Source organism: Streptomyces sp. NPDC001068, from assembly GCF_042897315.1.
Lineage (GTDB): Bacteria > Actinomycetota > Actinomycetes > Streptomycetales > Streptomycetaceae > Streptomyces.
The window spans coordinates 917,722-975,392 of record NZ_JBIAYD010000002.1 but is presented as its reverse complement, the minus strand read 5'-3'; the positions used below and the strand labels follow the sequence as shown (position 1 = coordinate 975,392).

At 72.5% G+C, this 57,671-nt stretch carries 43 protein-coding genes and 1 pseudogene (2 of these 44 only partly in view); 27 read left to right on the top strand and 17 right to left on the bottom strand.

The window, feature by feature from the left end:
* The 4 genes in view from dhaK to ACFY3I_RS09380 are tightly spaced (at most 42 nt apart) and all read right to left on the bottom strand, a layout consistent with a single transcriptional unit that may run on beyond the window.
* Positions 1 to 764 carry the 5' portion of a dihydroxyacetone kinase subunit DhaK gene (dhaK, locus tag ACFY3I_RS09395; RefSeq protein WP_390860079.1) on the bottom strand. The gene continues 232 nt to the left of window position 1, outside the view, so the window shows 764 of its 996 coding nt (coding positions 1-764); its start codon is at positions 762 to 764; its stop codon lies beyond the left edge, outside the window.
* Between the two features lie 42 nt (positions 765 to 806).
* Positions 807 to 1,487, bottom strand: coding sequence for a dihydroxyacetone kinase subunit DhaL (dhaL, locus tag ACFY3I_RS09390; RefSeq protein ID WP_390860078.1), 681 nt, complete (start codon positions 1,485 to 1,487; stop codon positions 807 to 809).
* A gap of 22 nt (positions 1,488 to 1,509) precedes the next feature.
* Entirely contained in the window at positions 1,510 to 2,337 is an 828-nt protein-coding gene (locus ACFY3I_RS09385; protein ID WP_390860077.1) for an HAD-IA family hydrolase, read from the bottom strand.
* Positions 2,338 to 2,339: 2 nt separating this feature from the next.
* A complete protein-coding gene (locus ACFY3I_RS09380; RefSeq protein ID WP_390860076.1) occupies positions 2,340 to 3,200 on the bottom strand; it encodes a class II fructose-bisphosphate aldolase in 861 nt (286 codons plus the stop codon).
* 200 nt (positions 3,201 to 3,400) lie between these two features.
* On the opposite strand from ACFY3I_RS09380, the gene ACFY3I_RS09375 reads away from it, so the two are divergent.
* Together ACFY3I_RS09375 and ACFY3I_RS09370 are read left to right on the top strand one after the other, a co-directional pair.
* On the top strand, positions 3,401 to 4,543 hold the full coding sequence (locus tag ACFY3I_RS09375; protein WP_390860075.1) for a PP2C family protein-serine/threonine phosphatase: 1,143 nt from the start codon (positions 3,401 to 3,403) through the stop codon (positions 4,541 to 4,543).
* Between the two features lie 435 nt (positions 4,544 to 4,978).
* Positions 4,979 to 7,249: a M4 family metallopeptidase gene (locus ACFY3I_RS09370; protein ID WP_390860074.1), complete on the top strand. Its 2,271-nt coding sequence runs from the start codon at positions 4,979 to 4,981 to the stop codon at positions 7,247 to 7,249.
* 96 nt (positions 7,250 to 7,345) lie between these two features.
* Here the strand turns inward: ACFY3I_RS09370 and ACFY3I_RS09365 are convergent, their stop codons facing one another.
* Positions 7,346 to 8,446, bottom strand: coding sequence for an acyltransferase family protein (locus ACFY3I_RS09365; protein ID WP_390860073.1), 1,101 nt, complete (start codon positions 8,444 to 8,446; stop codon positions 7,346 to 7,348).
* A 260-nt stretch (positions 8,447 to 8,706) separates the two neighbouring features.
* The gene (locus ACFY3I_RS09360; protein ID WP_390860072.1) at positions 8,707 to 9,279 is read right to left on the bottom strand and encodes a hypothetical protein; all 573 of its coding nucleotides are present in this window, start codon (positions 9,277 to 9,279) and stop codon (positions 8,707 to 8,709) included.
* Positions 9,280 to 9,567: 288 nt separating this feature from the next.
* Between ACFY3I_RS09360 and ACFY3I_RS09355 the strand changes: the two genes are divergently transcribed.
* From ACFY3I_RS09355 to ACFY3I_RS09345, 3 genes are all read left to right on the top strand, one after another.
* On the top strand, positions 9,568 to 10,986 hold the full coding sequence (locus tag ACFY3I_RS09355) for a lamin tail domain-containing protein (protein WP_390860071.1): 1,419 nt from the start codon (positions 9,568 to 9,570) through the stop codon (positions 10,984 to 10,986).
* A gap of 165 nt (positions 10,987 to 11,151) precedes the next feature.
* Positions 11,152 to 12,237, top strand: coding sequence for a hypothetical protein (locus ACFY3I_RS09350; RefSeq protein WP_390860070.1), 1,086 nt, complete (start codon positions 11,152 to 11,154; stop codon positions 12,235 to 12,237).
* 137 nt (positions 12,238 to 12,374) lie between these two features.
* Positions 12,375 to 13,400, top strand: coding sequence for an alcohol dehydrogenase (locus ACFY3I_RS09345; protein ID WP_365286095.1), 1,026 nt, complete (start codon positions 12,375 to 12,377; stop codon positions 13,398 to 13,400).
* Between the two features lie 147 nt (positions 13,401 to 13,547).
* Here the strand turns inward: ACFY3I_RS09345 and ACFY3I_RS09340 are convergent, their stop codons facing one another.
* Positions 13,548 to 15,251: a SpoIIE family protein phosphatase gene (locus ACFY3I_RS09340; protein WP_390860069.1), complete on the bottom strand. Its 1,704-nt coding sequence runs from the start codon at positions 15,249 to 15,251 to the stop codon at positions 13,548 to 13,550.
* Between the two features lie 225 nt (positions 15,252 to 15,476).
* Between ACFY3I_RS09340 and ACFY3I_RS09335 the strand changes: the two genes are divergently transcribed.
* The 6 genes from ACFY3I_RS09335 to ACFY3I_RS09310 all read left to right on the top strand — a co-directional run bounded on the left by ACFY3I_RS09335 (position 15,477) and on the right by ACFY3I_RS09310 (position 27,894).
* Complete coding sequence (locus ACFY3I_RS09335) at positions 15,477 to 19,757, top strand: molybdopterin-dependent oxidoreductase (RefSeq protein ID WP_390860123.1); 4,281 nt, start codon at positions 15,477 to 15,479, stop codon at positions 19,755 to 19,757.
* Between the two features lie 204 nt (positions 19,758 to 19,961).
* On the top strand, positions 19,962 to 22,016 hold the full coding sequence (locus ACFY3I_RS09330) for a molybdopterin cofactor-binding domain-containing protein (protein WP_390860122.1): 2,055 nt from the start codon (positions 19,962 to 19,964) through the stop codon (positions 22,014 to 22,016).
* A 31-nt stretch (positions 22,017 to 22,047) separates the two neighbouring features.
* On the top strand, positions 22,048 to 22,506 hold the full coding sequence (locus ACFY3I_RS09325; protein WP_390860068.1) for a (2Fe-2S)-binding protein: 459 nt from the start codon (positions 22,048 to 22,050) through the stop codon (positions 22,504 to 22,506).
* A 188-nt stretch (positions 22,507 to 22,694) separates the two neighbouring features.
* On the top strand, positions 22,695 to 24,803 hold the full coding sequence (locus tag ACFY3I_RS09320) for a right-handed parallel beta-helix repeat-containing protein (RefSeq protein ID WP_390860067.1): 2,109 nt from the start codon (positions 22,695 to 22,697) through the stop codon (positions 24,801 to 24,803).
* The gene (locus tag ACFY3I_RS09315; RefSeq protein WP_390860121.1) at positions 24,763 to 26,793 is read left to right on the top strand and encodes a TerD family protein; all 2,031 of its coding nucleotides are present in this window, start codon (positions 24,763 to 24,765) and stop codon (positions 26,791 to 26,793) included. The genes ACFY3I_RS09320 and ACFY3I_RS09315 overlap by 41 nt, the downstream gene beginning before the upstream one ends.
* Before the next feature lie 219 nt (positions 26,794 to 27,012).
* A complete protein-coding gene (locus ACFY3I_RS09310; protein WP_390860066.1) occupies positions 27,013 to 27,894 on the top strand; it encodes an LLM class F420-dependent oxidoreductase in 882 nt (293 codons plus the stop codon).
* A 159-nt stretch (positions 27,895 to 28,053) separates the two neighbouring features.
* On the opposite strand, the gene ACFY3I_RS09305 is transcribed toward ACFY3I_RS09310, so the two are convergent.
* On the bottom strand, positions 28,054 to 28,611 hold the full coding sequence (locus ACFY3I_RS09305; RefSeq protein WP_365286087.1) for an NAD(P)H-dependent oxidoreductase: 558 nt from the start codon (positions 28,609 to 28,611) through the stop codon (positions 28,054 to 28,056).
* A 105-nt stretch (positions 28,612 to 28,716) separates the two neighbouring features.
* Between ACFY3I_RS09305 and ACFY3I_RS09300 the strand changes: the two genes are divergently transcribed.
* A complete protein-coding gene (locus ACFY3I_RS09300) occupies positions 28,717 to 29,397 on the top strand; it encodes a TetR/AcrR family transcriptional regulator (protein WP_390860065.1) in 681 nt (226 codons plus the stop codon).
* Here ACFY3I_RS09300 and ACFY3I_RS09295 read toward each other — a convergent pair.
* Positions 29,372 to 30,580, bottom strand: a complete 1,209-nt coding sequence (locus ACFY3I_RS09295; RefSeq protein ID WP_390860064.1) for an FAD-dependent oxidoreductase — start codon at positions 30,578 to 30,580, stop codon at positions 29,372 to 29,374. The two genes, ACFY3I_RS09300 and ACFY3I_RS09295, sit on opposite strands and share 26 nt — an antisense overlap.
* 28 nt (positions 30,581 to 30,608) lie before the next feature.
* Complete coding sequence (locus ACFY3I_RS09290; RefSeq protein ID WP_390860063.1) at positions 30,609 to 31,271, bottom strand: TetR/AcrR family transcriptional regulator; 663 nt, start codon at positions 31,269 to 31,271, stop codon at positions 30,609 to 30,611.
* Between the two features lie 273 nt (positions 31,272 to 31,544).
* Here ACFY3I_RS09290 and ACFY3I_RS09285 point away from each other — a divergent pair, with 273 nt between their 5' ends.
* The gene (locus ACFY3I_RS09285; RefSeq protein WP_390860062.1) at positions 31,545 to 32,591 is read left to right on the top strand and encodes a LacI family DNA-binding transcriptional regulator; all 1,047 of its coding nucleotides are present in this window, start codon (positions 31,545 to 31,547) and stop codon (positions 32,589 to 32,591) included.
* Between the two features lie 120 nt (positions 32,592 to 32,711).
* A pseudogene (locus ACFY3I_RS09280) lies at positions 32,712 to 34,149 on the top strand (aldehyde dehydrogenase family protein).
* A 108-nt stretch (positions 34,150 to 34,257) separates the two neighbouring features.
* Here ACFY3I_RS09280 and trxA read toward each other — a convergent pair.
* Positions 34,258 to 34,638, bottom strand: coding sequence for a thioredoxin (trxA, locus tag ACFY3I_RS09275; protein WP_365286075.1), 381 nt, complete (start codon positions 34,636 to 34,638; stop codon positions 34,258 to 34,260).
* A 133-nt stretch (positions 34,639 to 34,771) separates the two neighbouring features.
* Between trxA and ACFY3I_RS09270 the strand changes: the two genes are divergently transcribed.
* A complete protein-coding gene (locus ACFY3I_RS09270) occupies positions 34,772 to 36,199 on the top strand; it encodes a dihydrolipoyl dehydrogenase family protein (RefSeq protein WP_390860061.1) in 1,428 nt (475 codons plus the stop codon).
* A 117-nt stretch (positions 36,200 to 36,316) separates the two neighbouring features.
* On the opposite strand, the gene ACFY3I_RS09265 is transcribed toward ACFY3I_RS09270, so the two are convergent.
* Positions 36,317 to 36,961, bottom strand: a complete 645-nt coding sequence (locus ACFY3I_RS09265; RefSeq protein WP_365286071.1) for a peptide deformylase — start codon at positions 36,959 to 36,961, stop codon at positions 36,317 to 36,319.
* 31 nt (positions 36,962 to 36,992) lie between these two features.
* On the opposite strand from ACFY3I_RS09265, the gene ACFY3I_RS09260 reads away from it, so the two are divergent.
* Both ACFY3I_RS09260 and ACFY3I_RS09255 read left to right on the top strand, forming a co-directional pair.
* Positions 36,993 to 37,154 (top strand): hypothetical protein, encoded by a 162-nt coding sequence (locus ACFY3I_RS09260; protein WP_390860060.1) that lies wholly within the window; start codon positions 36,993 to 36,995, stop codon positions 37,152 to 37,154.
* Between the two features lie 81 nt (positions 37,155 to 37,235).
* Positions 37,236 to 37,652, top strand: coding sequence for a BlaI/MecI/CopY family transcriptional regulator (locus ACFY3I_RS09255; RefSeq protein ID WP_390860059.1), 417 nt, complete (start codon positions 37,236 to 37,238; stop codon positions 37,650 to 37,652).
* 122 nt (positions 37,653 to 37,774) lie between these two features.
* On the opposite strand, the gene ACFY3I_RS09250 is transcribed toward ACFY3I_RS09255, so the two are convergent.
* Entirely contained in the window at positions 37,775 to 38,122 is a 348-nt protein-coding gene (locus ACFY3I_RS09250) for a tetratricopeptide repeat protein (RefSeq protein WP_390860058.1), read from the bottom strand.
* 213 nt (positions 38,123 to 38,335) lie between these two features.
* Here ACFY3I_RS09250 and ACFY3I_RS09245 point away from each other — a divergent pair, with 213 nt between their 5' ends.
* Positions 38,336 to 39,190 carry a chitosanase gene (locus ACFY3I_RS09245; protein ID WP_365286065.1) on the top strand — a complete coding sequence of 285 codons (855 nt, stop codon included), beginning with the start codon at positions 38,336 to 38,338 and terminating at the stop codon, positions 39,188 to 39,190.
* Positions 39,191 to 39,307: 117 nt separating this feature from the next.
* Here ACFY3I_RS09245 and ACFY3I_RS09240 read toward each other — a convergent pair whose 3' ends face one another.
* Entirely contained in the window at positions 39,308 to 39,568 is a 261-nt protein-coding gene (locus tag ACFY3I_RS09240) for a DUF397 domain-containing protein (protein ID WP_365286063.1), read from the bottom strand.
* Entirely contained in the window at positions 39,565 to 40,440 is an 876-nt protein-coding gene (locus tag ACFY3I_RS09235) for a helix-turn-helix domain-containing protein (protein WP_390860057.1), read from the bottom strand. The genes ACFY3I_RS09240 and ACFY3I_RS09235 overlap by 4 nt, the downstream gene beginning before the upstream one ends.
* A 235-nt stretch (positions 40,441 to 40,675) precedes the next feature.
* On the opposite strand from ACFY3I_RS09235, the gene ACFY3I_RS09230 reads away from it, so the two are divergent.
* The 7 genes from ACFY3I_RS09230 to sbnA all read left to right on the top strand — a co-directional run bounded on the left by ACFY3I_RS09230 (position 40,676) and on the right by sbnA (position 51,442).
* Positions 40,676 to 41,116, top strand: a complete 441-nt coding sequence (locus tag ACFY3I_RS09230; protein ID WP_365286059.1) for an ATP-binding protein — start codon at positions 40,676 to 40,678, stop codon at positions 41,114 to 41,116.
* Positions 41,117 to 41,653: 537 nt separating this feature from the next.
* A complete protein-coding gene (locus ACFY3I_RS09225; protein ID WP_390860056.1) occupies positions 41,654 to 41,815 on the top strand; it encodes a hypothetical protein in 162 nt (53 codons plus the stop codon).
* A 577-nt stretch (positions 41,816 to 42,392) separates the two neighbouring features.
* The gene (locus ACFY3I_RS09220; protein WP_390860055.1) at positions 42,393 to 44,975 is read left to right on the top strand and encodes a Pls/PosA family non-ribosomal peptide synthetase; all 2,583 of its coding nucleotides are present in this window, start codon (positions 42,393 to 42,395) and stop codon (positions 44,973 to 44,975) included.
* A 13-nt stretch (positions 44,976 to 44,988) separates the two neighbouring features.
* On the top strand, positions 44,989 to 48,237 hold the full coding sequence (locus tag ACFY3I_RS09215; RefSeq protein ID WP_390860054.1) for an amino acid adenylation domain-containing protein: 3,249 nt from the start codon (positions 44,989 to 44,991) through the stop codon (positions 48,235 to 48,237).
* 41 nt (positions 48,238 to 48,278) lie between these two features.
* On the top strand, positions 48,279 to 49,283 hold the full coding sequence (locus tag ACFY3I_RS09210; RefSeq protein ID WP_390860053.1) for a TauD/TfdA family dioxygenase: 1,005 nt from the start codon (positions 48,279 to 48,281) through the stop codon (positions 49,281 to 49,283).
* Complete coding sequence (sbnB, locus tag ACFY3I_RS09205; RefSeq protein WP_390860052.1) at positions 49,280 to 50,350, top strand: 2,3-diaminopropionate biosynthesis protein SbnB; 1,071 nt, start codon at positions 49,280 to 49,282, stop codon at positions 50,348 to 50,350. The genes ACFY3I_RS09210 and sbnB overlap by 4 nt, the downstream gene beginning before the upstream one ends.
* Positions 50,351 to 50,386: 36 nt before the next feature.
* Entirely contained in the window at positions 50,387 to 51,442 is a 1,056-nt protein-coding gene (gene sbnA, locus ACFY3I_RS09200; protein WP_390860051.1) for a 2,3-diaminopropionate biosynthesis protein SbnA, read from the top strand.
* Positions 51,443 to 51,543: 101 nt separating this feature from the next.
* Here sbnA and ligA read toward each other — a convergent pair whose 3' ends face one another.
* Positions 51,544 to 53,679 carry an NAD-dependent DNA ligase LigA gene (ligA, locus tag ACFY3I_RS09195; RefSeq protein ID WP_390860050.1) on the bottom strand — a complete coding sequence of 712 codons (2,136 nt, stop codon included), beginning with the start codon at positions 53,677 to 53,679 and terminating at the stop codon, positions 51,544 to 51,546.
* 70 nt (positions 53,680 to 53,749) lie between these two features.
* Entirely contained in the window at positions 53,750 to 54,724 is a 975-nt protein-coding gene (locus ACFY3I_RS09190) for a pyridoxal-phosphate dependent enzyme (RefSeq protein ID WP_390860049.1), read from the bottom strand.
* Positions 54,725 to 55,371: 647 nt separating this feature from the next.
* On the opposite strand from ACFY3I_RS09190, the gene ACFY3I_RS09185 reads away from it, so the two are divergent.
* Positions 55,372 to 56,991 carry an Hsp70 family protein gene (locus ACFY3I_RS09185; RefSeq protein WP_390860048.1) on the top strand — a complete coding sequence of 540 codons (1,620 nt, stop codon included), beginning with the start codon at positions 55,372 to 55,374 and terminating at the stop codon, positions 56,989 to 56,991.
* Positions 56,992 to 57,020: 29 nt separating this feature from the next.
* A protein-coding gene (locus ACFY3I_RS09180; RefSeq protein ID WP_390860047.1) for a tetratricopeptide repeat protein crosses the window boundary here: on the top strand, positions 57,021 to 57,671 show its 5' portion. Its footprint extends 483 nt past the window's final position; only the first 651 of its 1,134 coding nucleotides appear in the window; the start codon lies at positions 57,021 to 57,023; the stop codon falls past the right edge of the window.

Below are 57,671 nucleotides of genomic sequence, written 5' to 3'. Positions count from 1 at the left end.
ACGCGGTCGCCCGAGGAGAACGGCAGGTCGTCCACGACCGCGCCGACCAGTTCGCCCACCATCTCACCGGCCGAGCGCAGCTTCTCGCGCCTGCGGCCCGGTTCGCCGTGGATGCCCACACCCATCTCGACCGAGTCGTCCGGCAGTTCGAACAGCGGCGAACCCTTCGCCGGAGGCGTGCAGGCGGTGAGCGCCATGCCCATGGTGCGGGTGACCGAGTTGACCTTCTCCCCGATCCGGTACACCTCGTCGAGGTCCGCGCCCCGTTCGGCGGCCGCGCCGACGGCCTTCATCACGAAGAAGTTGCCGGCCACCCCGCGCCTGCCGACGGTGTACGTCGAGTCCTGCACGGCCACGTCGTCGTCGATGAAGAGGGTACGGACGGTCACCCCGTCGGCCTGGGACAGCTCCTCGGCCATCTCGAACGCCATGCGGTCGCCGGTGTAGTTGTTGACCAGCAGCAGGACACCCCTCGGGGAGGCGACCAGCTTGACCGTCTCGTAGACGTAGTCGGCGGGCGGGGCGGCGAACACGTCGCCCGGGCAGGCCGCGTCGAGCATCCCCGGGCCGACGCTCATCACGTGGGCGGGCTCGTGGCCGGATCCGGAGCCCTGCACGATGGAGACCTTGTTCGGCCGCGGGGCGTCGGCGCGCATGATCAGGTTGTACTCGGGCACGTACCTGAGCGTGCCGGGGTTGGCCAGGGCCAGTCCCTCCAGCATCTCGGCCACGTAGTCCTTGGGGTCGTTGACGAACTTCTTCATGCCGCAACTCCTCCTGAACCCCCGTTGGTCCTGCCGGTCGCGTCAGTCACGTGCGTCCCACCCGGCGGCGACGCGCTCCGCCATGACCGCGACCGCCACCGCGCCCGGGTCCGGCGAACCGATGCTGCGCTCACCGGTGTAGCTCTGGCGGCCGCGACGCGCCTGCATGGGTGCCGTCGCGTCGGCCGCGGCCCGCGCGGTGGCGGCGGCGAGGGCGGCCAGTCCGGCCGCGTCCTCGGCCGGTCCGTCCTCGGCCAGCCGCCGCTCCAGGGCATCGGTCATCGGGATCAGGGCGTCCAGCAGGGTCTTGTCGCCCACGTCGGACCTGCCGCGCGCCTTGATCCCCTCCGCGGCGGCCCGCAGCATGGCGACCGCGTCCCGCGCGTCCGGTTCCGGCCGGTCCTTCACGGTACCGGCGGCCCGCAGGAAGGCGGTTCCCCACAGCGGTCCCGACGTGCCTCCGACCCGCTTGGAGATCACCATGGCGACCTTCTTCAGCAACTCGGCGGGCGTGTCCGCCGCGAGGCCGTCCCAGTCGGCGAGGACGATCTCGAATCCCCGGGCGAGCGAGTACCCGAAGTCCCCGTCCCCGGCGACGGCGTCGAGGTCGCTGAAGGCCCGTTCGTTGTCCACCGCGGTCCGGGCGATCGTCCGTACGACGAAGGCGAGGTCGCCGCCGGAGTCCGATGCCGAGGGCGGTGATGGGGACGATGGCGCAGACATGTCTCTCCTGACTGCCGCGACGTCAGTGCGGTCGGGGTTCGGCGGACGGGGCGGGGGCCGTGCGGCCGCCTTCCGCGGTGGTCAGCAGCGCGGCGAGGTCCCCGAGCACGACGTACGGTCCCGGGCCGACACCGAGCGGATCGCTCAGCACCCGGGTGACGGTCTCCCGCGGCGGCGGATCGCCCAGCGAGGTGACCACCAGGGAGGCGCCGGTGAAGTCCTCCTGGCCCGTGTAGGCGCTGGTCGTGACCGCGCAGGCGAGTCCGGCGCCGAGCGCGGCCAGCAGGCCGTTGCGGCTGTCCTCGATCACGACGGCTTCCGCGGGATCCAGCCCGAGCCGGTCCAGGGCGAAGGCGTAGATGTCCGGGGCCGGTTTCTTGCGCCGGACCACGTCCCCGGCGAACACGCTGAAGCGGGCCGCCAGTTCCGGACCCATGGCGTGTTCGAGCACGCTGCGGACGGACGGCTCCGCGGAGGTGGAGGCGACCGCGAGCGGCCACCCGGCCTCGTGCGCCGCCGTGGCGATCCGCCGCACACCCGGCCGGGGCGGGATGTTTCCGCTGCCGATGACGGCCGTGTAGATCTCGGTCTTGCGCCGGTGCCAGGCCGCGACCCGCTCGTCGAGTGCGGCCGGGTCGGTGGGCAGGCCCGCGGCGGCGACGAACTCCGGGGTCAGCAGCGTGCGCATCCGCTCCTTGCCGCCGCCGATCCGCACCTTCCGCGCGTACTCCTCGTCGCTCCACCGCACCGGCAGACCGAACTCCTCGAACGTCCTGTTGAACGCGGGCAGGTGACCGTCGCGTTCGGTGTCGGCGAGAACGCCGTCGCAGTCGAAGACGAGTGCCGGCACGGCTACCTCGCCCGCCCGGCGCTGCCGAAGAGCCTCATCAGCGAGCCGGCCAGCTCGATGACGTCCTGGCGGACGTCCCGGAAGAGGGACGGCGGATCCCACTTCCCCCGTTCCTCCGTCGTCCGCAGGAAGGCCAGGTTCGACTTCATGTACGTCTCCTTGAGGGCCGTGGAGATGTTGACCTTCGCGCACCCCCGGGAGATCAGGTCACGGAACTGCTCGTCGGACAGACCACTGCCGCCGTGCAGCGCGATGGGCACGGGATGGGCCGCCACTATGTCGGAGACGCGCTGTGCGTCGAGCACCGGTGCCTGCCGGTACGACCCGTGGGCGTTCCCGATGGCCGGCGCGAAGACGTCGACCTGTGTGGTCCGCAGGAACTCCAGTGCCACCGCCAGGTCCTGCCGTTCGGCGGCGGTGTCGCTGCCGATCCCGTCCTCCACCCCGGTGATCGACTCGATCTCGCCCTCGACCGCGGCGCCGAACGTACGTGCCTCCGCGACGACCTCGACGGTCTGCCGCATGTTCTCCTCGACCGGCAGCCTGGACGCGTCGAACAGCACCGAGTTCCATCCCCGCCACAGGCACTCGGTGATGACCTCGCGCTCCGGGCAGTGGTCCAGGTGCAGGGTGACGGGGACCTCGATGCCGGCGGTCATCGAGGTCCACATCGCGTAGAGCACCTCGCTGCCCACGGACCTGACCGTCTTCACGGAGGTCTGCACGATGAGCGGCGAGGCGTTCTCCACCGCCGCGGCGAGCACCGCCTCCATGGTGAGGTCGTTGAACACGTTGATGGCCGGTACGGCGTAACGCTCCTCGAAAGGCCTGGCGAGGATCTCGGTCAGCGGTGTAACGCCCACGGCACCTCCACCTCCGCACCCACCCCCGCCTCTCCATTCCACGCCCGGCCCCCACCCGGCGCCACTCGTGTGCGGCCGGTGCCCGTGCGTACCGAGTGCGGTCGTACGGTCACCGCGGGGTGTGTCCGGGAATGGGAGACATGTCGTCGCGTGTTGGCGGTTCAGGACGACGAGTACCGGAGCACGACGTGAGCGCTGCGATGATCACGACTTCCTTGGCCGAGGCACTGCGGGGCCGGCGCAGGTCGGCGTCGGGACGTCTCTGGCTGGTCGTTCCGCTGCTGCTGGTCGTGGCGATCCCGGTCGCCGACCGGTTCCTGCCGCCGGACATCCACCTCGCCCATCTGCTCGTGGTCGCCGTGGCGATCACCGCGGTCGGCCGCGGGCCCCGCGCCACCGCGCTGATCGGGGCGGTGGCGGTCCTGGCGCTGGTCTGCGCCGGTCTGGAGCGACGGACCCTGGTCACGGAGAGCGTCCTGGTGGAACTCGCCGCGCTCCTCGCCGTCTCCGTCTTCTTCGTCCTCTTCACCCGGCTGCGGGACCGTCGCGAGCGCGAGCTCGTGCGGGCGCGCTCCGTGTCCGACGCGGCACAGGGCGTCGTCCTGCGGCCGCTGCCGGAGCGGGCCGGGCCCGTCACGCTGGCCGCGCGGTACCGCAGCGCCGAAGCGGACGCGACCATCGGCGGCGACCTGTACGCCGCGGCCCGCGTCCCCGGCTGCACCCGGCTGCTCATCGGGGACGTGCGCGGCAAGGGGCTGCCGTCCATCAGCGACACGGCGATCGTGCTGGGCGCCTTCCGGGCCGCCGCGCACCGCCGGATCCCGCTGCCCGAACTGGTCGCCTACATCGAGGACGCGGTCCGGTGGGGACTCGCGGAGTTCTCGGAGCCGAACGAGGACGCCGCAGAGCGCTTCGTCACCGCCGCCGTCATGGACATCCCGGACGACGAGCCGGTGGTGCACCTGATCAGCTGCGGGCATCCGCCGCCACTCCTGCTGGGCGGGTGCGGCGAGAAGGCGCTGACGCTGATGGTCCCCGAGCCGTCGCCGCCGCTCGGCCTCGGCGTCCGGCCGGTCGACGCGAAGGGCGTGGACGGGGGAGCCGCCTGCTACGTGCCGGCGACCTTCCCGTTCGAGCACGGTGCCCGGCTGGTGCTGTACACCGACGGCATCAGTGAGGCGCGCAACGCCGACGGCGAGTTCTATCCGCTCGCCGAGCGGGTCTCGGCCTGGGCGGACAGCACCCCCGGTGTGCTCGTCGAGCGGATCGCGGCGGAGGTGCGCGCGCACACGGGCGGCCGCCGCGACGACGACATGGCCATGATCGTCGTACAGCGCGACTGACCGTTCCGCGCGGTCGGGCGGAGGCGCGGCGGTCCGTCCTCCGGTTCGGTCCGTGCTCCGGGGCGGACCGTGCCGCCGGTGCCGGGCCCGTGCCGCGGAGAACGCGCCGGGTCCGTCGCGACCGGAACGCGTTGTCGGGGTGGTCGAAACTCTGTCTCGCAACCGCCAGTTCAAGCCGATGTTCTGATGCGGTCATGACATTGCGGTGCGCCGGATGCGAATCTGCTCTGCGGAAGTTCACCGTCCACTCACAGGCACCCCACGCGATGCCCACATCTCCTGTCCGCATGTCATGGGCATGACCTAATCGACGGCACCCCGTCACCCCGTGCCCCTTCGGCTCCTCTCCCGCACCCGCGCCGCCGGACGGCTCGACCCAGCCGACCCGCTCTCCCGGACTCCACGAGTCCGACCACCCCACAGAAGGAGAACGCAATGTTCCGGCAGGACCGTCACCACCGCCGCGTCAGAGGCGGCGCCACCCTGGCGCTGGCCGCCGCCACCACCCTGCTCGCGGCCGGCCTCCAGCAGGGCACCGCCCTCGCCTCGGCCGGCGAGCACGCCCCCGCCAGGATCCTGGCCACCCCCCGAGCCGGCGCCGCCCCCGCACCGCTGTCGCCCGCCAGGCGCACCGCGCTGATCAGGAGCGCCACCACCGCGGCCCCCGACACCGCGAAGACCCTCGGCCTCGGGGCCGGCGAGAAGCTCGTCGTCAAGGACGTCACCCAGGACGCCGACGGCACGACACACACCCGCTACGAACGCACCTACGAGGGCCTGCCCGTCCTCGGCGGTGACCTGGTCGTCCACCGGAGCGGCAGCCGCCTCACCGTGTCACGGGCCACGAAGGCGTCCCTCGCGCTCCCCTCCACGAGGGCGAGGATCTCCTCGGCCACCGCGAAGGCGCAGGCGCTCACCACCGCGGCGAAGGCCGGCGCCGAGCACCCCTCGGCCGGCAGCGGCCCCCGTCTCGTCGTCTGGGCCGCCTCGGGCCGCCCCGCCCTGGCCTGGGAGTCCGTCATCGGCGGGTTCCAGGACGACGGCACGCCCAACGAACTCCACGTGATCACCGACGCCGCCTCCGGAAAGCAGCTCTTCCACTACCAGGGGGTCGAGACCGGCGTCGGCACCGGCCAGTTCGACGGGACCGTGCAGCTCGGCACCACGCTCTCCGGCTCGACCTACCAGCTCGTCGACGGCGACCGAGCCGGCCACCGCACCTACGACCTGAACCAGGGCACCTCGGGCACCGGCACCCTGTTCACCGACGACAACGATGTCTGGGGCGACGGCACCGTCGCCAACCGGCAGACCGCGGGCGTCGACGTCGCCTACGGCGCGGCGGCCACCTGGGACTTCTACAAGGACGTGTTCGGCCGCAACGGCATCCGCAACGACGGCGTCGCCGCCTACAGCCGGGCCCACTACGGCAACAACTACGTCAACGCCTTCTGGCAGGACGCCTGCTTCTGCATGACGTACGGCGACGGCTCCGGGAACACCCACCCGCTCACCGCGCTCGACGTGGCCGCCCACGAGATGAGCCACGGCGTCACCGCCGCCACCGCGGGCCTCACCTACTCCGGTGAGTCCGGCGGCCTGAACGAGGCCACCTCCGACATCTTCGCCGCCGCCGTCGAGTTCTACGAGAACCTGCCCGCCGACGTCCCGGACTACCTGGTCGGTGAGAAGATCGACATCAACGGCGACGGCACCCCGCTTCGCTACATGGACAAGCCCTCCAAGGACGGCGCGTCCGCCGACAACTGGAGCCCGTCGCTCGGCGGACTCGACGTCCACTACTCCTCGGGTCCCGCCAACCACTTCTTCTACCTGCTCTCCGAGGGCAGCGGAGCCAAGACCGTCAACGGCGTCGCCTACGACAGCCCCACCTACGACGGCCAGCCGGTCGCCGGCATCGGCATCGACAACGCCCGGCAGGTCTGGTACCGGGCCCTCTCCACCTACATGACGTCGAGCACGAACTACGCGGGCGCCCGGACCGCCACCCTCCAGGCCGCGGCCGACCTCTTCGGCGCCTACAGCCCCTCCTACCTCGCCGTCGCCAACGCGTGGGCGGCGATCAACGTCGGCAACCGGGTGGCGGTCGGCGTCAACGTGGCCCCGGTCGCGGACCAGCTCAGCGGTGTCGGGCAGGCGGTGTCCCTCCAGACGGACGCCTACACCACCAACTCCGGCGCGGCCCTGACCTACACGGCGACCGGCCTGCCGGACGGGCTGACGATGAGCGACACGGGCCTCATATCCGGTACCCCGACCACGCTCGGGACCAGCGACGTCACCCTCACGGTCACCGACGACACGGGAGCCTCCGCGACCCGGCACTTCTCCTGGCGGGTGGCCTACGTCTACGCCAACGCCACCCGCGTCGACATCCCCGACAACGGCCCCGCGGTGGAGTCCCCGGTCACCGTCACCGGCCGCACCGGGAACGCCTCCGCCACCACCCAGGTCTACGTCAAGATCGTCCACACCTACCGGGGTGACCTGACCGTCGACCTCGTCGGACCCGACGGGACCGCCTACTCCCTGCTGAACCGCAGCGGCGGCTCGGCCGACAACGTCGACCAGACGTTCACCGTCGACGCCTCCGCGCAACCCCTGAGCGGTACCTGGAAGCTCCGGGTGCAGGACCGCGCCGCGATCGACGTCGGCTACGTCGAGCAGTGGCGCCTGATCCCCTGAGCGCCGCGGTTCCGTAGCCCCACCCCGCGCGACCGCCGTCCCGGGACGCCCACCGCGTTCCGGGACGGCGGTCACGTTCCGGGACGGCGGTCGCGGTCACCCGTTCGCGTCGGCGGTGCCGCGGCCACGGTGCCCGCCGACGGCTTTCCAGGACCTGTTCCGTTTGAAGGGCAGCTCGAAGACCAGGGAGAACAGCCAGGCCCCGAGCACCGAGACCGGCAGTGCCACGGCGAGCGTGAAGCAGAACGTGGGCAGGCCGGGGGACGTGAAGTGCGGGGCGACGCGGCGGATCACGGTCAGGACCACCGGCAGATGGATCAGGTACAGGCTGTAGGAGAAGTCGCCGAGCCTGCGGACCGGCCGGGTGGTCAGGACCCGCACGAGCAGAGCGGGCCTGCCGGTGGCCACCGAGGCCAGCAGCAGAGCCATGGCGGGCGCCACCGCGAGGTCGATCCAGAAGTAGTGGTCCACCGTCCACACCGAGCCCTTGACCACGCCGACGGCGAGGACGGGCAGCGCGGCCAGGACGGCGAACCACCCCCAGGGCAGCCGCCGGACCCGCTCCCGCGCGGCGACGACCCCCGCGCCGATCACACCCGCGACGAACACGGGCGCCAGGTGGGGCGCGAGCCAGTTGTCGCCCTCGACGGGATTCGCGCCGGGTGCCGTCAGACCGAGAACGACGACCGGCAGCAGCGCGCAGGCGGCCAGGACCACCGCGTTGCACCGCCGCCGGACGAGGAGGAGCAGGGGGAAGAGCAGATACAGCTCGGCCTCCACCCCGATCGACCAGAACGCGCCGTTCGGCGTGGGCGCCGTGATCATGTCCTGGGCGACGAGTCCGAACACCAGGACGCTCCTGCCGGTGGGCGGTCCGAAGTGCGAGGCCGGCACCACGAACAGGGAGACGAGCAGGCTCATCGCCAGCGCCGCCCAGTACGGCGGCAGGATCCGCCAGGCGCGCCGGCGCAGGAACCGGGCGACGCCCCCCGACCGCCAGCCGTGCCGCGCGGGGGAGAGGGCCAGGGAGAAGCCGGAGAGCACCAGGAAGAAGACGACGGCGAGGCGCCCGAACATGAGCCCTCTCAGCCACGGCGGTGCCGAACTGTCCGGGTAGCCGGGGAAGGTGTACAGCCAGCAGTGGAACAGCACCACGTACAGGGCGGCCAGGCCGCGCAGGCCGTCCAGGCCCACCACCTGTGCGGGGGCGCCGTCCGCGGGTGCCGTCCCCGCGCGCCGCGCCGTGGCCGGGGCGGCCGGTTCGGCAGTGCCGGCCGGACGGCTCAGGTCCGTGGAAATCGTTCGACCCCTTCTCCTGACGGCGCGTCGGCGCCGAGCGGTGTCCCGGCGGCGCGCCGGGCGGCACAGGGCCGCCACAGGAACTTGGTACGTGCCGGCGGGCCCCGCGGTTCAGCGCGGGGCTCGCCGGTTCCGGCCGCCGGCCGCGGCCGTGGGCGTCAGCCCGTCGCGGCGGCCTTCCGCCCGGACGGGGCGACGGCGTACCACTGCGCGTCCTTGCCCTGGCCGTTGGCCTGCCGGGCGGCGGTGTCGCCGCTGTACCGGTAGAGCGGCCACCCGGCGAGGGTGAGCTGCTTCCGGCCGTCCCGGTGCACCGTGCCGAGCAGACTCCGCCCGACACCCGAGGTCCGGACGGAGTCCCCGACGACGACCGGCAGCCAGGTCTTCGTGCAGGCCCCGGAGCAGGTCCACTTGGAGGGGTCCGGCTCGTCCTTGTCGTAGCGGTAGAGGGTCATCCCCCTGTCGTCGGCGACCACGGTGCCGACGCCGTCTATGGCCTCCGCCGTCACGCCGGTGGTGAGTGCCGAGGAGCCGGTGACGGACCCGCCGCCGTCGCCCGCCGCCGAGGCGGCCGGTGCGGAGGCCGGTGCGGGGGACGTGACGGAGGCCGTGGCCGGGGCCACCGGCGCGGCGTCGCCGGAGCCGGTGCCGTCCGAGGAGCCGCAGGCCCCCAGCAGGAGCGGGGAGGCAAGCCCCACGGCAAGTCCCAGGACGATGCGTCGCAGGATCAAGGAGGTGCCCTTCGGGAGTCGCGGTCACTTGCTCCCCCGGATACGTCGCCAGGCTCCCGCTCGCTCAGCAGCGGCCGGGAGATGACGCACTCTTGACCATCTCGGGTCCCGCCGGGCGCACCGGTGTTCCCCGCCCGCGTGCCCGCGTGCCCGCCCGGCGGACCGGCGGTCGCGATCTTGGTGGTTCGCCCACCGTTCACAACCGCCTCACCTGGCCGAAGGCGGCCGTTCGGACCAGATAGGAAGGGTCCTGGCGGCCTGTCACAACGGAACCCCAGGACGGATCTCGTGACCGAATCACGCGTTCGCCGGTGGCGTCGCAGCCTCCGTGTTCTGCTCGTCGCCGTCGCCGCCCCGACGCTCGCCGTCGGCGCCCTGACCGCGTCCCCCGCCCACGCGGCCGCGGCCGACGACATACGGATCAACGAGGTGGTGACCACCGGGAGCGTCAACGACTCGGTGGAGCTGTACAACAAGGGCACCGCCGCGGTGAACCTGTCCGGCTGGATCCTCAAGGACGACGACAACAGCTCCAAGTACGCGATAGCCGCCGGGACCACGCTCGCCCCCGGCGGCTTCGTGGCCTTCGACGTGCACAACGCCTTCGGCCTCGGCTCCGACGACGAGGCACGCCTCTACCTCGCCGACGGCACCACCCTGGTGGACAGCTTCAGCTGGAGCCAGCACTCCGCCCCGTCGTGGTCGCGCTGCCCGGACGGCACCGGTGCCTTCGGCTCGGCGGCCCTGACGCTCGGCGCCGCCAACGCCTGCGGCTCCGGCGGCGTTTCGCCGACGGCCTGGCCGGGCGGCGGCTCGGTGGCGACCGCCGACGCCAAGGACGCCTTCGGCTCCGACGTCAGCGGCCTCTACCAGGAGGGGAGCGTGATGTGGGCGGCGCAGAACAGCGGCAAGCTGTGGCGGCTGGTCCCGAACGGCTCCACCGCCTGGAAGGCCGACACCACCGGCGGCTGGTCCTCCGGCAAGTCCCTGCGGTTTCCCGGCGGTTCCGGCACGCCCGACGACGAGGGCGTCACGCTGACCGGTTCCGGGTCGAGCGGGGGCGTCTTCGTGGCGAGTGAGCGCAACGGGGACTCCTCCGGCACCAGCCGGCTGTCCGTCCTCAAGTACGACGTCAGCGGCACCGCCACCACCCTCACCGCCGCCACCGAGTGGAACCTGACCTCCGACCTGCCGTCGGTGGGCTCCAACCTCGGCCTGGAGGGCATCACCTGGATTCCGGACGCCACCCTGACCGCCGCCGGGTTCAAGGACGCCTCCACCGGCGCGGCCTACAACCCGGCCGCCTACGGGTCCCACACGGGCGGCGTGTTCTTCGTCGGCGTCGAGGGCACCGGCATGATCTACGGCTACGTCCTCAAGGACGGCGGCACCTTCACCCGCGTCGCCTCCCTCAGCAGCGGCATGGCCGGCGTGATGGAACTCCAGTGGGAGCCGCAGACCTCCCGCCTCTGGGCGGTGTGCGACGACACCTGCGGCGGCCAGCACCGGACCATGAAGATCAACGCGTCCGGGGTGTTCGCCACCACGGCGGTCTACAACCGGCCCTCCGGCATGGACAACCTCAACAACGAGGGCTTCGCCCTCTCCGGCTCCGACGCGTGCAGCGGCGGCACCAAGCCCGTGTACTGGTCCGACGACAGCAACGACAGCGGCCACGCCCTGCGCGGGGGCACCGTCACCTGCTGACCCCGCCGGCGCGCCGGTACCCGCTGTATCGTACGCGCGGCACCTCGAACATCACCCCAACGCAGCGTCAACTCCCTTACCGGCACGTCGACTTCACCGGCGTGCCGGTTCCTTTCGCCGCCTCTCGGAGGAACCGTGGCAACCAGCCGCCCCCACCGTCCCCGTGTGCAGCCGACCCGACGCAGATCCCTCGCCCTGACGGCCGCCCTGGCCGCCGTCTGCTGCGCGGGCCTCACCCACCCCGCCCAGGCCCGCGCCGACTCCACCGCCGACCGTGCCGCCCTCGCCCAGTGGTGGGCCCCCGTCAACTTCCAGGACGTCGACTCCACCGGCGAGACCGCGCTCGGCGGAAAGTCCGACTACATCACGTCCTACGACTACGACGGCGACCTCGACGGCCGCGACAACTGGGAGAACACCAGCCAGAACGCGCTCGCGGCGCACGTGTACTACTCGGTCGTCCAGACCCCGTCCTTCTCCTACCTGCTGTACACCTACTTCCACCCGCGCGACTGGTCGGACGGTGTGCTGGACAACTACCAGGAGGACCTCACCGAGCACGAGAACGACTCCGAGGGCGTCCTCGTCGTCGTCGCCAACGACGGCTCCGAGCACGGCCGGTTGAAGGCCGCCGTCACCGTCGCGCACAGCAACTTCTACTCCTGGGTGCCCGCCGGCAGCGACTTCACCAGCGGGCAGGAGAGCGTCGACGGCACGCTGAAGCTCCAGGGCGATCCGCACGACGACGGCCACGGGAGGCCGTTCACCACCCAGCAGCCCAACACCCATGCCGCGTGGGCCGAGGGCTACCTCTCCAAGGAACGCGACCAGTACGCGAACGGCGACGGCGTCGTCTACTACCCCGGAACCACCGCCGAGGTGCCCTCCGGGTCCAACGACCGCGACGTGCAGTACACGCTGACCGACGTCTTCGCCCCGAACGGCATGTGGGCCGAACGCACCCTCACCACGCTGTTCGCCACGCCGGACAACTTCGCCGGCGACAACAGCTCCAACCCCTACGGCGCCAAGTGCGGTGCCGGCGGAGTCCTCGGCCCGGCCAACGGCACCTGCGACACCAACGCCGCCAACCCGCCCTGGGCCTGGGACGACGGAGACGACCTGCCCGGCCGCGGCTACCTCGCCACCAATCCCGCCGAACTCGTCTGGGACTACTTCGACTGGACCGGCAAGCCCGCCTCTCCCGACCTCGCCTACACCTGGAACCAGTACAACGGCATCACTTCGTGACACCCCGTGGCGGCCCCACCACCGCGCCGTGACCTTCGCGGCGCACCGGTGGGGCTCGCCGCGCGCGATCGGCCCGGAGCTGGTGTGCTGGGGGAGGGGGTTCGACCGTTCCCGTCGCACCGTTCCGGGAGAGGCGCATGAGTACCTACCGAGTCGCGCAGGTGACCGCCGCGGGCGGACCGTTCGAGGTCGTCGAGCGGGAGGTCCCGCGGCCGGGACCCCGGCACGTACGGATCGCCGTGGAAGCCTGCGGGGTCTGCCACAGCGACAGTTTCTTCGTGAACGCGGGACTGCCGGGCATCACCTTCCCCGTGGTGCCCGGACACGAGATCGCCGGCCGGATCGCGGAGATCGGCGAGGGCATCGAGGACTTCGGCTGGCAGGTCGGCGACCGGGTGGGTGTCGGCTGGTTCGGCGGCAGCTGCGGCCACTGCAAGCCCTGCCGGCAGGGCGACTTCATCGTCTGCGAGAACATGCAGGTGCCCGGCTGGACCTACGACGGCGGCTTCGCCGAGCAGGTGATCGTCCCCGTCGACGCCCTGGCCCGGATCCCGGACGGGCTGGCCGCGGCGGACGCCGCGCCCCTGGGCTGCGCGGGCGTCACCACCTTCAACGGGCTGCGCCGCAGCCCGGCCGAGCCCGGTGACCTGGTCGCCGTCGTCGGCCTCGGCGGACTCGGCCACCTCGGCGTGAAGTACGCGGTGGCCATGGGTTTCGAGACGGTGGCCATCGCCCGCGGCGCCGAGAAGGCCGACTTCGCCAAACAGCTCGGCGCCCACCACTACGTCGACTCCACCGCCGCCACCCCGGTCGCGGAGGCCCTGCAGTCGCTCGGCGGTGCCAAGGTCGTACTCGCCACCGCGGGCAACTCCCAGGCGATCGCGGCGGCCGTGGACGGTCTGGCGCCCCGCGGCGAGCTGGTGGTGATCGGCATCGACCCCGAGCCCCTCGGGATCAGCCCGCTCCAGCTGCTCATGGCCGCCCGGGATGTCCGCGGTCATCCGTCCGGCACCGCGCAGGAGGTGCAGGACACCATGGAGTTCAGCGCCCTGCACGGGATCCGCCCCACGATCGAGACCGTACCGCTGGAGGAGGCGGGCGCCGCTTACCAGAAGATGATGGACGGGGCCGCCCGCTTCCGCATGGTGCTCACCTACACCTGAGCCGCCCGGAGCCCCGAGCCGCCCGGAGCCCCCTCCGAGGCGGCCGGGGGTGCGGCGGCCGGGGGTGCGCCCGGAGCCGTCCGGTCACCACGCCGACGCGACCCGGGTCGAGACGGCCGCGAGCGCCGCCGCGAGCCCCGAGGTCGGTCACGGCCGGACGGCACGGGCCGCGAGCAGCGCGATGTCGTCCTCGGAGCCGGTGGCGAGGTGGTCGAGGACGGTGTCGACGATCTTGTCCAGCGGGTCGGCGGGGGACAGCGGCAGCCCCGTCAGGCGGGCCAGACCCCGGTCGATGTCCTCGCCGCGCCGCTCCACCAGCCCGTCGGTGTACAGGAGCAGCACGCCCCCGCGCTCCGGGGTGACACGCTGCTCATAGCGGCCGAGCCCGCTGCCCAGCGGCGGGCCCACCGGTACCGGCACCAGCCGGTTCGTGCCGTCGGGGGCCAGCCAGACCGGCGGCAGATGCCCGGCGCTCGCGTAGGTGAGACTGGCGACGTCCGCGTCCCCGACCGCGAGGAAGCAGGTGGCCACCCGCTCGAACCCGGAGTCGGCGACCATCCGGTCCGCGTGCTCCAGGATCCGGCGCGGCGAGAGCCCCGCCAGGGCCAGCGCGCGCAGCGTGGAACGGTAGTGGCTCATGGCCACCGCCGCGTCCACGCCGTGGCCCATCACGTCCCCGATGACCAGCATCGTACGGCCGTCGGGCAGGGCCAGGACGTCGTACCAGTCGCCGCCGATCAGCGAGCCGTCGTCGGCCGGCCGGTAGCGCGTGGTGGTCTCCACACCGGCGTGCTGGTGGAACTGGCCCGGCTCGGCCAGCAGGGCCCGCTGCAGTTCCAGGGCCATGGTGTGCTCGCGTTCGAAGCGGAACGCGCGGTCCAGGGCGCGGGCGGCGCGGGCGGCGAGTTCACGGGCGACCGTCGCGTCCTCGTTCGAGTACGGCTCGGAGTCCGCGACCCGGGCCAGCTGCAGACTGCCGAGGTACCGGCCGTCCGAGACCAGCGGCGCCAGGAGCACCGAGTGGACACCGGCGGTCAGACACGCGCGCGCCGGGGGCCAGCTCGGGATCAGCGCCCGCCACTGCGCCGGGGTGATCGCGTTGCGCCGCAGGACCCGGCCCGACGCCAGGTTCCGCCGCGCCCCGATGCCCCGCGGCCAGCCCATCAGTTCGCCCCGCGCCTCCATGGCCGCGAGCCCGGTGACCAGACCCTGCCGGGTCGCGTAGGCGGCGAGCCGGGCCGGCGCCCGCCGCCCCGACGCCGTGTCCGCCGGGACCAGCTCCACCCCGGCCGCGTCCGCGAGCTCCGGCACGACGAACTGCGCCAGCTCCCGGCAGGTCCCGGCGACATCGGTACCGGTGCCGATCCGGGAGGCGGCCGCGTCCAGCAGCGCGAGGCGCCGATGGGCACGCTCCAGCTCGTAGAGGTACTGCTGCGGCTCGCTGATCTCCAGGCCCACCCCGGCGACCCCCACCACCTTGCCGGTGCTGTCCACCAGCCGGTGGTACACGCAGCGCCACTCCCGTACCTGGTACGGGGAGTCCACCCAGGTCCGTCCGGTGACGATGGTCTCGCGCGGCCGTCCGTCGTGCAGGACGTCCCGCAGCACCGCCTCCGACCGCTGGATGTGCGGCAGCACCTCCTGCAGGGTGTGCCCGACATAAGCTGCGGCCGGCAGCCCGGTCATCCGGGCCAGGTGCGGGTTGACGTACAGATAGCGCAGACCGGTGTCGAGGACGGCGAAACCGACGGCCGCGTCCTCGACCATCCCGCGCAGCAGGTCGATGTAGCCGATGTCCGCGGGCGGCGCGCCCGGGGAGGCCGGTCGTCGAGGCGAGGTGTCCCTGTCCACCCGGTCCTCCTCGCCTGCCCCCACCCACGGCCGCCCTCATCCTCCATCAGGTCCCGGTACCGCGCATCCCGGGACATTCCGCACCCGTCGGCTCACACCGCCGGGCGCCGCTCTGTGCGGTCGCCTTAACCCCCGTCGATCAGGAGCGGTGACGCCGGCGTAATCACCGGTACGTACGGTCGGGGCCCGAGAACAGAGGCCGACCAGCAGGAACAGGGGGTGACCGTGGCCGCGCCGGACCCGCGCAGCACCGACACCGGCACGGTGCGGACGGTCTGCTCCTACTGCGGGGTCGGCTGCGGCCTGGTCCTGCGCACCGGAGACGGTCCGGACGGCCGCCGCACCGTCCTCGCGGCCTCGGGCGACAAGGAGCACCCGGCGAACTCGGGGCGGCTGTGCACCAAGGGCGCCACCACCGCCGACCTGCTCGCCGCGCCCGGCCGGCTGACCACCGCCCTGCTGCGGCCCGCGCGCGGCGAGGAGGCCGTGCCCACGGCCGTGGACACGGCGGTCGCCGAGACCGCGCGCCGGCTGCGCGCCATCGTCGACGAGCACGGCCCGGACGCGGTCGCCCTCTACGTCTCCGGCCAGCTGAGCCTGGAGGCCCAGTACCTGGCGAACAAGCTCACCAAGGGCTATCTGCGCACCAACAACATCGAGTCCAACTCCCGGCTGTGCATGGCGAGCGCCGCCACCGGCTACAAGCTCTCCCTCGGCGCCGACGGCCCGCCCGGCTCCTACGACGACCTCGACCGGGCCGACGTCTTCCTGGTCATCGGCGCCAACATGGCCGACTGCCACCCCGTCCTCTTCCTGCGCCTGATGGACCGGGTCAAGGCGGGCGCGAAGCTGATCGTCGTCGACCCCCGCCGCACCGCCACCGCCGCGAAGGCCGACCTCTTCCTCCAGGTCCGGCCCGGCACCGACCTCGCCCTGCTCAACGGCCTGCTCCACCTGCTGTACGAGAACGGGCACACCGACCCCGCGTTCATCGCCGCCCACACCGAGGGCTGGGAGGCGATGCCGGACCTCCTCGCCGGCTACCCGCCCGCCGCCGTCGCCGCGGTCACCGGCGTTCCCGAGTCCGACCTGCGTGCCGCCGCCCGGCTGATCGGCGAGGCGGGGGAGTGGACCAGCTGCTGGACCATGGGGCTCAACCAGTCCACCCACGGCACCTGGAACACCAACGCGCTGATCAACCTGCACCTCGCCACCGGCAGGATCTGCCGCCCGGGCAGCGGTCCCTTCTCCCTCACCGGCCAGCCCAACGCGATGGGCGGGCGCGAGATGGGGTACATGGGCCCCGGCCTGCCCGGCCAGCGGTCGGTCCTCGTGGACGCCGACCGGGCGTTCGCCGAGGAGGTGTGGGGACTGGCGCCCGGCACCATCCGCGCCGACGGCGTCGGCAGGGGCACCGTCGAGATGTTCCGGAAGACGGCGGCCGGCTCGATCAGGGCCTGCTGGATCATCTGCACCAACCCGGTCGCCTCCGTCGGCAACCGCCGGACCGTCATCGAGGCCCTGGAGGCCGCCGAGTTCGTCGTCGCCCAGGACGTCTTCACCGACACCGAGACCAACGCCTACGCCGACGTCGTCCTGCCCGCCGCCCTGTGGACCGAGTCCGAGGGCGTCCTCGTCAACAGCGAGCGCGGGCTCACCCTCGCCCGGCCCGCCGCCGACCCGCCCGGCGAGGCCACCGCCGACTGGCGGCTGATCGCCGCGGTCGCCCGCGCGATGGGCTTCGAGGACGGCTTCTGCTACGACAGCGCGGAGGAGGTCTTCGAGGAGATCAAACGCTTCCACAACCCGCGGACCGGTTACGACCTGCGGGGCGTCACCTACGACCGGCTGCGCGCCACCCCCGTCCAGTGGCCCGCCGCCGTCGACGGACCCGACCGCAACCCCGTCCGGTACGTCGACGCCGACGGCACCCTCGCCTTCCCCACCGCCTCCGGCCGTGCCGTCTTCCTCCCCCGCCCGCACCTGGACCCCGCCGAGACGCCCGACGACGACTACCCGTTCGTCCTCAACACCGGCCGCCTGCAGCACCAGTGGCACACCCTCACCAAGACCGCCAGGGTCGCCAGGCTCAACCGGCTGAACCCGGGTCCGTTCGTCGAGGTCCACCCCGAGGACGCGGCCGCGCTCGGCCTCACCGACGGCGACTCCGTCGAGGTCGCCTCCCGGCGCGGCCGGGCCGTACTGCCCGCCGTGGTCACCGACCGGGTGCTGCCCGGCGCCTGCTTCGCGCCCTTCCACTGGAACGACCTGTTCGGCGAGTACCTCAGCGTCAACGCGGTGACCTGCGACGCCGTCGACCCGCTCTCCTTCCAGCCCGAGCTGAAGGTGTGCGCGGTGTCGCTGACCCGGGTGTCCACGCCGGTGAGCGTGCGGGTACCGGGCGTCGGGGAGACCCCGGCCGCCCTGCGGTCGGCACCGCCCCCGGGGTCGGTGCCGACCGCACCGGCCGCACGGGCGGTGGGACCGGCCGTGGCACCATCCGTACCGGCCGTACCGGCGGTGGGACCGTTCGCACCGGCCGTGGGACCGGCCGAGGAGGCCCTCCAGGCCCTCCAGGCGCTCGCCGGGCCCGGCGTCTCGGTGTTCGGTCTCGACGGTGTCCCGCCGCCGGTCCTCACCGAGCCCGAGCGGCAGTACCTGATCGGATTCCTCGCCGGCATCCCGGCCGGCGCGCCCGGCGTCCCCGTCCTGCCCCCCGGCGCGCCGTTCAGCGCCGAACACGCCCGGTGGGTCGACGGCACCCTGGCCGGCATGTACTCCCGGGCACCGGCGTCCGAGGCCACGGCGGCACCGGACACCCGCCAGGTGGTGATCCTCTGGGCCTCGCAGACCGGCAACGCCGAGGACCTCGCCGCCGCCACCGCCGAGCGCCTCACAGCGGGCGGTCACCCGGCCTCTCTGGTGGCCATGGACCAGGCCGACCCGGCCGCCCTGCCCGCCGGCGCCGACCTGCTGCTGATCACCAGCACCTTCGGTGACGGCGACGCCCCCGACAACGGCGCCGGCTTCTGGGACGGCCTCGCCGGCCTCGACGCCGGACGCCTGGCCGGGCGCCGGTACGCCGTGCTGGCCCTCGGCGACTCCAGCTACGACGACTTCTGCGGGCACGGACGGCGCCTGGACCGTCGTATGGACGAACTCGGCGCGGTCCGGCTCGCCCCGCGCGCCGACTGCGAACCCGACTACGGGACGCGGGCGGAGTCCTGGCTGACCCAGGTGCTCACCGCCCTCGAGAACGACCCCTGCGGCCCGGCCTCCGCCGCCCCGGCCTCCCCCTCCGCTGCCGCCTCCGCCGGGGGGCCGGCCCCCGTCTCCGCTCCCGCCCCCGCAGCCGTCTCCGCTCCCGCGGGCGCCCGGTCGGAGCGCGCCGCCGTCACCACCGCCCGGCTCGTCGGCAACCGGCTGCTCAGCCTGCCCGGCGCCGGCAAGGAGGTGCGCCGTTTCACCTTCGACACCCGCGACGGCGGAACCCCGCTGGTCTACGAGGCGGGCGACGCGCTCGCCGTCCGCCCCCTCAACTCCCCCGGCCTCGTGGCGGAGTGGCTGGCCGTGACCGGCCTCGACGGCGCGGATGACGTGACGGTGGACGGGGTCGGTGACGTACCGCTCGCCGAGGCACTCGCGCGGCACCTGGACATCACCCGCGTCACTCCGGACCTGCTCCGCTTCGCCGCCGAACGCACCCGTGACCCGCGCGAGCTGCGCAGGCTGCTGCGGCCCGACAACCGGGACGGGCTGGCCAGTTGGTCCTGGGGGCGGCAGGCCGTCGACGTCGTCGCCGAGTTCGGGATCCGGGCCGAGGCGGGGGAGTGGCCCGGTGTGCTCGGCAGACTGCAACCGCGCCTGTACTCGATATCGTCGAGCCCGCTCACCGATCCCCACCTGGTCTCCACCACCGTCTCCGTGGTCCGCTACGAGAACCTGCGCGGCCTGCCGAGGCAGGGCGTCTGCTCCCCGTTCCTCGCCGACGCCGAGCCCGGCACCCCCGTCCCGGTGCACGTCCGGCGCTCCCCGCACTTCCGGCCGCCGGCCGACCCGGCGACGCCCATGGTGATGGTGGGTCCAGGCACCGGCGTGGCGCCGTTCGTCGGATTCCTCCAGGAGCGCCGCGCCCGCGGGCACCGGGCCCCCAACTGGCTGTTCTTCGGCGAACAGCACCGGGCCACCGACTTCTACTACGAGCGGGAACTCACCGCCCTGCTCGCCGAGGGCACCCTGAGCCGCCTCGACACCGCCTTCTCCCGCGACCAGCGGGCCAAGGTCTACGTCCAGGACCGGATGCGCGAACACGGACCGCTGCTGTGGTCCTGGCTCCAGGACGGCGCCCGCTTCTACGTGTGCGGCGACGCCTCCCGGATGGCCAAGGACGTGGACCGCGCACTGAAGGACATCGCCGCCGCGCACGGCGGACTGACCGCCGACGAGGCGGCCGCGTACGTCAAACAGCTGGCCGCGGAACGGCGTTACGTCCGGGACGTGTACTGAGACCCGGTCTCGGGCCGGCAGGCAACCGAACTGCCCTACCGCTCCTCATAGTTGTCGGAACACCGGACCGGCCGTGGGGTCACGTGACCGGTCGTCAGGACCCGGACCCGGACCCGGACCCGGCACGGAACCGACCGACAGGAGCCCCGCTTGGACCCCGACGAGCCCGTGCGAGCCGCCACCGGACCCTCCCGCCGGAGATTCATGGTCTACACGGTGGCCGCGGGAACCCTCACGGTCGCCGCCCCGCTCGGCTGCGACACCCCACGGGCCGACGGTGCCACCGCGGCCTCCGACGTCGTGGTGACCGGCACCGACGACGAGATGCTCGTCCTGGAGGTCACCGCCGCCAACGAGGTCGTCGTACGGCTGCCCCGGGTCGAGGTCGGACAGGGCATCACCACCGCCGTCGCGATGATGATCGCGGAGGAGCTGGACGCCCGCCTCATCGATGTGCGGATCCCGCTGGCGGACGCTCGTGGCAGGGGCAACCAGTACACCGGCGGCTCCAGTTCGGTCAGCTCGCTGTACGGTCCGGCCCGGCGGCTGGCCGCCACCGCGCGCGCCCGGCTGGTGACCGCGGCCGCCCGGCGCTGGCGGCTGCCCGCGCGCATCCTGCGCACCTGGAACACCCAGGTCGTCGCCCCGGACGGCCGGACGGCCACGTTCGGCTCGCTCACCGCGAGCGCCGCCCGGATCCGCGTCCCGGACGTGTCGGCCAAGCCCAAGCCGGCCTCCCGGCACCGGGTGATCGGGAGACCGACGACCAGGATCGACGCCAGGGACATCGTCACCGGCGCCGCCCGGTACGCGGGCGACCTGGCGGTGCCCGGGGCGAAGCCGACGGTGGTGGCCCGGCCGCCGACCCTGCGCGGCAAGCCGCTCTCCGTCGACGAGGCGGCGGCCCGCGCGATGCCCGGCGTCCACGCGGTGGTACGGATCCCCGGCGGGGTCGCCGTGGTGGCGGACACCTTCCACCACGCCTTCCAGGCCCGGGACGCGCTGCGTGTCACCTGGGCCCCCGGCCCGCTCGCGCCCCTGTCGGACCACGAGATCCGCGCCCGGCTGCGGGCCGAGGTGCCCCGCCCCGGCACCGTGCCGCGCGGATCGACCCGGATCGAGGGCGAATTCGCGTTCGCCTTCGTCAGCCATGCCCCCATGGAGGTGCTCACCGCGGTCGCCGACGTCCGCTCCGACCGCGCCGAGCTGTGGTTCTCCTCGCAGACACCGACCGACGCCCGCGAGACCATCGCCGACCTGCTGGGCCTGGCGGCCCCGGCGGTGCGGGTCCATGTGGTGCGCGGCGGGGGCTCGTTCGGGCGCCGCCTCAACTTCGACGCGGCCGTCGAGGCGGCGCTCGTATCCAAGGCGGCCCGCAGACCCGTGAAACTGATGTGGAGCCGTACCGACGACATCCGGCACGGCAGGATGCGCCCCGCCAGCCACCACCGGATCCGGGCCGCTGTCGCCGGCGGCCGGGTGGTGTCCTTCCAGCATCTGACGGCCTCGGTGGGGGAGACCTACGACGAGACCGGCCCGGCCGCGCAGAGCGCCCGGACACGGCCGCTGCCCAGCGACAGCGGCCTGTACAACTTCGGTCGCGTGAGCGGTGATTCGGGCGGCATCGAACTTCCGATGCCGCTGGGCGCCTGGCGTTCGGTGGACTCCGGAACGATGCGGACGGCGGAGGAGATCGTCGTCGACGACATCGCCCGCGCGCTGGGCCGGGACCCGGTCGCGTTCCGCCGCGACACCCTGCGGAGCAAGGAGGTGCGGGCCGTCCTCGCCAAGGCCGCGGCCGCCGGCCACTGGGGCCGAGCGATGCGCGCGGGCACCGCCCAGGGGGTCGCCGTCCACGAGGAGTACGGGTCCGCCGTCGCCTGCCTGGCCGAGATCGACGCCACCGACCGGAAGAACCCCCGGGTCACCAAGGTGGTGATGGCCGCCGACGTCGGTACCGCCGTCAACCCGCGCGGTCTGGAGGCACAGCTCATGGGCACCGCCGTCGACGGCATCTCCACGGTGCTGCGAGCCGGGCTGCACATCGACCGGGGCGCCGTCCGCGAGGGCAGCTTCGCCGACTTCCGCTACGCCCGCCAACGGCACGCCCCCCTCGTGTTCGAGGCGCACATCCTCGCCACGGGCGGGGACCCGGGCGGCGCGGGTGAACTCGGCGTGCCGGCGGCGGCGGGCGCGGTCGCCAACGCCCACGCCCGCGCGACCGGCACCAGACCCCGCACCTTCCCCCTCGACTTCTGACCCACCGGACTCCGACTCCCGGAAGGCACCGATGCGTTCGCACTCCTTCGTCCTCAACGGCGAGACGGTCACCGTCGAGGCACCCGCCGACATGCCCCTGCTCTGGGTGCTGCGCGACCTGCTCGGCGTCACCGGCCCCAAGTACGGGTGCGGGGTGGGCGTCTGCCGCGCCTGCACCAGCCACCTCGACGGCGCGGAGATCCAGCCCTGCGTGGTCCCGGTCGCCGACTGCGCCGGCCGGGAGGTCACCACCATCGAGGGCCTCGCCGACGGCGACACCCTGCACCCCGTACAACAGGCCTGGCTGGACTGCGACGTGGCCCAGTGCGGCTTCTGCCAGCCCGGCCAGATCATGGCGGCCGCCGCCCTGCTGAAACGCACCCCGGACCCGACGGACGCCGACATCGACGGCATCGAGAACGTGTGCCGCTGCGGCACCTACTCCCGGATCAGGGAGGCGATCAGGAAGGCGTCGGCGAACGGGGGCTGAGCACACACCCCGCGCCGGGAGACGGTGGCCGTCGAGCCGGACGGGCACCGGAGGCCCTGCCGTCGGCCACACCGACGGTCGCCCGGGCAACGACCGAAGAGACCCCACACGTAGACGATCGGCCGACGCCCCGCGTGCCGCGCCCGCACCACGATGGAACGACCCATCCGACGCGCGGGAGGCAGCTCATGAGGACAGCACGGGGGAACGCGGTCGTGGCCCTGGCCGTCACGGCCCTGCTGGCGGCGACGGCCGGTGCTCCGGCCCCGCACCGCCCACCCGTCACCCGGCTCTACGTGGCCCCCTGGGGTGACGACCGGGGGCCCGGCACCCTTGCCAGGCCCTTCGCCACACCGGCCCGGGCCCAGCGGGCGGTGCGGGCCCTGGTCCCGCACATGGCCTCGGACCTCACGGTCAGCCTGCGCGGCGGCACCTACCGGCTGACCGGGCCGCTGCGCCTGACCCCGGCCGACTCGGGCCGGCACGGCCACCGGGTGGTCTACCAGGCGTACGGCTACGGCACCGCGCTCCAGGAGCCGGTCACGCTCAGCGGCGGGCGCCCGGTCACCGGCTGGCGCCCCGCCCGCGGGCGGCCCGGGGTCTCGCAGGCCGACGTCGGATCCCTGGAGACCCGTCAGCTGTACGTCGACGGCCGTCGCGCGCCGCGCGCGGCCCGGGGCGGCCCGCTGCCCGGAAGGCTGCGGATCACGGCCACCGGATACACCACGACCAGCCGGATTCCGCTCGCCTGGCACCGTCCCGCGGACCTCGAGGTCGTCCACCGCGACGCCTACGTGGAGGGCCGTTGCGGGGTGGCCGGGATCTCCCGGGGAGCCGCCGGCCGCACCACGATCACCATGGACCAGCCGTGCTGGCGGCTCGCCCGGGCCCTGTACGGGGCGGAGGCGCTGACCCGGACCCACGACGTGGAGAACGCCCCGGACTTCCTGGGCCGGCCCGGCAGCTGGTACCTGGACCGCTCGCGTCCCGCGCACCACACCCTCCTGTACCGCCCCCGGGCGGGGGAGTCCCTGTCCCGGACCGAGGTCACGGCCCCCGTCCTGCAGACCCTGCTCAGCGGCACAGGCGACTCCGCCGCCCACCCCGTGCACGACATCGCCCTGCGCGGGCTGACCTTCGCGCACGCCACCTGGCTGGCCCCGGACGAGCCGGCCGGATTCGCCGCCGCCTGGAGCATGTACATGCGTCCGGGCAGGGGCGGCGACATCACCGCGCTGACCGTGCCGGGCAACGTCACCTTCCGGCACGCCGAGCACATCACGCTCGCCGGCGACCGCTTCACCCATCTGGGCGCCCAGGGAGTGGACTTCGCCGCCGACAGCTCGCACAACACCGTCACCGGCAGCGTCTTCACGGACATCTCGGACGGCGGTGTCGCCCTCGGTGTCCTGCCCCCGGCGACCCGGGGCAGGAACACGGGCAACCGCGTCACGGACAACTGGATCCACCACGTCGGCGTCGAGTACCGGGCGGCCTCCGGCGTCTGGAACAGCGCCACCCAGGACACCCTCATCGCCCACAACCAGGTCGACCACGTCCCCTACACGGGCATCCTCTCCGGCCCCAGCGAGGACCTGCGGGGCCTGACGCGCCGCAACCGCGTCCTCGGCAACCGGGTCTTCGCCACGAACCGCCTGCTGGCCGACGGCGGCGGCATCTACCTGCGCGGCGATCAGGGCCCGTCCTACGCCGACGGCGCCCTCGTGGCCCGCAACGCCGTCACCGACAGCGCCGCCGGTGTCTGGAACGTCGGCATCTACACCGACGACTCCAGCAACCGCGTCACCGTCCGCGACAACGTCGTGCACGACTACGTCGCCTCCATCGGCGGCTGCAGCGAGAACTGGGGGAACCGCCCGGTCCGCAACATCCGCTACATCGACAACCACTGGGACGACAAGGTCCCCGCCTGGCTGCCCCGCCGCCCCTACCCCGGCGCCTGGCCCCCGGCCCCCGACTGCGGCGACCCCCAGCACCTCCACTTCACCGACAACACCCTCCTCACCCCGTCCCACCCCTGCGCATCCGACCCCACCTGCGCCACCATCACCACCACCGCGGGCCCACGCCCGCCGTACCGGGCACTGCTGGGGCTGCGCTGGCGCGGTATTTCACCCGCGAACGGTCAAGAACGCCCAGGTTCGGTCACATTCGGATCGACGAAACCGCCGAGGTCGGTGGGTACTACAGTTGGTCCGTTTGCTGGTGGGGATCCTGGGGGGATTCGTGCAAGAGATGATGAAGGGGTCCAACGTCACGTTGTCGGCCCTGAGTGAGAACGTCGGTTCGGTGGTCGTCAGCCTGGGATGGGTGAGTCCGACCGGTGAGGGCGACGCGGACGTGTCCGTCGTGCTGCTCGGCTCCGGCGGCAAGGTGCGCGACGACTCCGACTTCTACTTCTACAACAACCCGGTGGCCGCCGACGGCAGTGTGCAACTGCTGGGCAAGGCACCCACGGAGGCCGGGGACGAGGACCGGATCGGCTTCGACCTGACCGCCGTGCCCGAGGACGTCGACCGGATGGTCGTGGCGGCCAGCCGCTACCGGGACGCGCGGTTCGGGGAACTGGAGAATCTCACGGTCACGCTGGCCGACGCGGTGGGTGACCCGGTGCTGCGGTTCACCATCGAGGACGCGGACACGGTGAGCGCCGTCATCTTCGGCGAGCTGTACCGGAGGTCGGGGGAGTGGAAGTTCCGCGCGGTCGGTCAGGGGTACGCCGACGGACTGGCCGGTCTCGCGACCGACTTCGGAGTCGACATCGACGACGACGCCGTGCCCCAGGAGGCGCTCGGCGGCCCGGAGGAGGAACCCGCCGGACCGGATGCCCCCGAACCGGCCGACGGTGACGCGGCCGTGCCGAACCCGGACGGCGTGCCGGCGCCGCGTCCGACGGCGGACGGCGCCCCGACACGGCGGCCCGCCGCCCGGCCCCGGACCGCGAAGAAGAAGATCACCCTGCCGAAGGCGGCCGGGAAGTCCCTCGCGGAGAACGACTCCTGGCGGGAGGCCCGGCTCTTCCCCGTCACGGCCCTCAAGAGCGACCGGGACCGCGAGACCCGCGCCACCTCCGTCCTCCTTTCCGTGATGGCGCAGGTTCCCGAGTTCGGCAGGCGGCTGACGGCGGGCTTCGGCGCCCCGGCCGGCCGCATGGAGACGTACGCCGAGGTGTCCCTGCCGCACGGCGACACCCCTCGGCGTCCCGACGGGGTCGTCCGCGTCGAACGGGCCGGCAAACTGTGGACGGCACTGGTCGAGACGAAGACCAACGGCAACGCCCTGAAGGCCGACCAGGTGCAGGCCTACATGGACATCGCGGCCCGTCGCGGCTACGAGGCCGTGATCACGCTCTCGAACGACGTCGCCCTCGAAGGCAGCCCGCTCGTCGACGTCAAGGTCGACGGACGGCGCAAGCACAAGGTGGCGCTACGTCACCTGTCCTGGGCGGAAGTCACCCAGCAGGCCCAGATGCTGATCCGGCACGAGGGCGTCGGCAACAGGGCCCACGCCTGGCTTCTCGAGGAGTTGCTGCACTACCTCCAGCACGAGAACTCCGGGTGCCACGGCTTCCAGAACATGGGTCCCGCGTGGGTCCCGGTGCGCAACGGCATCGACGACGAGACGCTGTGCCAGGGCGACCCGCGCGCCCTCGACGTGGTCGAGAGCTGGGAGCGCCTCATCCGGCAGGTCTGTCTGGGGCTGGGCGGCGAACTGGGGCAGAAGGTACTCCCGGTCCGGGGCTCCAGGGGCGGCAGGGACCCCCGCGAACGCCGGAGCCTCCTCGCCGACCAGCTCTGCCTCCAGGGGCGGCTGCAGGCCGAGCTGCGTATCGAGGGGACGCCCGGGGTGCTCGCCGTCGTCGCCGATCTGCGCACCGGACGGCTCCGTACGTCCATGGACATCCCGGCACCCGATCAGGGCTACCCCCTGAGCTGGGCCAAGCGGCTGGTGCGGTCCCTGGCGGAGGCACCGGCCGATCTGCACATCGAGACCCTGGTGGAGGGCGACTCGGCCGGCCCGCGTGGCACTCTCGAACGGCTGCGGCCCGAACCGGCGGACCTGCTGCCGAAGGCGGGCGGCGGCGCCATCACCGGGTTCCGGGTGTCCCTGCTCAAGGGGATGGGCAGTGGCCGGGGCAACGCCGAGACCGGGTTCATCCGCAGTGTCGACGACGCGGTGCGGCGGTTCTACGGCAGCGTGGCCGTCAACCTCGACCGGCCGACGGCCCGGCGGGCACCGGCGCGACCCCCGGTACCGGTCGGATGAGGTCCGCGCAGCCCGCCGGCGGGTGTGGCGGCCGGTCCGGACGGGCCGCTCGCGCCGACCCGGACGGCGCGGCCCGATGAGCGAGGCCGTCGGAGCCGCGGAGACCCGCCGCGCCTGACGCGGGGCCGGGGCGCTGACATCCGGGCCTTGACTTCGAGAGTGCTCGAAGTTCTAGCGTCGTGCGGACAGGACACGATCAAGGTGGAACGGAGAACGGCCATGCGTGTGGGCGTGCACATCAACCGGTTCGACCATTCCGGCGGCAGCCGCGCGCTGGGCGCCGAACTCGCCGCGGCCGGCGCGGCGGCCGAGGCGGCCGGTGTCAGCTGGGTCTCGGTGATGGACCACTACTTCCAGATGGAGTTCAACGGCGGCGCCGAGGACGCCATGCTGGAGGCCTACACCACTCTCGGCTACCTCGCCGGCCGCACCTCCACCGTGCAGCTGGGCGCCCTGGTGACCGGGGTGACCTACCGCCACCCCGGACTCCTCGCCAAGATCGCCACCACCCTGGACGTGGTGTCGGGCGGCCGGGCCACCCTGGGCATCGGGGCCGCCTGGTACGACCGTGAGCATCACGGTCTCGGCGTGCCGTACCCGCCGCTGGCCGAGCGATTCGAGCGGCTGGAGGAGACCCTGAGGATCTGCCTGCAGATGTGGGACCCGGAGGACAACGGGCCCTTCGAGGGCGAGCACTACCGCCTCGCCGAGACGCTCTGCGTGCCGGCGCCGGTCAGCTCTCCGCGCCCGGAGATCATGATCGGCGGCGGGGGCGAGAAGAAGACCCTGCGCCTGGTCGCCCAGTACGCGGACGCCTGCAACCTGATCCCCTCCTCACCGGAGGAGCTGCGGCACAAGCTGGAGGTGCTGCGCGTCCACTGCGACGCCGTCGGACGCGACTACGACACCATCCGCAAGACCATCGCCTACACCGGCGACGCGGCCACCGAGGGTGACCTGGACGCCTTCACCCGGGACATCGAGGGGTACGCCGGGCTGGGGCTCGACACGGTCATCGTCGGCCCGCGCCTCGCAGAGACCTCGGGGTGGATGGAGAGCTTCGTGGCCCCGGCGGTCGAGCGGCTCGCGGCGATCGGCTGAGATGCGTGATCGGCTGAGACGCGTGGTCGGCGAACGGCTGGGACACGCGGTCTGCTGACATGCGTGGTCGGCCGGGGTGGCTGATCCGTCGAGGCGCGCGAGCCGGTACGCGAAGGGGCCGGGGCTCACCGAGCCCCGGCCCCTTCGTCGCGCGGTGCCTCAGGCGGCGACGCCCACGTTGCCGTGCAGACGCGCCACGACCTCGGTCAGCTGGGCGGCGACCTCGGCGTCGTCGACCGGGTGGGTCTCGGCGAAGCGGGTCACCGAGCCGGGGATCGACAGCTTGATGTCCTCGACCACCTTGCCGCCGGCGATGCCGACGGCCTTACGGGCCTCGTCCTGCGCCCACACGCCGCCGAACTGGCCGTAGGCGGTGCCGATCACGGCGACCGGCTTGCCGGCGAAGCCACCGGCGCCATAGGGGCGGGACAGCCAGTCGATGGCGTTCTTCAGGACGGCCGGGATGGTGCCGTTGTACTCGGGGGAGAAGAGCAGGAACGCGTCGGCGGCCTGGGCGGCGGCACGCAGCTTCGCGGCGGCGGCCGGGACACCGCCCTCGACGTCGATGTCCTCGTTGTAGAACGGGATGTCGGCCAGGCCCTCGAACACCTCGACCTCGGCACCCTCGGGGGCGAGCTTGACGGCCGCCTCGGCGAGCTGGCGGTTGTGCGAACCGGCGCGGAGGCTGCCGACGAGCGCAAGGATGCGGACAGACATGGGGGAACTCCAAAGTGGGGGCTGAAACACTGCTGCAACGAATCCGGACCGGGGTCCGGTTAATTTCTAACACCACAAACGGACCGCGGTCCAGTTCTGTTCCCCATGCTTTACGCTGTCTTCATGTCCAGCGTCCTGCCGCCCTTCCCCCAGCCCCAGGAGCCCGTCGACACACCCCAGTTGTTCGAGGTGGGGCTCGCCCCCGAAGAGCTGTGCCTGCGCGCCGACGCGGCCCGCAACCGCGCCCGGCTGCTGGAGGCCGCCGCCCGGCTGATCGCCGAGCACGGTGTGGCCGGTGTCACCATGGAGGCGGTGGCCACGGCGGCCGAGGTGGGCAAGGGCACGGTGTTCCGCCGCTTCGGCGACCGCACCGGGCTGCTGATGGCGCTGCTGGACCACTCCGCGCGCCAGCTCCAGGCGGACTTCCTGGGCGGGCCGCCGCCGCTGGGCCCGGGCGCCCCGCCCGTGGAGCGGCTGCGCGCCTTCGGCGTGGCGGTCCTGTACCGCACCTGCGAGCAGCTCGACCTCCAGCTCGCCGCCCAGCCCGAGCCCACCCGGCGCTACGCCCACCCCTCGATGGCGGCCCTGCGTACCCACGTCACCATGCTGCTGCGGCAGATCCAGCCGGAGGCGGACTGCGAACTGCTCGCCCACACGCTGCTGGGCTATCTGGACCCCGCCCTGGTCCACCACCTGACCAGGCAGCGCGGGATGCCCACCGAGCGGCTGGAGGCCGGCTGGATCGACCTGGTCGCCCGGGTCACTCGGACGGAGCGGCCCCGGTGACCTCCGGGCCGTGCGCGGTGAACATGTCGACCAGACCCTGCGGCGCGTCGGCCCCGAACAGCATGGCTCCGCTCGCCGCGGACTCCGCGGCCGACCGCTCGGCCCGCGCGAACATCCGCTCCTCGTAGGCGGCCAGCGCGGCCTCGGTGTCGCCGGGGTGCGCGACCAGCGCCAGGCCCAGCTCGGCGCCGTCGATCAGGGCCAGATTGGCGCCCTCGCCCGCGAACGGCGACATCAGGTGGACCGCGTCACCGAGCAGCGTCACACCGGGCACCCGCTCCCACCGGTGGCCGACCGGCAGGGCGTGGATCCGCCGGGGCACCAGGGCGCCCTCGGCCTCCGCGACCAGCGCCCGCAGGCTCTTGTCCCAGCCGTCGAACCGCCGCAGAACGGCCCGCTTGGCCGCCTCGGTGTCGGTGAAGTCGATCCCGTCCAGCCACTCCTCGGGAGCCCGGACCGCCGTGTACACGTGCAGGCCGCCGTCGCTCTCGCGGTGCGCGAGGAAGCCCTGGCCCGCGCCGAGCGCGAACAGCATGCCGCCGCCGACCACCTCGGCACTCACCGGATGCCGTACGTCGGCGTCCGGCAGGTCCGTCTCCACGAACGAGACGCCGGTGTAGGCGGGCGACGCGTCCGAGAGCAGCGCGCGCACCCGGGACCAGGCCCCGTCGGCGCCGACGAGCAGATCCGTCGTGAAGGAACCGCCGCCCGCGAGGGTCACCTCGTGCCGGCCGTCGCCGAGCGGCCGGGCGCCGGTGACCTTGGAGCCCCAGCGGATCACGCCCTCGGCCAGCGAGCCGACCAGCAGCCGGCGCAGATCGCCCCGGTCGATCTCGGGCCGGCCGCCGGTGCCGTCGTCGGGCGCCTCGAACCGGACCCGGCCGTCCCGGTCCAGTACCCGGGTCGCCTGGCCGCCGGTGTGCACGCGGGCCAGGAACCCCTCGTACAGCCCGGCCGCGCGCAGCGCCACCTGGCCCGAGTCGTCGTGGATGTCGAGCATGCCGCCCTGGGTGCGGGCGGCGTCCGAGGCGTCGAGTTCGAAGAGGGCCGCCTCGACGCCGTGCACCTGGAGCACCCGGGCGAGCACGAGCCCGCCCAGGCCGGCGCCGACGACCGCGACGGGGTGGTGCGGAGTGGAGGCGGCGGACGTGGTGGGAGCGGACGTGGTGGGAACGGTGGACATGGTGGCCCTCCTGAGGGGGTCGGGGACTTCAGTCGGGCAGGGCGGTGCGCTGGATGCCGTTGACGAGCGCCTGGAACGCCCAGGACACGCGGGCCTCGGGGGTGCCCGACAGGAGCTCTCCGGAGGCGGCGGCGATGTGCGGGTGGGTGCGGTCCGACGCCTCGCGCAGGGTTCGCGCGAGGGTGTCCCACTCCTCCTGGGACTCCCCGCCGGCGTGCTCGGCGGCGGTCGAGGTGGCGTGCTGGAGCAGCAGGTCCACGCCCCAGGCGGCCCGCTCGCGGGGCACCCCGCCCTCGTCGAGCAGGGCCAGCAGGGTCTCGATCAGGTTCAGGTAGTGGGGGCCGTGCGGCCGCGCGGTGAGCGCGGACCGGGCCAGGCTCGGATGCGCGAGGAGCATCTCGGTGTAGGCGACCAGCACCCGCTCCAGCCGCTCCCGCCAGCCGCCCTCGGCCGGGACCGGGCCCACGGTGCCGAGCAGCTCGTCCAGGACCGCCGCGTGCAGCTCGGCGGTGTTGCGGACGTAGACGTAGAGCGAGGCGGGGCCCGTGTCGAGCTCCTGCGCGAGGCGCCGCATGGTGACCTTCTGCAGACCCTCGGCGCGCAGGATGCCGACGGCGACGCCGACGATGCCCTCGCGGGTCAGGGCGGGCTTGGCGGGACGCTCGCGGCGGGAGCGGGGGGTGACCGGCATGCGACCACCGTAACGAACATGTTCGTCGCGAACAAGTTCTGAACGAACATGTTCGTCAAGTTGTTCGGGGGCGCCCTCGCGAGCTCCGCGGGCCTGGCGAGCTCCGTGGACCTCGCGGGATTTCCGCGTGCCGCCACGGCTCGTGCGCTGCCCCGACGCATACGGCTCCCCGGTGCGCGCGCCGCCGCCGAACCGGGGCGCGCGACGGGCCCAACTCGTCCAACAGTGAACGACGTTGACCCGCCGGACCGGCCTCCTCGGCGTTCTGCCAAGATGCCGTACGTCATGGTGCAGATACCGAATACGCCCTCGGCAGCGCTGCCGACCCCGCGCTCGGTCCCCACGAGCGCCGATGTGGCCCGACTGGCCGGCGTCTCCCGTGCGACCGTCTCCTACGTCCTGAACAACACCAGTGCCGTACGGATCAGCGAGCCCACCCGCCGCCGGGTCCACGAGGCCGCCAAGGAACTCGGGTACGTCCCGCACGCGGCCGCCCGCAGTCTGCGCGCCGGCCACAGCCGGATGGTCCTGATGGCCGCCCCGGCCATCCCGATGGGCCCGCTCTACGGCCAGTTCATCACCGACCTCCAGTGGGCGCTCAGCCGCCTCGACTACACGGTCGTCCAGTACGGCACGGCCGGCCTGCGGGCCGACGAAGCGGCCCGCGCCTGGGCCGAGTTGAGGCCGGTGGCCGTACTGGTACCCGGTGCCGGACTCGGTACCGAAGGTGTCGCCGTCCTCAAGCGGGCCGGTGCCCGGGCGGTGGTCACCCTCGGGCCCGAGCGGGTCGACGGCGCGCACGCCCTGCTGATGGACCACGACGCCGTCGGCCGCTGCGCCGGTGCCCACCTGTACGCCCGGGGCCGGCGCCGCATCGGGGTGGTCGTCCCGGAGGAGGCCGGCCTGGAGACCTACTCCCGGCCCCGGCTCGAGGGCGTCCGGCGGGCCCTGTACGGCACCGACGCCACGGTCACCGAGCTGCCGCTCGGGTACACGGAGGAATCGGCGGCCGAACTCGCCTCGCGCTGGCGGGAGTCGGGGATCGACTCGGTGTTCGCCTACAGCGACGAGTACGCGATGCTGTTAATGCGCGCCCTCCAGGACGAGGGCGTACGCATCCCCGAGGACACCGCCGTGGTCGGCGCCGACGACCTGCTGCTTGGCCGGCTGCTGCGGCCCCGGCTCACCACCATCCACATCGAACTGCCCTCCGGCCGCGAACTCGCCGAACTGGTCGACCGCGTGGTGCGTGACCCGGGCGGCGTACCGGAGACGCACGAGGTGCTCGGCGCCTCGGTGGTGCGGCGCGAGTCCAGCTGATGGCTCACGCTGGTCGGGGCGGTGCTTTTCCGGGCGCCTTGACTAGGATGTTGCGCGCTCAACAAAACGGCTCGCGGGCGCCGTGAGCCGCGCAACCCGGTGATCGATCGGAGAGCCGTCATGCCACTGCTCGACCCGAAGACCTGGCAGGCGAGCGTCCTGTCCGGCCTCCAGTACGCCGTCACCGAGCCCGCCACCGGCGACACACTGGGCACGGTCGTCCTGGCCGCCCCCGCGGACGTCGCCCCGGCCGCCGCGGCCGCCCGGGCGGCGCACCTCGAATGGGCTCGAGCACCGCACTTCGTGAGGGCCCAGGTCCTGCGCCGGGCAGGGGACCTGTTCACGGAGCACGCCGACGAACTGCGCGAGTGGATCGTCCGGGAGTCCGGCTCGGTCCCCGGCAAGGCGGACTTCGAACTGCGTGTCGCCGCCCAGGAGTGCTACGAGGCCGCGGCCCTCGCCTCCCGCCCGGTGGGCCAGGTGCTGACCAGCGAGGCTCCCCGGCTGTCGTACACCCGCCGGATCCCGGTCGGCGCGGTCGGCGTGATCGCGCCGTTCAACGCGCCGCTGATCCTGTCCGTCCGCTCGGTGGCGCCCGCCCTCGCGCTGGGCAACGGGGTGGTCCTGAAGCCGGATCCACGCACCGCCGTCTGCGGCGGGCTCTCCCTCGCCGCCGTGTTCGCCGAGGCCGGACTGCCGGAGGGACTGCTGCAGGTGCTGCCGGGCGGGGCCGACGTCGGTGCGGCGCTGGTCGACGACGCGCTGGTACCGGTGATCTCCTTCACCGGATCGACCGCGGCCGGCCGCGCGGTCGGCGAGGCGGCGGGCCGCCGGCTGAAGCGCGCCCACCTCGAACTGGGCGGCAACTCGGCCCTGGTCGTCCTTGGAGGACGCCGACCTCGACGCGGTGATCTCCACGGCCGCCTGGGGCTCCTTCTTCCACCAGGGCCAGATCTGCATGACCACCGGACGGCACCTGGTGCACCGTTCCCTGGTCGAGGAGTACGTCGAACGCCTCGCCGCCAAGGCCGACTCCCTCGCCGTCGGCGACCCGCACCGCGCTCCGGTCCACCTCGGCCCGGTCATCGACGGCGCTCAACTCGCCAAGATCCACGGCCTGGTGGAGGCGAGCACCGCCCGGGGCGCGAGACTCGCCGCCGGCGGCACCCACGAGGACCTCTTCTACCGGCCCACCGTCCTCGCCGGCGTCGACGACCGCACCCCCGCCTACGCCGAGGAGGTCTTCGGGCCGGTCGCGCCCGTCCGCGCCTTCGCCGACCTGGAGGAGGCCGCCGCGCTCGCGGCCGACAGCCCCTACGGTCTCTCCCTCGGCATCGTCACCCGCGACACCGCGCGCGGCCTGGAGCTGGCCGAGCGCATCCCCACCGGCATCGTGCACATCAACGACCAGACCGTGAACGACGAGGCCGTGGCGCCCTTCGGAGGCGTCGCCGCCTCCGGCACCGGGGCGCGCTTCGGCGGCGAGTCCAACCTGGAGGCGTTCACGGACGTGCGCTGGACGACCGTACGCGGGGACGTGGCGCCGTACCCCTTCTAGGGCCGGCCGCACCGACCGGATCGAGCCGAAAGGAATGGCCGCGGTCAGAGATCCTGACCGCGGCCACGTGGTGTTCGCGGGCGGTGGCCCGTCGCTCGGGGCAAGCCGTCACTCGCCCTGCGCGCCGCCCTGCTGCGCCGCGATGCTCTTGCGCACCTCGTCCATGTCCAGCTTGCGGGCCTGGCCGATGACGTCCGTCAGCGCGGCCTCCGGGAGGGCGCCGGGCTGGGCGAAGACGGCGACCTGGTCACGGACGATCATCAGGGTCGGGATCGACTGGATGTCGAAGGCCGCGGCCAGCTCCGGCTGCGCCTCGGTGTCGACCTTCGCGAAGACCAGATCGGGGTTGGCCTCCGCGGCCTTCTCGTAGACCGGCGCGAACATACGGCACGGGCCGCACCACGACGCCCAGAAGTCGATGAGAACGAACTCGTTCTCGCTGACCATCTGGTCGAAGTTCTCCTTGGTGAGTTCCACGGTGCTGCTCATGCGAGTTTCCCTCTTCCTGATGTGGGGGCGCCCCGCTCCGGGACGAACCGTCCGCACAACACGTCCGGCCGGGTGGGTATTCCGGCCACGTACCCGTGTGGCCCCGGCGCACACCACCCGGGAGACTGACCCCATGACGGAAACGGAATCCATCGCTTACGACGTTGTGGTGCTCGGGGCCGGGCCCGTGGGGGAGAACGTGGCCGACCGCACCCGTGCGGCCGGACTCTCCACCGCGATCGTGGAGAGCGAGCTCGTCGGCGGCGAATGCTCGTACTGGGCGTGCATGCCCAGCAAGGCCCTGCTGCGCCCGGTCATCGTCCAGGACGACGCGCGTCGGCTGCCCGGTCTGAGCCAGGCGGTCCAGGGGCCGCTCGACACCTCCGCGGTCCTCGCCCGCCGCAACTACTTCACCTCGGACTGGAAGGACGACGGCCAGGTCGGCTGGCTCGACGGCATCGGCGCCGACCTGTACCGCGGCCACGGCCGGCTCGCCGGACCCCGCACGGTCACCGTGACCGGCGCGGACGGCACGGTCACCACCCTGACCGCCCGGTACGCGGTCGCCGTCGCCACCGGTACCCGCGCCCAGCTGCCCGACCTGCCCGGACTCGCCGAGGTCAAGCCCTGGACCAGCCGTGAGGCCACCAGCGCCCAGGAAGCGCCCGGCCGGCTGATCGTCGTGGGCGGCGGTGTCGTCGCCACCGAGATGGCCACCGCCTGGCAGGCGCTCGGCTCGCGGGTCACCCTGCTCGTCCGCGGCAAGGGTCTGCTCAACCGGATGGAGCCGTTCGCCGGGGAACTCGTCGGCGAGGCCCTCAAGGAGGCCGGCGTCGACGTCCGCACCGGCACCTCGGTGGCGTCGGTGACCCGGGAGGACGGCACGGTCGTGGCCGTGACCGACGCCGGCGACCGCATCGAGGCCGACGAGATCCTCTACGCCACCGGGCGCATTCCGCACACCGACGACATCGGTCTGGAGACCGTCGGCCTGGAACCGGGCTCCTGGCTCACCGCCGACGACACCCTGCTGGTCGAGGGCACCGACTGGCTGTACTCCGTCGGAGACGTCAACCACCGGGCGCTCCTCACCCACCAGGGCAAGTACCAGGCCCGGATCGCGGGCGACACCATCGCCGCCCGGGCCGCGGGCACGCCCCTCCTCGACACCCCCTGGGGCGTCCACGCGGCCACGGCCGACCACCACGCCGTGCCGCAGGTCGTCTTCACCGACCCGGAGGCCGGGGCGGTGGGCCTCTCCCTCGCGGAGGCGGAGCAGGCCGGGTACCGGGTACGGGCCGTCGACGTCGAGTTCTCCTCCGTCGCCGGGGCGGGGCTGTACGCCGACGGCTACAAGGGCCGCGCGCGCATGGTCGTGGACCTGGACGCGGAGATCCTGCGCGGGGTCACCTTCGTGGGCCCGGGCGTGGGCGAACTGGTCCACTCGGCGACGATCGCCGTCGCCGGGCAGGTGCCGGTCAGCCGCCTGTGGCACGCGGTGCCGTCGTATCCGACGCTGAGCGAGGTGTGGCTGCGGCTCCTGGAGGCGTACCGGGGGTGAGACCGAGCGGGCGGGTGACTGCCGGTGGCCGGCCGGGCGACGGGCGCGCCGTGGCCCGTCGCGCGGTTCCCCGCGCCCCTCTTTCCGGCCGAGGCCGGTGGGCGGCGTCGCTCCGGCTCAGGGGAGGTCGAAGCCCAGTTCCGCTGCCGCCGCCGTGGGGGTAGGCGCGGACCAGCGTTCCGTCACCGCCTGCGTGGCGGACAGTGAGCGCGGCTCCGCGCGGTCCAGGTAGAGCAGGCCGTCGAGGTGGTCGGTCTCGTGCTGGACGATCCGGGCCGGCCACCCCGTGAACACCTCGTCGACGGCGCGGCCGTGCTCGTCCTGGCCGCGCAGTCGCACCTCGGCGTGCCGGGCCACCACCGCCTGATAGCCCGGCACGCTCAGGCAGCCCTCGAAGAAGGCGGCACGGGCGCCGCCGACGGGCTCGTAGACCGGGTTGACCAGGACGCGGAACGGCTGCGGGACCCGGCCGCGGGCGACGGCGACCTCCTCGGGCACCGGCGCCGGGTCCTCGATCACCGCGATCCGCAGCGCGATGCCGACCTGGGGCGCGGCCAGCCCCACGCCCGGCGCCGCGTGCATGGTGTCGCGCAGCGCCGCGATGAACCCGGCCAGCAGCCCGGGGCTCAACTGGCCGTCGTAGGGCTCGGTTCCGCGGCGCAGGACCGGGTCGCCGGCCGCGACGATGGGCAACGGTCCGCCGGCGGCGAGGAGTTCCTCGACCCGTACGGCAACGGGGACACGATCACTGGGAGATGCCATCGCGCCAGCATGCCACGACGGTGAAGGTGACGTGGACGAGCCGCATGCGGTGGCGGCGGTCGCGGTGGTGGGCTGGTTCGTGCCCCCGCCCGGGATCCCGCTCGCCGCGTTCGGCGTCGTGGACGTGGCGAGCGGGGAGGTCGCGTACCGCCGAGGGCGGCGGACGTACGGGGGCAGGGGCATCGTGAAGTAGCGTGGTGAGACACGCGACAGCGCGTGTCGTCGCACGCCGACGGGCGTGTCGCACATGCCGACGCCGGAGGGAGACGGGGCTATGGCGCGGGCCCGGCGCGGGCAGGGGGAGCTGGAGGGGCAGGTGCTCGGCGCGTTGCGCGAGGCCGGCGGTCCGGTCACCGCCGCCTGGGTGCAGGAGCGGCTCGGCGGCGACCTCGCCTACACCACCGTGGTGACCATCCTGACCCGGTTGCTCGCCAAGGACGTCGTCGCACGCGAACGCCAGGGCCGTTCCTTCCTGTGGACGCCGACCGCCGACGTGGCCCGGCTCGCCGCCCTGCGGATGCGCCGCCTCCTCGACGGCGAACGGGACCGCGAGGCCGTCCTGGCGAGCTTCGTCACCGTCCTGCCGCCCGGTGACGAACAGGTGCTCAGGGCGCTCCTGGAGAGTGCCGGACCGGGCCGGGTGAAGCGCCGGAACACCCCGCGCACCGAAGGCGGCGGTACGGAGGACTGATCACCCGCCGCCACCCCCTTCTGACGGCCCAGGTACCCCGCCCATCCTTCTGACGGCCCGGGCACGGAAAAGGGCCCCGGGGGAGACCCGGAGCCCTGACCGTTGCGTTCCCCCGCGGGGAGTCACTCCTCGGGGAAGTCGCCCGCCAGCGCCGAGGCGAGACGCAGATGCGGCTTCGCCTCCTCGTGCCTGGCCTGCCGCTGCAGTGTGCGGCCCAGCATCAGGCGGGCGTAGTGCTCCACCGGGTCGCGCTCGATGATCTCGCGCAACTCCGCTTCGGCGCGCCGCAGTTGGGCCGAGTGGTAGTAGGCCCTGGCCAGCAGCAGCCGGGGTCCGGTCTGCTCCGGCACCTCCTCGACCAGCCCGGCGAGCACCCGCGCGGCACCCGCGTAGTCCTTGGCGTCGAAGAACAGCCGGGCCCGTTCCCAGCGCTCGGTGAGAGTCCCCTGGTCGTAGTACGTGGTGTCCACTCGTGACCTCCTTCGAGGCCCCAACCCACCTGGTTGGTTGAATATTCCATCACTCCGGCCGATCGGCTCCGCGGCCCCGAAGTGGTGGTCCGGACCTTTCTTGTTCGACCCTACGAACTTTCTGCGTGATGGGTACACATCACGGGTGGGCTCTGATAGTAAACCTTCCTATCAGTGGATCCCAGTCCACCCCCACCACCTTCTGGAGCCCACGTGAGGCACCCGAACAACCCCACGACGACCCCCGCCCTGACCTCCCGGCGCACCCTGCTCGCCCTGCTGGGCGCATCCGCGGCCGGCGCGGTACTGCTGCGTCCCGGACACGCGTCCGCCGCCACCGACGCGGCGGCCGCGAGCTGCACCGGCCTCGACGACGCGGCGAAGAAGGAGATCGCCATGAAGCTGGTGTCGAGCGCGGAGAACTCCTCGCTCGACTGGAAGGCGCAGTACAAGTACATCGAGGACATCGGCGACGGCCGCGGCTACACCGCCGGGATCATCGGGTTCTGCTCGGGCACCGGCGACATGCTCGACCTGGTGCAGCTCTACACCGACCGCAAGCCCGGCAACGTCCTCGCCAAGTACCTTCCGGCGCTGCGCCGCGTCAACGGCACCGACTCGCACTCGGGCCTCGACCCGAACTTCGCCTCGGACTGGCGCAAGGCCGCGCAGGACACCGCCTTCCAGCAGGCGCAGAACGACGAGCGCGACCGGGTCTACTTCAACCCGGCCGTGTCGCAGGGCAAGACGGACGGGCTGGGCACGCTGGGGCAGTTCGCCTACTACGACGCCATCGTCATGCACGGCGACGGCGACGACCCCACCAGCTTCCGCAACATACGCAAGCGCGCCCTCGGCAAGGCCAAGCCGCCGGCCCAGGGCGGCAACGAGACGACCTACCTCAACGCCTTCCTCGACGCCCGGGTCTGGGCGATGAAGCAGGAGGAGGCGCACAGCGACACCACCCGGGTCGACACCGAGCAGCGGGTCTTCCTCAACAAGGGCAACCTGTGCCTGAACACCCCGCTCGACTGGAAGGTGTACGGGGACAGCTACCACATCGGCTGACCCGTTCCGGGGGGGGGCGGCGGGCTCTCGTACGGCGGTGTCACCGCCGTACGAGAGCCCGCCCGTGTCACGGCCCGTTGCCCGCCCGGCTCCCACGGGCGGGGGTGGGTGGGGAGGTCAGCCCGTGGTCAGATGGTCGGCCAGACCCCGTTTGACCCCGGCGACGAAGGCCGTGATCTCCTCCGGTGTGTAGATCAGCGCGGGGCCCGCCGGATCGGTCGACTGGCGCAGCGCGACCCGTCCGTCGGCGAGTTGCTTCGTCTGCACGCACTGCCCTCCGTTGGGACCGCTCCAGGGGGACTCCCAGCCCTGCTCGCCGAGGTCGGAGGCGGGCATGCCGTTGTACACGTCATGGGCACTGCCGTCGATCATGGTCATGCGTACTCCTTGCGCATGCGGTTCAGGAGCGCCCTGCTCTGCGCGTCGGAGGTCAGCAGGGACATGCGGTTGTGCGCCTCCAGATGGGCGACGACGTCGGAACGCTGGTCCAGGTACATCGCGCCGGAGAGGATCTCGCTGTAGACGACGTCGGGGAGCTCCGGCTCCTCGAAGCGGAAGTAGGTGAACGGCGCGCACGCGCCCACATGGGCGCCGGCGGTGAACGGCACGACGTCGACGCTGATGTGGTCCAGCTCCGAGACCTCCAGGAGTCGTTCGATCTGCGCCCGCATCACCTGGGGGCCGCCCACCACCCGGTGCAGGACGGCCTCCTCCATGACCACCCACAGGGTGGGCGCCTCGGCCCGCTCCAGCAGGGCCTGACGGCGCAGCCGCAGGTTCACACGCCGTTCCAGCTCCTCGTCGCCGTCGTTCGGGAAGCCGCCGCTGAGCACGGCCCGCGCGTACTCGCGGGTCTGCAGCAGCCCCGTGGCGTAGTGCGGCTCGTAGGTGCGCAGGGTCTTGGCCCCGGTCTCCAGGCTGACGTAGGCGCTGAACCAGTTGGGCAGCACGTCACGGTAGGTGTGCCACCAGCCGGGCTCGTTGGCCCGCTCGGCGAAGGCGACGAACTCCTCGGTCTCCTGCCGGTCGGCGCCGTACGTCTCCAGGAGCTTCTCCACGTACAGGGGCTTGAGCGCCACCTCCGCCTTCTCCAGGCGCCGGATGGTCAGGGGAGCGACCCGCAGTGCCCGCGCCGCCTCGTCCAGGGACACACCGGCATCCTGGCGCCGCTCCTGGAGCCTGCGGCCCAGGATCATGCGCAGCACGGTGGGCGCACTGGCGCTGCTCGCGTTCGACCGGCCTTCGCTCACGCCCTACCTCCTGAGGGAACGTCACCGGTACAAGTTTGACAGGCACTTGACGAAGCGACCACACCGACACCGGCAGTCTGAAATTATCAGGGAGTCGGTTGCAGGGTGAACCCGACTGCGCGCATAGTTACTTGAGTAAATCGCGGTTCCGCTCACGGGCAACCGACGCCTCCCGCGTGGACGTTGCTCAGCTCTGCCTGCTCCCCGCCGCAGCCGCCTGACGGAAGGCAACCACGTGCCCCCCCACGCGACCTCCCCGCTCGACCTGTTAGACGTCGTCGACCCCGACCAGGCGCACTGGATCGAGCTGCCCGCGCACCGTTCCAGTGTCAGAGTCGCCCGCCGCTCGGTGAGAGAGCGGCTGGGGGCGTGGGGGATGCCCGGTGAGCTGTGCGAGGACGCGGTGCTGCTCGTGTCCGAGCTGGTCACCAACGCCATCCGCCACACCTTCAGTGTCCGCATCCTGTGTGGCATGGGCATGATCACAGAGGGCTGCCTCCGGCTGGAGGTGCACGACCACGACTACTCGCGGCGGGGCCTGCTCCGGCGCGAGCCCGGCCCCGACGACGAGGGCGGCCGGGGACTGCTGCTCGTCGAGGAACTCGCGGACTCCTGGGGCGTCGACCGGTCCCGGCTCACCAGCGGCCACGCCGTGTGGGCCACACTGACGCCCTGACGCAGGCGCCGGGCACACCCAGGACCCAGGGGGACGGTCCGGGTGTGCCGGACGGGTGAGGGGGGACTCGCCCGTCACGGCTCCGCGCGACACCGCGGAGCCGGCGCCCGCCCCGGTGAGCACGCTCGCCCCGCTTGGGGGAGGGCGACCGTGCTCACCGGGGCACCTCCATGACCGTCCGAGTGACCGCGCGAGCCGGCCCCGGTGGCCCCGGCCGGGGTTGCCGCGCGGCCCCGGATCCCGCTCGTTCCGGAGCGGGATCCGGGCCGGCCGCCGGATCCCGGCGCGGACGGCGCGGGCCGGTTCCCCCTTTACTCCACCCGGAGGACGGCCGTGTCCGCCCCGGCGCACGGGGCGCGGCGCCGCGGGGGCCGGGTTTCGGCCGCGCCGAGTGCCGCGACCGGCCGGAACGGCGTCGCGACGGGGTGTATCGGACGGCCCCGCGCCCGCATGACCCGGCCCGGTACGGGGCATTCGGCAGTCATGAAAGACGCGCCTGTGGTGGTGCAGCCGCCGGGCACCGACGGTGGCAGGCGGGTGACCATTCGCGGAGAGTACGTCGGCACCGCGTATCACCTGCTCGACGTCGTCGAGTTCCTGCGTCGGGCCGGGCTGCCCGAGGCCAATACGACGGTCGACGACCCGGATCTGATCGAGTGGCGCGGCATGGACCCGAAGGCCTGGACGGCCGCCGGCTGATCCTGCCCCGCCCCGCCGCCGTGACGAGGCCCGTCCAGGGCCGCGCCCCGGCCCGCCGGCGTGCCCGCGCGACCACGCAGCCCTCCGTCGCAGCGGCCGGCCATCGCCACCGGGTTCCGTGAGCCTGGTCCGGGTGCCTGGTCCGGGTGCCGGGTGCCGGGTGCCGGGTGCCGGGTGCCGCGAGCCGTGAGCCTGTTCCGTGTGCCGGGCGTCAGGTGATGGGCGACAGGTGACGGGGGGACTGGTGATGGGGGACAGGTGACGGGGCGGAGTGATCGCCCGTGGTGGCGGTGCCCCGAGGTGGGCCGGCGATCAAGAGGCCCGCCTGCCGAGTCCCCGCCCCTCCGCCGTGCTGCGGCTCCCGTCCCGCGGGCCTGTGGTTGCTTCCGGTTGGGGGACCGCCATGTGGGTGAACCGGGCCCTGCCCGTCCCCGCCGGAATCCCAGGATCTGCGGGCTGACGCGTCGTTCCGGCCGGATCCGCGCCCCAAGGACACAAGTGGCAGACGTAGATCTCCCTGGACAAACTGAATCCGCCGGTTGGTGATCAGGAACATCCACGTCCTCCAGGAGATCGCATGGTGGAACAGTCCTCCGAGGTCGTTTCGGAGCCGGATGAATCCGTCGTCGCGCTGAGCGGCACCGGTCACCGGGACGAGGAGACCGAGCGGCGGCTCGCGCAGGCGCTGGCCGAACTGCTGGGCGCCGAGAGCGTTCCCGCAGACCGCCACTTCTTCACCGACCTGGGTGCCAACTCCCTGGTCATGGCCCAGTTCTGCGCACGAATACGCAAGGCCGAGGATCTGCCCTCCCCGTCCATGAAGGACATCTACCAGCACCCCACGATCCGCAGCCTCACCGCCGCGCTCGGGACCCCCGCCCCCGCCCCAGCCGCTCCGGCGACGGCTCCGCCCCCCACGGCACCCCCGCCGCCGGCTGCGGACCCGCGCGTGAAGCAGCTGACGCACCTGCTCTGCGGAACCGTCCAACTGCTGGTCTTCCTCGGCTATTCGATGGTCTCCGGCTACGCCACCGCGACGGGGTACGAGTGGATCGCCGCCGGTTCGGGTCCGGTCGACGTCTATCTGCGGTCGATGGCGTTCGGAAGCGCGGCCTTCGTGATGATGTGCGCCTTCCCGGTCGCCGCGAAATGGCTGCTCGTCGGCCGCTGGCGGCCCGGTGAGTTCCCCGTCTGGGGCCTGGAGTACCTGCGCTTCTGGCTCGTCAAGGTACTCATTCACGCCAATCCGATGGTCCTGCTCGCCGGAACCCCGCTGTTCGTCCTCTACCTCCGGGCCCTCGGCGCACGGATCGGCAAGGGGGTCACGATCCTCTCCCGCACGATCCCGGTCTGCACCGACCTCCTGACGATCGGCGCGGACACGGTGATCCGCAAGGACACCTACCTCCTCTGCTACCGGGCGCACGCCGGACACATCCAGACCGGCCGGATCACCCTCGGCGCGAACGTCTTCGTCGGCGAGAAGACCGTCCTGGACATCGACACCGCCATGGGTGACGGCGCCCAGCTGGGGCACTCCTCCGCCCTGTACCGCGGGCAGTCGGTCCCGGCCGGCGAACACTGGCACGGGTCCCCGGCGGAACCCACCCGGGTCGACTACGCCAGGGTCGCGCCGGCCCCCTGCGGCACCCTGCGCCGGGCCTGGTTCGGCCTGGGCACCCTGACGCAGATGTTCGTCCTCTACATCCCGCTGCTCGTCGGCGGTATGTACATGCTCTTCACCGGGGTACCGGCGATCGGCAGGCGACTCGACCCGCAGTCGGTCTCGCTGAGCCCCTCGGAGCTGGTCCCCGACGCCCTGGTCCTGTCCAGCGTCCTCTTCTTCGGGTTCGTGGTCCTCGGGCTGCTGACCCTGTGCACCGTCCCGCGGCTGGTGGCCAGGGTCCTCAAGCCCGACACGGTCTATCCGCTCTACGGATTCCACTACGTCCTGCAGCGGACCACGGCCCGCATGACGAACATCAAGTTCTTCACCTGGCTGTTCGGCGACAGCTCGTACATCGTCCCCTACCTGCGCGGCATCGGGTACAACCTGTCACGCGTCGAGCAGACCGGCTCCAACTTCGGCACCGAGCTGCAGCACGAGTCGCCTCTGCTGGTCACCGTCGGCAGCGGGACGATGGTCGCCGACGGCCTGTCCGTCCTGAACGCCGACTTCTCCAGCACCTCGTTCCGGCTGTCCAGGGTGACGATCGGACCGAACAACTTCCTGGGCAACAACATCGCCTACCCGGCCGGGGGCAGGACGGGCGCGAACTGCCTGCTGGCGACCAAGGTGATGGTCCCCCTGGACGGCGAGGTGCGCGAAGGCGTCGGCCTCCTCGGCTCACCGAGCTTCGAGATCCCCCGCACGGTGGACCGCGACACCCGCTTCGACCACCTGCGGACCGGCGACACCTTCCGCCGCCGGCTCGCCGCGAAGAACCGTCACAACTTCGTCACCCTGACGGGCATGCTTCTCGCGCGCTGGCTGCTCACCTTCGCCCTCACCCTGTTCGGACTCGCCTCCGTGGACATGTACGGCGTGGTCGGTCACGTGGTCATCGGCGGCTACCTCGCCTTCACGCTCCTCTTCTCCACCGCGTACTGGGTCCTGCTGGAGCGCTGCATCGGAAGGTTCCGGGCGCTGCGCCCGCGGCTCTGCTCCATCTACGACCCGTACTTCTGGTGGCACGAGCGGCTGTGGAAGGTCCCGGACCACTATCTGAACCTCTTCAACGGCACCCCGTTCAAGGCCCTGGTCTGGCGGCTGCTGGGCGTCCGCATCGGCAGCAGGGTGTTCGACGACGGCGTCTACATCACCGAGCGGACCCTGAGCGCCATCGGTGACGAGTGCACCCTCAACGCCGGCAGCAAGATCCAGTGCCATTCGCAGGAGGACGGCACCTTCAAGTCCGACGTCACCGCGCTCGGCGCCGACTGCACCCTCGGTGTCGGCTCCCACGTGCACTACGGCGTGACCATGGGCGACGGCTCGGTGCTCGCGCCCGACGCCTTCCTCATGAAGGGCGAGGAAGTCCCCCCGAACGCACAGTGGGGCGGCAATCCCGCCGTCGACATGCCGGAGAGCGGTAACCGGACCGGCGTCGCCCGCCGGACCACGTCCATAGCCAACGTCGCCTCGGCGAACGTGAGTTGAGGAAGGCCATTCGATGGGATCGCGCGTGGAATCCGACCGGGACTTCTGGAGCCGCACACTGACGGCAGGCGGTGTCAGCACCGTGCCGCGGTGGGCGCCGAACCCGGCGCAGGGGACGGCCGAGCACGAGATACCCGTGCCGGACGACACGGCCCTGGCGGTGCGTTCACTGGCCGGGCGACGGCGGCTGCCGGTAGGCGCGCCGATGCTGGCCGCGCACCTGAAGGTGCTGGCCGTGCTCTCCGGCGAACCCGAGGTGGTCACCGGGTACACGACCGGCGACGGCGAGCCGCTCCCCTGCCGGATGTCCGTTCCCGCCGGCTCCTGGACGGACCTGCTCACCGCCGCCCACGAGGCCGAGACGCAGGTGCTGGCCCACCGCGACTTCCCGGTGGCCGAACTGCGGCGCGAACTCGCGGTGACCGAGCCGTCGTACGAGGTCGTGTTCGGGCCGGCGACGGCCGCGCCGGCCCCTGACGAGGGTGTCCTGCACGTGCGCTGGTCCGAGCGGGACGGGCGGCTGGCGCTGCTCCTGCGCTACCGCACGGACGTCCTCGACGACCGGGCCGCCGCCCGCATCGGCGGCTACCACCTGACCGCGCTGCGGCTGATGACCGCGCAGCCCGACGCCGACCACGGCCGGGCGAGCCTGCTCTCCGCCGAGGAGCGACGCGAACAGCTCGAGGACCTCGCCGGGCCCGACCGTGCGCTGCCCGACCTGCGCGCCCACGAACTGTTCGAGCAGCACGCCCGGGCCCACCCGCAGACGGTGGCCGCCGTCCACGGCGAGGAGCAGTGGACGTACGGCGAACTCGACCGGCGGGCCAACCGGCTGGCGCGCGCACTGCTGGCCAGGGGGCTGGGCCGGGAGGACGTCGTCGCCGTCGTCACCGAGCGCAACCTCGACTGGCTGGCGGCCGTCCTCGCGGTGTTCAAGGCCGGCGGCACCTACCTCCCGATCGAACCGCACTTCCCGGCCGGCCGGATCGCGGCGACGCTGTCCCGGGCGCGGTGCCGGCTGGTGCTCACGGAGACCGGGAGCACCGACACCCTGGACGAGGCGCTGGCCGACCTGGACGGCCTCGAGAAGCTTCTGACGGAGACCGCGTACGCCGAGTCGCACGCCGACGACGCCCCCGGCGTCCGCGTCGACGCCGACCAGCTCGCCTACATCTACTTCACCTCCGGCTCCACCGGCGAGCCCAAGGGCGCGATGTGCGAGCACGCGGGCATGCTCAACCACCTCCACGCCAAGATCGACGACCTGTCGATCGGCGAGACGACCGTGGTGGCGCAGACCGCCCCGCAGTGCTTCGACATCTCCCTGTGGCAGCTCGTCGCCCCGCTGCTGGTCGGCGGCCGGACCCTGCTGGTGGAACAGGACGTGATCACCGACGTGGAGCGGTTCGTCGGCACCCTGGAACGCCACCGGGTGGGCGTGGCACAGCTCGTGCCGTCGTACCTGGAGGTCGTCGTCTCCTATCTGGAGCGGCACCCGCGGATGCTTCCCGACCTGCGCTGCGTGTCGGTGACCGGTGAGGCGCTCAAACGGGAGCTGGTCCAGCGCTGGTTCACGGTCAAGCCGGGCATCGAACTGCTCAACGCCTACGGGCTGACCGAGACGTCGGACGACACCAACCACGAGCTCCTCCGCGAGGTGCCGGAACGGGTCCTGCTGGGGCGGGCCGTCAACAACGTCCGCGTCCATGTCGTCGACGAGAAGCTGTCGTTGGTACCGCTGGGCGCCCCCGGACTGATCGCCTTCTCCGGTGTCTGCGTGGGCCGCGGGTACGTCAACGACCCCGAACGCACCCGGGAGTCGTACCGCACGGACCCCTACCGGCCCGGCGAGCGGCTCTACCTCGGCGGTGACTGGGGCCGCTGGCACCCCGGCGGCAAACTGGAGTTCCTCGGCCGCCGGGACAGCCAGGTCAAGATCCGGGGCTTCCGGATCGAGATCGGCGAGATCGAGAACTGCCTGCTGCGGGCCGACGGCGTGCGGGACGGAGCCGTGGTCGTCGCCGAACGCAGTGGCGGCGGCAAGCAGCTGATCGCCTTCTACGCCGGCGACGAGCAGGAACCCGAGACCCTCCGCGGGACGCTCGGCGCGGACCTGCCCGGCTACATGGTGCCGTCGGCCTTCCACTGGCGGGAGAGCCTGCCGCTGACCGCCAACGGGAAGATCGACCGCAAGGCCCTGACCGCCCTGGCCGAGCAGTCCGCGCCCGACACGGAGCCCGCGGACGACGACACCGCCCCGCTCAGCCCGACCGAACGGCGGCTGGCCGCCGCCTGGGCCGAACTCCTGGGCGTGCCCGAGCGGCGGATCGGCCGCACGGAGCACTTCTTCGACGCCGGCGGCACCTCCCTGACCGCGGTCAAGCTCAGCATCGCCCTGGACCGCGCGGTGACCCTCAAGGACATCACCCGGCACCCGGTCCTCGCGGACCTGGCCGCCCTCCTCGACGGCACGGCCCGCCAGCGCCCCGAACTGCTGCTGCCCCTGTCGGGCACCGGCCGGGCCTCGGAATGCACCCTGGTGTGCTTCCCGTACGCGGGCGGCAACGCCGTCAACTACCAGCCGATGGCGAGCGCCCTGGCGGGCAGCGGCCTGCCGGTCCTCGCGGTGGACCTGCCGGGCCACAACCTGGCCGCGCCGCCCGAGCCGTTCGAGACCATCGAGCAGGTGGCCGAGCGGACCGTCGCCGAGATCACGGCCCGCGGTCTCACCCGGGTCGTCCTGTGGGGCCACTCCTCGGGAACGGCCGCGGCCGTCGAGACCGCCCGCAGACTCCAGGACCGGGGCGTGCAGGTGGCCCGGATCTTCCTCGGCGCGCAACTCCTCGGCACCGCCGCCGAACGGTTCGCCGCGATCGTCGAACTGACCGGCAGGAGCGACGCCGAGATCGCCGAGCGGCTGACCGGCGAGGGCGGCTACGCCGAACTCGTCGAACTCAACGCGCCGCACGCCGAACACATCGCCGCCGCCTACCGGCACGACTGCGTCGCCGCGCACCGCTACTTCCACCAGGCACTGGAAGCCCCGCCGACGGTGAGACTGACCGCGCCGGTCTCGGTGGTGGTCGCCGCCGACGACCCGCACACCGCCGGCCACGCCCAGCGCCACCGCGACTGGCAGCTCCTGGCCGACCATGTCGAACTCCATGAACTCGCCGACGGGGGACACCACTTCCTTCGTACCCGTCCGGCCGAGACGGCGCAGGCCGTTCTGAACAGCGTCCTTCCCCTCGCCTCCTCCTGACCTCCGTCACCCCCCAGGCGGTCGACCGAAAGGAAACCGAGATGCCGTTCTCATCCCTGGCATCACCCCTCGATGTGGAGCTGCGGCCGGACAAGCCGGCGCTGCTGTGCGTCGATCCCCCCGACGACGCCCCGAGTTGGACCGCCGAGCACCGCGAGGCGCTGCGCGCGCAGGTCGCCGAGCACGGGGCGCTGGTCGTCCGCGGCCTCGGACTGCGCGACCCCGCCCAGGTCGGTGCCGTCTTCGCCGGGATGGCCGGTGACCTCATGACGGAGCGGGAGGCCTTCGCCCCCCGCGAGGCCCACGGCCGGGGCGTCTACTCCTCCACGCCGTGGCCCGACCACCAGCCGATGTGCATGCACCACGAGCTGAGCTACCAGCACGAGGTGCCCGGCCTGATGCTGTTCGCCTGCCTCACCGCCCCCCAGCAGGGCGGCGCGACCGCGGTGGCCGACGCCGAGGAAGTCCTGCGGGCGCTGCCCACCGGGCTCACCGAACGGTTCGAGCGCGAGGGCTGGATCCTGACCCGCAGCTACAACGACGAGATCGGGGCGAGCCTCGCCGAGTCGTTCGGCACCGCCGACCGCGCCGGAATCGAGGAGTACTGCCGGGCGAACGGCATCACCTGCGCCTGGCAGCCCGACGGGACACTGCGCACCGAGCAGCGCCGCGCCGCCGTCGTCCGGCACCCGGTCACCGGCCGGCGCTGCTGGTTCAACCAGATCGCCTTCCTCAACGAGTGGACCCTGGACCCGGAGGTGCGCGAGTACCTGCTCGACGTCTACGGTCCGGACGGTCTGCCGTTCAACACCCGCCACGGCGACGGCTCCCCGATCGACGAGGAGGTCGTCCGCATCGTCAACAGCACCTACGAGGCGCACACCCGGCGCGAACCCTGGCAAGCCGGCGACCTGCTGCTGGTGGACAACATCCGCACCGCGCACAGCAGGGAGGCGTTCTCCGGAGAGCGCCAGGTGCTGGTCGGCCTGGGCGAGCCGCTGCGGCCCGCCGACGACTGCCCGGCCCTGGAGGCGAGCGAGCGATGACCGACACCCTGTCGACCACCACCCGGACCGCGGTGCCCGACGGTCCCGGCGTGCCGACCTTCGCGGTGATCACCGGCGAGCAGGTGCAGCAGGCACTCCGCGGGCACGAGAAGCAGCTCGTGGAGCTGGTGGAGACCGTCTACCGGCTGCACGACGCGGGCGACTCGGTCAACCCGCCGTCGTACTTCCTGCGCTTCGCCGACCGTCCCACCTCGCGGATCATCGCGCTGCCGGCCTCCCTGGGCGGATCGGTCAACGTCGACGGCCTGAAGTGGATCTCCAGCTTCCCGGAGAACGTGAGTGCCGGGCTGCCGCGGGCGTCCGCGGTACTCGTCCTCAACGACCACGACACCGGCTACCCGTTCGCCTGCCTGGAGAGCTCGATCATCAGCGCCACCAGGACGGCGGCCTCCGCCGCGCTGGCCGCCGACTGGCTGAGCCGCAACCGGACGCGCCCCACCCGGGTCGGGTTCTTCGGCACCGGCCTGATCGCCCGGTACATCCACACCTTCCTGGCCGGCAGCGGCTGGGACTTCGACGAGGTCGGCGTGCACGACCTGTCCGCGGACAGCGCCGCCGGCTTCTGCGGCTACCTCCGGGAGACCGGCAGCGCCACGCGCGTCACCGTCCACGACACCGCCGAGGACCTGATCCGCGCCAGCGACCTCGTGGTGTTCGCCACCATCGCCGGCCGGCCGCACGTCACCGACCAGGCCCTGTTCTCGCACAACCCGCTGGTCCTGCACGTCTCCCTGCGCGACCTCGCCCCGGAGATCCTGCTGGGCTCGGCCAACTTCGTCGACGACGTCGAGCACTGCCTCAAGGCCGACACGTCGCCCCATCTGGCCGAACAGCTCAGCGGCAACCGGGACTTCCTGAACGGAACCCTCGGCGACGTGATGGCCGGACGGGCCGCGCCGCCGGCCGACCGGACGGTGATCTTCTCACCGTTCGGGCTCGGCGTCCTCGACCTCGCCGTCGGCAAGCACGTCTACGACGAGGTGTCACGGTCGGGGGACCTGCGTCTCATCGATGACTTCTTCCACGAACTGCGTCGGTACGGCTGAGGCCGAGGTCCTCGGCCCGGCATCAGGAGGCCCGCCGTGCCCGTCATATCCGCTCCGCATGCCTTCAACGAGGGCGACCTCTTCGTCGATCTCGCGTCGATCTGCGGTCACCCGCTCTACCTGAAGTGCGAGGCCTTCAACTTCGCAGGCTCCATCAAGTTGAAGGCAGCCAACGAGATGGTGGAGAGCGCCGAGCGGGACGGAATCCTGACAGCGGATTCCGTCCTCGTGGAGTCCTCCTCCGGAAACCTCGGCGTCGCGCTCAGCATGATCGCCGCAAGCAAGGGTTACCGGTTTCTGTGTGTGACGGACTCCCGGTGCAACCTGTCGACCCGACTCCTCATGGAGGCACTCGGCAGTGAGGTGCACATCGTGGCAGACCAGGACGCCAACGGCGGTTTCCTGGGCAAGCGGATCGACTACGTCCGCTCGCTGTGCGCCTCCGACGACCGATACGTCTGGCTCAGCCAGTACACCAACGCCGGTAACTGGCTGGCCCACTACCGTACGACGGCTCCGGAGATCGCCCGCCGGTTCCCGGAGGTGGACGTGCTGTTCGTCGGGGCCGGTACCACCGGAACCCTGATGGGCTGCGCGCGCTACTTCCGCGAGTGGCCCCGCCCGGTGCGGATCGTCGCGGTGGACGCGGCCGGCTCGGTCGCGTTCGGCGGCGAACCGGGCCGCCGGATGATCCCCGGCCTCGGCATGAGCATGCGGCCACCGCTGCTCGACGAGTCCCTCGTCGACGAGGTGATCAAGGTCGAGGAACCGGACACCATCCGGATGTGCCACCGCATGGCCAGAAACGGCTTCCTGTTCGGCGGTTCCACCGGAACCGTGGTCAGCGGAGCGACGGACTGGCTGTCCCGGCACGACAGCCGAGGCCTCACCGCGGTGGCCGTCGCCCCCGACCTCGGGGAGCGCTACCTCGACACCATCTACCAGACCAACTGGCTCCACGACCTGTACGGCGACCAGGTGCTCGAAACCGACACCGGCACCGCCACCGACGTCGCCACCGTACAGACCGACACCCCGGCCAGGGAACCCAAGTCGGCGTCACGGGCCCCGGCCCGCCGCCGCACCACCTGACACCGGGCTCCCGGCGAAACGGTCCCTCGGACGCCACCGCACCGGCGGTGTCCGGGGGACCGCCGCGTCGCGGGGGCACCGGTCCGCGACGGCACGTCCGATCACACGGCGGTTCCGGACAGCGGGTCCGCTACCAGGTCCGCTACCAGGTCCGCTATCAGGTCGGCGAACTCGTCCGGCGTGGCGAGCCGGATGCCGAGCTGCTCGGCCTTGGCACGTTTCGAGCCCGCGTTCTCGCCCGCGACGACGAGCGCGGTCTTCTTCGAGACGCTGGAGGAGGAGCGGCCGCCGGCCCGTTCGATGAGCTCGTTCATCTCGTTGCGGGAGAGCTTCTCCAGGACCCCGGTCATCGTGCCGGTGACGACCACCGCCATCCCGGCCAGCGGACCCGGCTCCGCCGCGGCCGCCGACGCCCCGCCGTCGGGGCCCGGACCGTCGCCGGCCGGGGGCGGGGTGGCACCCGGCTCGGTCATGGTGACCCCGGCCGCGGCGAGTCTGTCGATGAGCGGGGCGAGTTCGACCAGCTCGGCCACGATCGACGGGGCCTTCTCCGCGCCGACGCCGTCCACTTCCTGCATCGCCTCGGCGTCGGCGGCCCGGATCGCGTCCATGGTGGCGAAGTGGCGGGCGATGCGCCGGGACATGGAGCGGCCGGTGCCGCGCACGCCGAGCGCGCACAGCACCCGCGAAAGCGGCCGCGACTTCGCCCCGGCGATCGCGGTGAGCAGGTTGTCGGTACTGGTCTCGCCCATCCGGTCCAGACCGAGCAACTGCTCCCGGGTGAGCGCGAACAGGTCGGCGAGATCGGCGACGAGACCCGCCTCGACGAGCTGGACGACACGGGTGTGGCCGAGGCCCTCGACGTCCAGCTGGTCGCGGCCGGCGGCGTAGGCGAGGGAGGCGACCAGGTGGCAGTCGCGGCCCTGGGCGCACCGCCAGCGTTCCTCGCTCCTGTCGATCTGCGATCCGCAGCGCGGGCAGACCTCGGGGAAGGCGACGGGCCGTTCCGCGCCGGTGCGCAGGTGGGCGACCGGGGCCTGGACGCGCGGGATGACGTCGCCCGCGCGGTGCACCGTCACCTGGTCGCCCAGCCGCAGGTCACGGCGGGTGATGTCGGCCGGGTTGTGCAGGGTGGCGTAGGTGATGGTGGAGCCGTCGATGACGACCGGTTCGAGGATGCCGCGCGGGGCGATGATCCCGGTGCGGCCGACGTTCCACTCCACCTCCAGCAGCCGGGTGATCTTCTCCACGGCGGGCAGCTTGTAGGCGATCGCCCATCTGGGGGCGCGCGAGCCGGACCCGGCGGCCTGCCGGTCGGCGGCGAGGTCTGCCTTGACGACGATGCCGTCGATCCCGAAGGGCAGTTCGGCGCGGACCGCGGCGATCTCCCGCACCCGGGCCAGGACCTCGTCGGCGGTCTCGACGACAGTGTCGGTGACGGCGGTACGCGCGCTGGTGTGGATGCCGTAGCCGGCGCTCAGGCCCATCAGGTCGCCGTACGCGGACCCGGCCAGCCGCTCGGCCAGCGCCGGGTCGGAGGCGGGCAGCGGCAGCAGTCCGTAGCCGAAGAACGTCATCGGCACCGTGTAGACGCGCTCCCTGGCCCGCAGGGTGCCGGCCGCGGCGTTGCGCGGGTTGGCGAACGGCTGCCCGCCGTGCCGGGTGCGCACCTCGTTGGCGTACTCGAACTGGGCGCTGGTCATGAGGACTTCGCCGCGCACCTCGACGGTGACCGGCTCGGCGAGCCGCTCGGGCAGCCCCTCGACGGTGCCGATCGCGTGCGAGACGTCCTCCCCGGCGGTGCCGTCCCCCCGGGTGACCAGCCGGGTGAGACGGCCGTTCGTGTACCGGGCGGCGATCGCGAGTCCGTCCAGCTTCGGGCCCACGTGGAACCGGGTCACCGGGTGCCCGATCCGCCGGGCCAGGGACTCGGTCCAGGCGGTGAACTCCTCGGCGGAGAACACGTTGTCCAGGCTCAGCATCGCCACCGTGTGCGGGACGTCGCCCTCCACCGCGCCCCCGGCCACCTTCCCGGTGGGGGAGTCCGGCAGCACCTGCCCGGGATGGTCCGCCTCGTACCCGGCGATCGAACGCACCAGCCGGTCGTAGGCGTCGTCGTCCAACGGCGAGGTGCCGCCCGTGTAGTACGCGGCCGCCGCCTCCACGGCGTCCTGCACCGCCCGTGCGTAGGCGGCGGCATCCGTGATCGCTGCTGCAGGTGTCGTCATGCCCCGCATCCTGCCGCCCACCACTGACAACGGCCTTCGGCCCGGGCCCGCCGCCGTGGCCGGACACCGCCCTCCCGGACTACGCGGGGAACTCCGTCAGGGCGCCGCCGAAGCGGTCGACGGCCTCGGCGTGGCCGAAGAGTCCGGCCAGCCCGCCGGTGTGCCAGAAGACGGTGGTGCGGCCGGGGACGACGCTGCCGTCCTCGACCGCGGCCACGAGTCCGGCCATGGCCCGTCCCGTGTAGACGGGATCGAGCGCGATGCCCTCGGTGCGGCCCGCGAGTTCCAGCGCCGCGGCGGTGGCCTCGGTGAGACGGCCGTACCCGGCACCGACCTGGTCCCCGCGGATGCGGAGCCGGTCCCGCACCTTTGACCCGGTCAGTTCGCCGGCCATCGCGGCGACCGCGGCCGCGGGCTCGTCCATCGCCCCGGTGTCGACACCCAGCACCCGGTCCGGGCCGAGCGCGGCGACCAGGCCCGCCATGGTGCCCCCCGAGCCCACCGCGACGACGGCCAGGTCCAGCGCGGGGACCTGGGACAGCAGCTCGCGGCCGGCCTGTTCGTACCCCCGCGCGCCCACGGCACTGGACCCGCCGAACGGGATCAGCTCCGGGCGCGCCCCCCTGCCGCGCAGCACCTCCACGACGTCCTCCGCCGCCGCGACGAGCCCGGCCGGGCCGACGTCGCCCGCCCAGTGGACCCGGGCCCCGAACAGGGCGTCCAGGACGAGGTTTCCCGACCGTGACCCGCCGGGCCCGCCCGGGAACACCAGCACCACGTCCAGGCCGAGCCGGGCTCCGGCCGCGGCGGTCAGCCGGGCGTGATTGGACTGCGGGGCCCCCACCGTCACCAGGGTGTCCGCCCCGGCGGCCAGGGCGGCCCCGACCGTGTACTCGAGCTTGCGGACCTTGTTGCCGCCCGCCCCCAGCCCGATCAGGTCGTCGCGCTTGATCCACAGATCGCTCTCCCGCAGTCCGAGCGCGGCGGCCAGCCGTGGAGCCCTCTCCAGGGGCGTCGGCCAACCTGCGAGGGACGTGAGCGGGGCGGAATTCACGCGGGCTCCTCCAACCGGGGACTTACGGCCGACCACACATCGACCGTCGTATTACACCCCCCTGCCTTGCTCTGGCACCTCGCGGCCCTCCGGCACGGTCTGAGAGGTCTGTGTGGCCCGCACAGGAACCGGCCACCACGAACCCCTGATCGTCACCCCGGACGGAACGCGGGAGGTCGCCGCGGCCCACGGGATCGCCCTGGGCATGGCACCCGGAGTGGGCGACCGGCCCGCCACCACGCCGGCACTGCCCGCGGACGGGGCGCTCATCGCCTACGCCCACGGACGGATTCGAGGGTTTCGTGGACGGACGTCCTACGGCCGGGACGCGCGCACGACCCGACCTTGGATCACGCTGCCGGTATCACCAACTGCTTCGACCGCTTCGGTCTGGTCGAAATTCCGCTCTACGACTTGTCGCCCATCGCGAAGCCGCAAGCGCGTCCAACCCTACGTCGCGCGCACCGATACGGACGGCACTTCGGGCGACATGCCTTCGAGGCCCGGCGGAAACCACCAACCTGCTGGACGGGAACGCCTGCCGAACCGAAGGGCCGACGGGTTCTCGGCGAAAGGCCTCCAACAGCCTCCGGAATGGCGATAATCGGGAGTGTCAGCAGTTCTGTGTACAAAAGGGGGAATGAACTGTGACGCGTGTTGTAGGCATCGACCTCGGGACCACGTACTGCGCCGTGGCGGTCGCCGACCGGTCGGGAAGGCCCTCCATCGTGCGCAACAGGGAGGGCGAGAACATCACGCCGTCCGTGGTGATGTTCCAGGGTGACGCTGTCGTCGTCGGTTCCCAGGCGAAGCGGTCCGCGGCCACGGCGCCGGATCACGTGGTGCAGTTCGTCAAGCGCTACATGGGAGAGGCCACACCGGTCTACCACTCGGAGTCCGGCACGTCGTACCGACCGGAAGAGATCTCCGCTCTGCTGCTCAAACGTCTCAAGGAGGACGCCGAGATGATGCTCGGCGAGCCCGTCGAGCAGGCGGTCATCACCGTGCCCGCGTACTTCGACGATGTCCGGCGCAAGGCTACCCAGGACGCCGGCCGGCTCGCCGGGCTCAAGGTCCTGCGAATCGTCAACGAGCCCACCGCCGCCGCACTCGCCTACGGACTCGATCAGTGCTCCGGGGACGACCGCCAGGACGACGCGGGTGCTGAGGAGATCGGTACCGTGCTCGTCTACGACCTGGGGGGCGGCACTTTCGACGTCACAGTCATGCGGGTGAAGAACGGCGACTACACGGTGATCGCCACCGACGGGGACCGCAACCTCGGCGGCTTCAACTGGGACGGCGAGCTGATGAACTACCTCAACGGCGCGTTCGTGGCCTCAGGCGGTACGGACCTCAACGAGGACAGCGCCCTGCAGGCCGAGTTGCGTGACAAGGCGGAAATCGCCAAGAGGACCCTCTCCAACACCGCCCAGGCCGTCGTGGTCCTCTCCGCCGGTGGCCGCCACGAGCAAATCCGGGTGACCCGGGAGAAGTTCGAGGAGATCACCGCCGAACTCCTGGACCGCACGCGCATCATCACCGAGGGGGTGCTGGAGGAGGCAGGGCTCGTCTGGGGCGACATCGACCGACTGCTTCTCGTGGGCGGTTCCACTCGGATGCCCATGGTGCAGGAACTGATCCGGCGGCTCTCCGGCAGGGAACCGGAGCGCAACATCGCCCAGGACGAAGTGGTCGCCCTCGGAGCCGCGCTCATCGGCCTCGACGCCGCGGTGCGTGCCGAGGAGGCGGAAGAGAAGCGGAAGTACGTCGGCAGCGGGGCAAGCGTCGAATCCGCCCCCGGCGACGGCCTGGCCCGCCTGACCAGGGGAAAGGTGAAGTCCATCAACGACGTCACGTCCCAGTCCCTCGGCATGGTCGTGACTCGTTCGGAGAATCATGAGCTCCAGTACAACTCCGTGATCATCGCGCACAACACGCCCGTGCCGGCCAAAGAGAGCGATACGTTTCACACCCTCACCGACAGGCAGCGCCACCTCAGGGTTCAAGTGACGGAGGGCGACGACGAGGATCTCGCCTACGTGAAGATGGCCGGCGAGGGCACCATCGACATCCCCCAGTACCCGAAGGGTGCGCCTTTCGAGGTGTTCTACTCCTACGACATCGACGGCGTGATCCACGTCGAGGTGAAGGATGGCACGACGGGCACGTGGCTGGGCGAGTTCGAGCTCGAACGCCCCGACAACCTCAGCCAGGCACAGTTGGACCAGCTCGGTGACCGCGTCGCGCGAATCTCGACCCTCTAGGCCCGAACCTTCAGGTGGAGCCGGCAGCGATGACGACCGAAGACGTCCCGGATTACTACACGGAGTTCGGCATCGACCGGTCCGCGACTGCGGACGAGGTCTCCGAAGGGCTCGACCGGGCCGTCCGTACCTGGTCGAGCCGGGCGAGCCGAGCCCCCGACGCCAAGAAGCGGCGTGAGGCAGAGGACAAGGTGGAGCTGATCTCGCAGGCGCGCAGGGACTTGCTCGATCGCACCCGACGCAACGCCTACAACCTTCGGCTGGATCAGGCGCGTCGACGCCCGCGCGCGCCGGAACCAGCCTCGGAGCCCCCACCACAGCCCACTCTGGGAGGCCGGGACTGGATGGGGCACGCCCGCACCCTGATCACCCAGGGCAACAATGAAGGCGCACTGTACGAGCTACGTCAGGCGGTGCACCACGACGACGCCAATGGTGACGCCTGGCGGCTGCTGGGGACCGTGCACGCGAACCAGGGCCACTTGCAGGACGCGTTGCAGGAGTTACATCGCGCCCTCGCCCTGCACCCCGGCGATGCACTCACCCACACCTTGATCGCCAAGGTCCACGAGCGACGCGGCGACCCCGTCAGCGCCGCCAACTGGTATGTGGCGGCCTCGCGACTCGCCCCAGGAAACACCGACTCGCGAGTCGCTGCAGCCAACAGTTTCTTCCAAGCC

Bases quoted from the DNA above. Each gene is read 5' to 3' on its own strand.
- dhaL (WP_390860078.1), bottom strand. From the start codon at position 1,487: ATGTCTGCGCCATCGTCCCCATCACCGCCCTCGGCATCGGACTCCGGC.
- ACFY3I_RS09375 (WP_390860075.1), top strand. From the start codon at position 3,401: ATGATCACGACTTCCTTGGCCGAGGCACTGCGGGGCCGGCGCAGGTCG.
- ACFY3I_RS09370 (WP_390860074.1), top strand. From the start codon at position 4,979: ATGTTCCGGCAGGACCGTCACCACCGCCGCGTCAGAGGCGGCGCCACC.
- ACFY3I_RS09345 (WP_365286095.1), top strand. From the start codon at position 12,375: ATGAGTACCTACCGAGTCGCGCAGGTGACCGCCGCGGGCGGACCGTTC.
- ACFY3I_RS09330 (WP_390860122.1), top strand. From the start codon at position 19,962: ATGGTCTACACGGTGGCCGCGGGAACCCTCACGGTCGCCGCCCCGCTC.
- ACFY3I_RS09325 (WP_390860068.1), top strand. From the start codon at position 22,048: ATGCGTTCGCACTCCTTCGTCCTCAACGGCGAGACGGTCACCGTCGAG.
- ACFY3I_RS09320 (WP_390860067.1), top strand. From the start codon at position 22,695: ATGAGGACAGCACGGGGGAACGCGGTCGTGGCCCTGGCCGTCACGGCC.
- ACFY3I_RS09315 (WP_390860121.1), top strand. From the start codon at position 24,763: ATGATGAAGGGGTCCAACGTCACGTTGTCGGCCCTGAGTGAGAACGTC.
- ACFY3I_RS09310 (WP_390860066.1), top strand. From the start codon at position 27,013: ATGCGTGTGGGCGTGCACATCAACCGGTTCGACCATTCCGGCGGCAGC.
- ACFY3I_RS09305 (WP_365286087.1), bottom strand. From the start codon at position 28,611: ATGTCTGTCCGCATCCTTGCGCTCGTCGGCAGCCTCCGCGCCGGTTCG.
- ACFY3I_RS09300 (WP_390860065.1), top strand. From the start codon at position 28,717: ATGCTTTACGCTGTCTTCATGTCCAGCGTCCTGCCGCCCTTCCCCCAG.
- ACFY3I_RS09295 (WP_390860064.1), bottom strand. From the start codon at position 30,580: ATGTCCACCGTTCCCACCACGTCCGCTCCCACCACGTCCGCCGCCTCC.
- ACFY3I_RS09290 (WP_390860063.1), bottom strand. From the start codon at position 31,271: ATGCCGGTCACCCCCCGCTCCCGCCGCGAGCGTCCCGCCAAGCCCGCC.
- ACFY3I_RS09285 (WP_390860062.1), top strand. From the start codon at position 31,545: ATGCCGTACGTCATGGTGCAGATACCGAATACGCCCTCGGCAGCGCTG.
- trxA (WP_365286075.1), bottom strand. From the start codon at position 34,638: ATGAGCAGCACCGTGGAACTCACCAAGGAGAACTTCGACCAGATGGTC.
- ACFY3I_RS09270 (WP_390860061.1), top strand. From the start codon at position 34,772: ATGACGGAAACGGAATCCATCGCTTACGACGTTGTGGTGCTCGGGGCC.
- ACFY3I_RS09265 (WP_365286071.1), bottom strand. From the start codon at position 36,961: ATGGCATCTCCCAGTGATCGTGTCCCCGTTGCCGTACGGGTCGAGGAA.
- ACFY3I_RS09255 (WP_390860059.1), top strand. From the start codon at position 37,236: ATGGCGCGGGCCCGGCGCGGGCAGGGGGAGCTGGAGGGGCAGGTGCTC.
- ACFY3I_RS09240 (WP_365286063.1), bottom strand. From the start codon at position 39,568: ATGACCATGATCGACGGCAGTGCCCATGACGTGTACAACGGCATGCCC.
- ACFY3I_RS09220 (WP_390860055.1), top strand. From the start codon at position 42,393: ATGGTGGAACAGTCCTCCGAGGTCGTTTCGGAGCCGGATGAATCCGTC.
- ACFY3I_RS09215 (WP_390860054.1), top strand. From the start codon at position 44,989: ATGGGATCGCGCGTGGAATCCGACCGGGACTTCTGGAGCCGCACACTG.
- ACFY3I_RS09210 (WP_390860053.1), top strand. From the start codon at position 48,279: ATGCCGTTCTCATCCCTGGCATCACCCCTCGATGTGGAGCTGCGGCCG.
- sbnB (WP_390860052.1), top strand. From the start codon at position 49,280: ATGACCGACACCCTGTCGACCACCACCCGGACCGCGGTGCCCGACGGT.
- ligA (WP_390860050.1), bottom strand. From the start codon at position 53,679: ATGCGGGGCATGACGACACCTGCAGCAGCGATCACGGATGCCGCCGCC.